We start from the raw sequence: 57,671 nt of genomic DNA on the forward strand, positions 1-57,671 counted from the left end.
CATAAGTAACTCCTTTTTCCCAACCCAATTGTCTGATAATCAAAGGAATAAAAATAAGTGGCAACATCTTTACACAGACCGCACATGCAAACAAAAAGCTACTGAACACTAACGATTTTCGGTTCTTTACTCCCACATAAAAAGCCAAAACCAAAAAGCACATTACTACTCCTTCAAAGTGCAAATTACCTGTTAGTTCGATGATGATTAAGGGGTTGAAGGCGTATAAAGCCATCCTTTTGACAGGGTTACATGATTCTATTTTTAGTTTCCCCTCCTTTTGAAGGAGGGGCGACCGACGCTTCGGTGGCAAAATTCTGACGAAGTCGAATTTTGACGGGGTGGTCTGTTCCAAGTGTGCATTTTTTAAAGCATCAATAGGCCCAAAACCACCCCGTCCGACTTTGTCAGGACACCCCTCCTTGAAAAAAGGAGGGGAAACTAAAACTCCCACCTCTGCCAAAAGAATAAATATTCTCAAAGCAATCACATTTCCAAATAAACTTCCTTGTGATAAAGCGGCCGAAGCGGCAAAAAAGAGCTGGTTGAGCGGCGGATAAACCGTGTAATAATTTGGAGAATTTAGTTTTTCAAAAATCGATTTGTCTGCGATAATTCTTTGAAAATCAACAGTTTGAATGAAGTCCTTAGGTAAAATCGTGTAAGGATTTATACCATTGAAAAGCAAACGACCATCCCACACAAAGCGGTAAAAATCATCGGATAAAGCAGGAACTGCAAACAACAAAAGCAAACGAAAAAAAACGCCCAAGAAGATTACTTCACGAGCGTTTTTGAATGTTTTTACCAAGAAAAAATATACAACAAAAAGTACTGAAAATAAGCTAATTAATTGCCCAAACGATTGGCGTGGCGTGAAATATCCGAGCCAAATTAGAAGGCATGAAAAAGCTAAGACTAATGATGTTTTCTTTATCACTTGTTATCAACACAATGACAATTTAGAAAATTGTCGTACAACTTATTTCAAAACCAAAGCTACTACTTTTGGCTGTACAATAGCAAATTCGGCTACTTTTCCAAGTCCCGAATAGCGAACTCTGAAACCTTTGTTTTCAAGAATGTGCATGGCATCTCGCAGAGTCATTCCACCTACATTTGGTAAATCTTTGCTATCATCATTGACTTTTTTCCACGTAATCGTGTTGCCATTTTTCGATGCTTTTACCCAACCTGCACTACTTGGAGCATTTTGTAAGCCCAATTCTTCTCCAACCGTACGAAAATCTTCAGCATAACCAGCTTGTTCTTGCATTTCGATTTTCTGAATATTCGATGGTTTATTTTTGGCAGGATGCAGAGCTACATCATACGCAAAAATCTTATCGGCAATGGTTCTAAAAACTGGTGCAGCCACATCACGGGCATAAAGATTTACACCTTGCGGCTCATCAATGATTACTGCACAACTATACTTTGGATTATCGGCTGGAAAAAAGCCAATAAATGCCGTATAATATTGGTTTTTCACGTAACCATTTTCACGCTTACGAGAAGTTCCTGTTTTTCCTGCTACTTTACAAAAACCAGTGTTGATATTCTGAGCCGTACCGTTTTCTACTACACCTTTCATCATTTCTTGGGCAAGTTTTGCTGTGCGTTCTGAGCAGATTGGCGTTGGGTCTTGGTTAGCTTCAAATTTTTCGATAATACGGTCGGCTTCACGTACTTCTTTAACTATCAACGGCTGTACCCAATGCCCATTATTAGCAATAGCGTTATAGAAAGTAAGCATTTGCAGCGGCGTAAGACGAGTTTCGTAGCCTATCGACATCCACGGAATAGTTGTATTACTGAAAGTCGAACTTTTACGATTTTTGATAATCGGTTCGGTTTCTCCTTTTAGCTGAAAACCTACGGGCTGGTCGAGTTTAAAGCGAGTTAGGTAAGAAACAAAATTATCAGCATTGTTAAAACCAAAGTGGTTTTTGACCAAATTATAGATGCCAATATTGCAAGAATGCTCAAAAACCTGTCTAACTGTCTGATTTCCGTGTTCTTCTGAGCAAGTCATTTCGGTTTTGTTGTGCATGATGCTCCCATCGCAGAAACCCGCATTATCATCTAAATCAAGTTTTGCTTTTTCGAGCAACGCTACCATTGTTGCGAGTTTGAAAGTCGAACCAGGGTCGGTTCCACCACGAACGGCATAGTTGAAATCTTCTAAATAAAATTTCTTGGTCGAATCCGAACCACCACGACGAGACAAGTTGGTAATTGCCTTGATTTCTCCCGTAGCAATTTCCATCACGATGGCCGAACCGTATTTGGCATTGGTACTGATAACTTGGTTACGTAAGGCACTTTCAACAATATCTTGATAATTTACATCAATGGTCGTAACGACATCTAAACCAGCTTCGGGGCGAACTTCTGGCGAATCGCTCACGGGCTTCCAAACTCCACCAGCCAAACGCTGAAAAAATCCAACGCCATTTCGGCCAGCCAAATAATTATTGAAACTAAACTCAATTCCAAAGTCTCCTTTGGTTTGGGTGTTGCGGTCGAGCTTTCCAATCGAACGCAAAGCCATATCATCAAAAGGCATCACCCGACGCTCCAATTGCTCAAATTTTCCGCCACCTTTCATTGGCCCTTCCTTGAAAAAATGAAACTTTTTAATTCTCTGACGTTCTTGATAATCAACCAAACGATTTCCCAGAGCAACAAAAATCAGTTTCTTCTCTTTTCGAGCATTTGAAATCAACTCTTTGTACTCAGCCGCCGAACGGTCTTGAAAGAAATTCGACAATGACATACTTAATGAGTCGATTTTTGCCTTAAAGTATTCAGGTTTTGCACGAGTCACGTCAATACCAACCCGATAACGTGGTACAGAAGTAGCCAACAAACTACGCCCATCGGCAGCAAAAATATTACCACGTTGAGCTTTGATTTCCATTGGTTTGCGTTGTACTTTCTCAACTTTGCCTATCCACTTTTTCTTCTGAAAAACCTGAATCACAAATATCTGAGCAGCTACCAATGAGCCAATCAAGAAAACTATTCCAAAAGTGACTTTAGCACGCCACTGGATTTCATCACGTATAGAGCGTTTTGGTGCCATGAGCTTTTGATTTACGATTGATGAATGACGATTGACGAATAATTTGAATAAAAAACACATCATCAAATGACGTTTTTAAATCATAACTCGTCAATCGTAACTCGTCAATCTTTTGATTATTTTACAACAATTTTTGTGGGAGGAGTAATGTTTTCTTCTAAACCATCATCAGTTAGCTTTTTAGCTATCTCAGATTGCTTGCTGGCAAACATATACTTTGATTTTTGCGAGATATAGGCCGCACGTTTTTCTTCCATGTCGTTGCGAGCTTTGTCGATTTTTTTGATAAAACCTTCGTAGCTATGCTGCACATAAATGTAGAAAATACCCAAAAATCCCAACCAGATGATTCGTCGGAGGGTTTCGGTAGGAAGTTCATCACCAAGTTCTAAGCGATTGGTAAGCCAAGTGTTGAGGCGGTCAAAGATGCCTGTTTTGCGGGGCGGCTTGGGAGCGGCCATAGTAACAGGCTCAGGACGGTCCCGAAAAGTATTCGTTGCCATTCCAGTAATGAGTTATAGGTTTATTATTAAAGCACGTTGATTGAGCTTTTGCTCAATAGCAAGACAAATTTATAAATTAGGTGGAAATAAAAGCGATATTTTATCAAAAATTTATTTTATGGGCATTGGTTCAGCAATTCTCAACTTTGCACTTCTGGCACGTGGGTTTCGCTCAACTTCTTCAGGTGTGGCTTCTACGGCTTTTCTCGTAACCGATTCGAGTGGTTTTTTATCATTCCCGAAAATATCTTTTTCTACTTCTCCGCTAAATTTTCCGCTACGAATAAAGTTTTTCACCAAACGGTCTTCGAGCGAATGATACGACATCACCACCAAACGACCTTCGGGAGCAAGCACTTCGGGGGTTTGTTTCAAAAAGTCTTCCAAAACTGCCATTTCTTCATTCACAACGATACGCAAGGCCTGAAAAACTTGGGCAAAATATTTGTTTTCTTTACCACGAGGAGCGAGTTTCTGCAAAATTCCTTTCAAATCATTAATCGTTTCGATTTTTCGGTTGAGTCGAGCCGTATAAATCGTTTGGGCGGCAGTTTTAGCATTTTTTATTTCGCCATACATTCCCAAAATCTTGTGTAATTCATCAATCGAATATTCATTGACAATATTTTTGGCCGAAATTGGTGCATTTTGATTCATACGCATATCCAGTTCGGCATCGTAGCGAGTCGAAAAACCACGCTCGGGCGTGTCTATTTGGTGCGAAGAAATGCCTAAATCGGCCAAAATTCCATCTACTTTTTTTACGCCGTACAAACGTAAATATTGCTTGATATTACGAAAGTTAGCTTCGATAAAAATCAAGTTTTTGTTCTCTATCAGTTTAGCTTGTTCTTTGGCATCGGCATCTTGGTCGAAGGCATAAAGTTTACCCGTTGTAAGTTGCTCCAAAATCGCTCTCGAATGTCCTCCACCACCGAAAGTGACATCTACATAAATGCCATCGGGTTTAATATTCAGACCTTCGAGACATTCTTTGAGCATTACGGGCGTGTGATAAACTGACATAAACTTTTTATATATTTACAATGTTGAAATGCAAAAGTACTAAAAAAATCAACGCTGGCAGGATCCTTCATGCAGCCAACGTATATCGAACCAAAGAAAACCTTATGAAAACACTTACCCAATTACCCTTCATCGTAGCCTTATTTTTCACTTTAAATGCCTGTAAAACCTCTAACGAGCCTAAAATCGGCACGTGGCGAGCGGTAATTCCAACAAAAGGCGGAGAATTACCTTTTAATTTTGATATTCAGAAAGAGGGCGATGCTTACGCCGTAACGATTCTGAACGGTGAAGAAAAACTAAAAATGGATAAATCATTCATCAAAAATGACTCGCTGCATATTCCAATCGAATTGTTCGATGCCGAAATTGTAGCAAAAGTTGAAGGTGAAAAAATGACTGGTTACTGGAAAAAAATGCGTTCGGATTTTAGCTTTTTACAAGGAGATTTTACGGCAGAATTTGGCAAAACCTATCGTTTTACTAACAAAACCGATAAACCAGAAACACTTTTAGCCCCAAAATATAGTGTACTTTTCCGCTCAGAAGATAAAAAGGATTCTACGGTTTCGGTTGGTTTGTTCTCGACCAAAGGAAATGAAGTAAGCGGAACGTTCTTAACCACAACGGGCGATTATCGCTATCTTTCGGGCAATATCATCGGCGATTCATTGAAACTTTCGTGCTTTGATGGTACACACTTATTTTTATTTAAAGCCAAAATTGACGGTGGAAAACTCACAGGCGGAAGTTTTTGGTCGAGTTTGAATAGTTTTGAATCTTGGGAAGGCGTAAAAGATGATAACGCCAAACTACCTGATGAAAAAACGCTCACTTATTTGAAAGATGGCTACAAAACCATTGATTTTACATTCCCAAACGAGCAAGGAAAAAAAGTTTCGTTGACTGATGAGCGTTATAAAGGAAAAGTAGTAGTAGTGCAAATCATGGGTTCTTGGTGTCCGAATTGTATGGATGAAAGTAAATTTTTAGCTCCGTGGTATGCTAAAAACAAGCAAAAAGGTGTTGAAATTATAGGTTTGGCCTACGAAAAAAGCACCGACCCAGCCTTTGCTTACCCAAAAATAAAACGCTTAAAAGAACGCTTTGGCATTGAATATGAAGTGCTTCTGGCAGGAACAAATGATAAAGCCGAAGCCTCAAAAACACTACCAATGCTCAACCACGTTTTGGGCTTTCCGACTACGATTTTCATTGATAAAAAAGGGCAAGTGCGTGAAATTCACACAGGATTTTCTGGTCCAGGAACAGGCCAATATTACGATGATTTCGTAAGTGATTTCAATCGTTTGGTCGATAAATTAGGTGCCGAATAAAACAATTTTGTTTTGGAGCAGTTATAGAAGTAAACAATTCATTTTTGGGGTGCTTATGACTGAAATCATTGTAGTAAACGAACAAGACGTAGAAATCGGAACTGGCGAAAAGCTTTGGGTACACCAACAAGGCTTGCTTCACCGTGCTTTTTCAATTTTGGTATTCAATGAAAATAATGAGTTGTTGATTCATCAACGAACTTCACACAAATACCATTCAGGCGACTTATGGACGAACACTTGTTGTGGACATCCTAACGCCAACGAAGAAATCAGTGCGGCTGCTCATCGCCGTTTGGGCGAAGAAATGGGATTTGATACAGATTTAGAGTTTCTTTATAAATTTCAGTACCGTGCCGAATTTGAGAATGGTTTAGTTGAAAATGAAATCGACAATGTTTTTGTGGGAACTTACAACGATTCGTTTGTGGCGAATTCCGAGGAAGTAGCTGACTATAAATGGGTTACGGTCGATGAGTTGCTCGACGATGTATCGAAAAAACCACAGAATTATACATTTTGGTTCAAAGAAATATTAAAGAGCGACGAATTCATGGCATTCGTCGCTTCTAATTTAGTATTGGTTTAAACACTACTAATTTTACCCTACAATCAAAAGATTTTCGTTCTCAGAAGTCTCTTTAAATATTTATTGTATTTTTGTGCTTTATCCATAGCCTTTATCTGCATGAAGAAGCACTTTTTTATTTATACTTTACTGCTAATCAGCACTATTTCGTTCGCTCAGAAGAAATCAAAAAAAGATTATTTAGTTACTTTAAAGACCAAATATGGTACAACACATTTAGTGTTGTTTGATGATACTCCACTTCACAAAGCCAATTTTATAAAGTTAGTTGAGCAAAAATTCTACGATAGCCTTCTCTTTCACCGCATCATTGATGGTTTTATGATTCAAGGTGGCGACCCAGAATCTAAAACAGCTAAAGCTAATCAACGTCTCGGTGGTGGTGGCGGAAATATGGAGCGTATTCCGTTTGAATTTAAGTCTAATCGTGTCCATAAAAAAGGTGCTTTAGCGGCCGCTCGTGATAATAATCCCGAAAAAAAATCAAGTGCATGTCAATTTTATATTGTGCAAGGCAAAAAAATGACTGATGAAGAAATTACGCAAGTTGCACAACGCAATGGAATGAATTATACAACTCAGCAACGTGCCGAGTACATGATTTTGGGCGGAACCCCTCGACTTGATAATGCCTATACAGTTTTCGGCGAAGCCATTGATAACCTTGATTTGATTGATACAATTGCCAAACAACCAAGAGACTCTGCCGACCGCCCAAAAGAAGATATAAAAATGAGCATGACGGTCAAGAAAATGCGTAAAAAGAAGATTACTAAGCAATTCGGATATAAATATTGACTTTCGATAATCCCATTTAGACTTCTCTTAAGTTGTGGAGAGTTTTAAAAAAATATAAAATGAAAAAAATTTTAATTACAGGCTCAAACGGTTTACTTGGTCAAAAACTCGTTGAATTACTGCTAAATACAAAAGACCTTCAAGTCGTTGCCACTGCTCGTGGCGAAAATCGTTTGCCGTTTTCTGAAGGCTACGAATACCTATCAATGGATATCACAAGCCGAGAACAAGTGCAAGAAGTTGTGGGGAACGTTAAGCCAAACGTGATTATTCATACCGCTGCCATGACCAATGTTGACCAATGCGAGAGTGAAAAAGATACCTGTTGGGCTCAGAATGTAAGTTCAGTCGAATATTTAATTGAGGCTTGCTCAAAAATTGATTGTTTCTTGCTCCATGTTTCTACTGATTTTATTTTCGATGGAAAATCTGGCCCTTACAAAGAAGATGCAGAAGCAAATCCGATAAGTTTTTATGGTTGGAGTAAATACGCCGCCGAAAAACTGGTTACGAATAGTAATATCCGTTGGGGAATTGCCCGCACAGTTTTGGTATATGGTATTGCTCACGATATGAGTCGCACGAATATTATTTTGTGGGTGAAAAAGTCATTGGAAGATGGAAAAAACATTAAGGTCGTAACTGACCAGTGGCGAACACCTACCTTGGCCGAAGATTTAGCAAAAGGTTGTGCCTTGATTGCCGAACAGGAAGCCGAAGGCATTTTCAATATTTCGGGAAAAGATTTCTTGACACCCTACGAAATGGCAATCATGACAGCCGATTATTTCAAACTCGATAAATCGCTCATTTCACAAGCTGATTCTACAACATTTTCACAACCAGCAAAACGCCCACCAAGAACAGGCTTTGACCTTTCAAAATCTCGTGAAGTACTTGGTTATGAACCAGTTAGCTTTAAGGAAGGAATTGAGGTTTTAGCGGGGCAGATTAGTAAATAAGATTTTCTCAACCGACCCTATTTATAATTTATGGAAATCAATAAATACGCATCATTCACCGATGAACAGCTTCTTGAAAAGCAACGTAAGAATAAAAACACTTCCAATTTACTTGTGGCCTTATTTATTCTTGTATTTATATTGCTATGTTTTTCTTTTGGATATTATATCGGAGCTGATGCTGCAACGGAAGGGAATGGAAAGTTCCATGGTACACCTTTTCTTTTTCCTCTTTTTTTCCTTGTACTTCTCTATTTTACGACTAAAAAAGACCGAAAAGAAATTGACGAAGAAATCAAGAAAAGAAACTCATAAAGAATGCAGTAAATGCGATAAATAAATGTGGCACACCTGTTGAAGTGTGCCACATTTTCTTTCTATAAATAAAACTTCTTCCAGCGGATATATTCATCGACCACATCCAAAACCATATAGCGGATGGGTTTTCCTGCCTTGATTGAGTTTCGGATAAATGTTGCTGAAATATCAAGCAATGGAGCCTCAACAAATTTTACCTTTGGGTGAGTTTTGAAATTATGCTCGGCCGTATTTGGTCTTGGATAAACATACAATTCGTAATATTCCAGAATCTTGTCGTAGTTTTTCCAGTTTTCAAACTGCACCAAATTATCCTCACCCATGATGAGCTTAAACTCATGATTTGGGTGGCGTTCGGATAATTTCGTTAATGTATCAATCGTATAACTTGGTTTGGGCATCGAAAACTCAACGTCGCTGGCTTTTAGTTTATAATTGTCCGAAATGGCTTTTTCGACCATCGTCAGTCGGTCGAATTCGTGCAGCAAACTTTTGTTTTTCTTGAATGGGTTTTGCGGCGAAACAATAAACCAAACCTGCTCCAAATCGGTGCAATTGGCCATTGTATTTGCAATAATCAAATGTCCAACGTGAATGGGGTTAAACGAACCAAAAAACAAACCTATTTTCACACTTCCAATGGTTTTTGGGTAATCACTAATTCGTCTTTCGTAAATTTCTCGTATAAATCTTCTGCTTTTTGCCAAGAATGTTCGATGTCATCATTCAATAAAATCACATCAAATTTATTCTGAAATTCCATTTCAAACTTCATTTTGTAGATTCGGCGAGAGATACTATCTTCATCATCCGTACCTCTCGAACGCAAGCGTCGCTCTAATTCTTCCATCGAAGGCACTTTTACGTAAATGGCTAAAGCATTATCTCCAAAATACTTTTTTAGATTCATTCCGCCTTTTACATCTACATCAAAAATCACATTTTTGCCTTCATCCCAAAGTCGTTCGATTTCGGTTTTTAGTGTTCCATAATAGGCTCCTGGATACACCTCTTGCCATTCGACAAATTCATCACGGTCGATTCTTTCTTTGAAATCATGAATATCCAAGAAATAATAATCTTTGCCGTTTTCTTCGTTGCGTCCACGTTTGTCACGTGTGCAAGCCGAAATCGAAAATCCGAGATTAGAATATTTGCCAAGTAGATGTTTGACAATGGTGGTTTTGCCCGAGCCAGATGGGGCACAAAATATGATTGCTTTACCTTTCATGGGAAGTTTCTCGCTTCGCTTTAAAAACGAGGCACATCTTCAGAGATGTGCCTCGTTTGATTTTATTAAAAAAGCCATCAAATTTTAAATTTGACGGCCGAATATTTTTGCAAAGATACTAAAATCAACAACTAAATAAGATATGATAGAGTTTTACTTCGATAAATATAAATCCCAGCAACAAAAGTGCTAAACCTATTTTTGTTCTAATATCAACGATTATCGACTGTGGGCAGCATTTTTTTTCTACTTTCGACTGCATCGCTTCCTTCACGCTTTTCTCCAACTTGTATGTTTCGATACAGGGCATACAAGCATCCATGTTCTGTTTGAAGTGTTCCACTTCCTCAGCCGATGCAGAACCGTCAAGAACGGCCTGTATCATCTTCATGCACTTCTGATGATTTTCACACTGATACTTCATTGATTTAATAATTATAGGAACAGTAATTTTATTTTGTTTACTTTAGTTTGTAAAGTATTTTCTCTTGACATTCGACTATTCAAGCAAAAATTATTTGGCTGAAGAATCTACCTTACCAAGCTTTTGAACAAATGGACAACAGTAATCTTTCAAAATTTGTTCATTTGTATGAGTTTATCTATTAAAATTCTTCTTCTTCGCTCTCCAATTCTTCGGTTTTGTAGCCCATTGAAGTAGCATATCCTTTCAATTTTTCTTTCAAAAGGTTTCTGGCACGGTGCAATCTCGAACGAACAGTCCCGATTGGAATATCCAAGATTTTCGCCATTTCTTCATACGTAAATCCCTCAATATCACATAGAATGATAACAGTTCTGAAATCAACGGGCAAGCTATTTAAGGCATTGGCAACTTCGTCGCCAATCATATCTTGCACAGTTTCAGTACGCAAGTCGGTTGTGGCATCCATTTCGGCATCTTCTGTCGAATTGTAGGTTGTCTCAACGTCTTGGTAATCTACCTTCGATGGTTCTTTGCTTTTCTTACGATAATCGTTGATAAAGCTGTTTTTCAAAATTCTGAACAACCATGCTTTTGCATTAGTTCCTCTCTCAAATGAATTGATAAAACGGAATGCTTTCAGATAGGTATCTTGTACCAAATCATTGGCATCATCTTCATCATTTGTGAGGCGAAAGGCAAAGTTGTACATCGAGTCTATGTGTGGCATAAACTCTTTATCAAAAACGGCGTATTTTTCTTTCTCCGAATACCGAGCTTCTACTTCTACAATGTCTTCTTCTTCTTCCATAGACTTTTAATTATAGTCGGGCAAAATTACGATTTTTACACCAAGATTAAAACGATTTGTCAGAATACCAAGATTGATTTTTTAAGTTTCCTGAAAAACACTTTTTTAATCTCGATAAATGGCTTTGATAATGCAGGAATTCTTTTCTGATGTATATACGACAAAGAAAAGAAGAATAGCTTTCGTCAGAAAATATTATTTGTGCGAAACGACTGATTTTGAGGATAAAAGGAGAGTTTTGGTCAACTGTCCAAAGATTTTTAATTTAATAGGCTTTATTTTCTTTCTGTGGACCGAAAACTGTATTTTTTTTCTCTATTTTCTATTATCGCCACCTTCCATCATGCTCAGATAGCTAAAATAGCGACTTTGGGCTATCCGTTCTTCCATAACGGCCTCTTTTACAGCACAATTTGGTTCGTCGAGGTGCATACAGTTATGAAAACGGCATTCTCTCATTATTTCCAAAATCTCGGGAAAATAATGCCCAATTTCTTCTTTTTCCATATCGGCAAGCCCTAATTCCTTGATTCCAGGTGAATCAATGATGAAAGTTTCGGGTGCAATTTCAAACATTTCGGCAAAGGTTGTAGTATGCACACCTTTATTAGCAAATGTTGAAACCTGCGAAGTGCGTAAATCTAAATCAGGAGCGATGGCATTGACCAAAGTAGATTTTCCGACGCCTGAATGTCCCGAAATTAGCGAAACTTTCCCTTTTAAGATATTAAAGAATTCATCAACCCCAACACCGTCTGTGGCAGAAGTAAAAATACATTTATAATTGAGGCTTTCGTAGAGGTCAGCTAACTCTTTTTGGTATTCGATTTGCTCTTCGTTCAACAAATCTAACTTATTAAAAACCAAGACCGTAGGAATACGAAACGATTCAGCCGCTACTAAAAAACGGTCGATAAACCCAAGTGAAGTGCGAGGAAAATCGAGCGTCGCAATCAGCACCGCTTGGTCGAGATTAGTTGCCAATAAATGACCGTGAGCCGTTTTATGTACCGACTGACGAATGATGTAATTTTCACGAGGAAGAATATCACTGATGATGCCCGTATTTCGCACTTCATCTTCTATTTCGTAAACAACTTTATCGCCAACAGCAATCGGGTTAGTCACTTTCAAACCCTTGATTTTGAACTTCCCTTTTAGCCGACACTGCATAATAGTCCCTTCATTGGAACGAACATCGTACCAAGAACCCGTCGAACGCATCACTAATCCAATGTTTTGGCTCAAAATTTGATAGAGTTAAAATGTAAAAAACTATTCTTATCTTAAAATAGACTTAAAGGCGAATTTCTATATAAAAATTATCCGTTAGATAATTTTTATATGAATAATTATATTTTTTCTTTTTAAGAAAATAATTTGATATAATTATTCCTGTATTTTCCCTAATTTTGTTGTTGGATAAGGTATCAAGCGATAATATTTACCGTAAAATAAATTTTTAAGTAATTTTTAAGCGTTTGTTGCAACAAATATTAAGTTTTTTCCGTTATTTAGTTGTTCAAAAACACCAAAAAAAGACACACTTTAAACAAATACGACAATGAAGAAAGGAGTATTATTCGGATTAGCCGCTGTTGCTGTTGGAGTTGTAGTTTATTCTTTAAACAAAAAAGGAAAACTAACAATACCATTCAAGCCAACCACAAAATAATTCAGTCACAATGAATTGTAGCCATAAAAGCCGCCAATTTGCCGACATTCTGAATTTTTAGCACCACACATTATTTCTAAGAGAAAAAAATGTCGGGTGCTTTTTTTTGTGCTACAAACCAACTTTGAAACGTCCAATTTGGACGTTCCTACGAATTCTTCTGATACTCTGCTTTCAATTTCTCCTTTTCGATTGGTACCACGCCCACATATTCACACACAAGTCCGCCTCCTAAGTTTGACATTTCAGCAATTGCTTTCGGCGAAAGTTTCAGAGCTAAACACATAGCCGCAATGCTCACTACAGTATCGCCCGCCCCCGAAACATCGGTAATACTACGTAAGTGTGCCGCAACATGGTGCGTTTCATTGGCAAAGTCTATAAAAACTCCATTTTCGGATAAAGTCAAAAATACGCCGTTCACGCCCAAAGTTTGTTTGGCTGAAGCAACTGCTGCTCTTACTTCGTCTAAATTTTTGGCATTAAAATCAATTTTTAAACCTTCTTTTAACTCTTTCAGATTTGGCTTAAAAATATCAGTTCCTTGATAATGCAGAAAATTACGTTTCTTAGGGTCAACGATTGTCGGAATACCTTTCGACTTCGCAAAGCTAACGATTGACTGAATACTTTCTGCATCTAAAGCACCTTTATCGTAATCTTCAAAGATAATCACATCGCACGATTCAGCCAAAATTTTTGCTTTTTCTATGAGTTGCGAACGCTCACCGGCATTGATAAGGCCGTCCATTTCTGAATCAATCCTCACAACATGCTGCGAACCTGCCAAAACACGTTGCTTCACAGTCGTAATACGGTCGTTGCTTCTGATGATACCTTCGGTCGGTAAATCATTATCTGTCAACAATTTAACCAAATCATTTGCATCCGAATCATTACCAACAACGGTACATAAAATAGCAGTTCCACCCAATGATTTGATATTCATTGCCACATTTCCTGCTCCGCCCAAACGAATTTCTTTACGTTTTACATTTACAACGGGAATCGGAGCTTCGGGCGAAATACGCTCAACTTTTCCAAAAATATACGAATCTATCATCACATCGCCCACAATCAATACTCTGAGTTGAGCGAAGGCATCAAAAATTTGGTTTGCTTGCACGAGTTTAAAATATTTTTCATGGAAGACTTCGCTTAGAGCGAGTGTCGCCCAGCAAAGCCTTCTGTTTTCATTCGGGTACAAAACTACGGATTTTAGAATGATTTTTTTAAGAATTAATACATTTTGGCTCGGAGATTGCGTTATTTGCAAAGCGACTTGTATGATTATTCTTAAAAATAAAATAGATTTTATGCGTAAGGCTATCCTATTCTTACTATCCTCTTATTTATACTTTTCTCCAAATGAGCTTTTTGCTCAATCAATGGAGCAACTCGGTTCGGCACTTAATACCGAATTTAATGAATTAAATCCTGTGATTTCACCCGATGGAAAAACATTGTATTTTGTGCGTGTGAGCCACCCATCAAATAATTATGGTGCAAAGGGAAGTCAAGATGTATGGTATTCTGAAAATAGAGATGGTTCTTGGACTATTGCTCGAAGAATGCCCAATAGCATCAATAAAGACCAATATAACGACCTTTTTAGTATTACTCCTGATGGAAATACGATTCTGATTTCGGGGGTTTATAATGGTGGTCGCCGTGAAAACGAAGCTGGACTTTCGACATGCAAGAAAACAAAAACTGGTTGGAGTGAGCCACAAAAAGTAATTATTCCGAAATTTGATGATATGTGTAAAGGTCAATTTCTGACGGCTTGCTTATCAAATGATGGAAAAACACTGATTTTGGCTTTCAGTGAAAAGAGAAACAGCAAACAAGATGATTTGTATGTGAGCTTTCTGGGGAAAGATGGCAAATGGACAAAACCCGAAAGTCTCGGCGATAATATTAATACTGGAGATACCGAAACTACACCATTTTTGGCATCGGATAATTATACGCTTTATTTTGCAACCGACCGCAAAGGCGGATTAGGTGGCACTGATATTTGGGTATCGAAACGCTTGGATAGAAGTTGGAGAAAATGGTCAAAACCCATCAACATGGGCGATAAAGTAAATAGCGATGCCAACGAACTTTCATACACCATTTCGGCTTCGGGCGAATATGCGTATATGAGTACCAAGAAAAACTCTGTCGGCAAAGGTGATTTAGTACGTTTCAAACTTCGTGAAGAGAAGAAGGTTGAGCCAACTGTAGCGGGCGTACAAACTTCAAATAATCGAGTTGAAGAACAAAAAAGTTTAACCGAAGGAAAAAGCCCTGTAAATACTGACACAACTGCCCCAACACCCGTTGTAATGATTAGCGGCAAGGTAGTTGACCAAAAAACAGGTCGCCCGATTGAAGCAAAAATTGTTTATCAAGACTTAGCCGATGGAGAAGAACTCGGCGAAGCTTACACTAACCCAGCCACTGGTGAATACAAAATCGTATTGCCTTACGGAAAGAAATATTCGTACCACGCCATAGCCAAAGATTTTATTGCGATTGGAAAAAACATTGACCTCACGGAAATAAAAGAGTTTAAGGAAATCAATGGTGATGACCTCAAGTTGGTGGCCATAAAAGAAGGTGAAAAAGTACCTCTCAACAACATTTTCTTTGAATATGCTAAAGCTACGCTACGTTCGGAGTCGTTTCCCGAATTAGACCGTATTGCTGAAACCTTGAAGTCGAACGTAAATCTGACGATTGAGATTCAAGGACATACCGATAATGTGGGTTCAAACGAAAGTAACTTAAAACTCTCACAAGACCGTGCCGAATCGGTTCGTACTTATTTGTTATCGAAGAAACTTCCTGCCAATAGAGTTACGAGTGTAGGTTTTGGTGAAACTCGCCCAATTGCTACCAACGACACCGAAGAAGGCAAAGCCCAAAACCGCCGTGTGGAGTTTGTGATTGTTAAGAAGTAATAAAGTTTTACAGTTTACAGTAGGCAGTAGGCAGTCAAAAAATTGCCAACTGTGAACTGAAAATTGCCGACTCAAAGAATCACCGTTCGATTTCCGAAAATGAATACTCGGTCATTAAAAACGAGTTTCAGTGCCTGCGTAAGCACCGATTTTTCTACTTCTTTTCCTTCACGAGCCATATCGGTTGCAGCATAGCTGTGGTCAACGTCTTTTACATTTTGGGCAATAATTGGCCCTTCGTCCAAATTATTATTCACAAAGTGAGCCGTTGCTCCGATGATTTTTACACCTCGCTCATACGCTTGTCGGTATGGGTTCGCTCCAATGAAAGCTGGTAAAAATGAGTGATGAATATTGACAATTTTATTGGGGTAGTGCGATACGAATTCAGGTGAGAGAATTCTCATGTATTTTGCCAAAACCAAATACTCAGGTTTGTAAATCTCCAACGTTCTTAAAATTGCTTCTTCGTGTTCTTCACGGGTTTTGTGTTCATGCGTGATGTAATGAAACGGTATCCCGAATTTACTCACAAAAGGTTGAAGCGTATTATAATTACTCACCACGGCTAAAACATTGGCGTCGAGTTCATCAAAATTGTAGCGTATCAATAAATCCGAAAGACAATGATGCTCTTTGGTGGCCAAAATCACTACATCTTTTTTCTTCTTGGGACTTATTCGTAAACTAATTTCGGGCGTGGCGATGGTTTCCTGCAAATCTTTCAAAACCTTTTGTGGGTCGAGTTTATCGGGCGAATCAAACTCGGTTCGCATAAAAAACTGACTTTCAACCCCATCGGTGGCAGGGCTTACGTATTCATCTTGCGAAATAATATTACACTCGTTGCGGTACAGTACGCTTGTTACATGAAAAATCAAACCTTTGGCATCGGGGCCATCCATCAAAAGAATATGTTTTGCCATTATTTAGCACGCTTTAAAAGTTTTTAGATGGCGAATATGTGTCACACCTTGTAATCGCTTACAAACAGGTGTAGCATAAATTTCGACTACTAAAATTACATTAATCAAAGTTTAAGATTGCGAATTACGGATTTTAAAATAAATTTACGAACAACTTCAAGCAAAGAATTGTGAAAATATTCAGAATATATCTTTTATTCACACTTTTATCAACATTTTATGGCTCTTTTGCTCAAAATAACATTGAAGTCATCAAGTTTACGGACTTAGAGCAACTCATAAAAACAGAAAATAAAATTAGTGTAATAAATTTTTGGGCGTCGTGGTGTAAACCTTGTGTGAGCGAAATGCCAGTTTTTGAAGCTTTAGCCGATAATTTTCGTCAGAACAACGTTTCTGTGATTTTCATTAGTCTTGATTTCAAACGAGACTTAGAAACAGTAGAAAAATTTGTGTCCGAACATCAGATAAAATCGAAAGTATATTTGATTGACGAACCCGATTATAACAGCTGGATTGACAAAGTAAGTCCGCAATGGTCGGGGGCGATTCCTGCCACGCTGATAAGCAACGGCACAAGACAAGAGTTTTACGAACAATCTTTTGACTATCAGAGTCTTAGCGATAAAATTCGGCACTTTTTTTGAAATACTTTTGTTTTATTAACGTTAGTGAACAACACAGTTTGACACAACCATTTTTTTAATATTTAAGCAAATGAAAAAGCAGTTTTTAATCTTCGGAGCAGTGTTTTTGAGCAGCATTTTCGGGGCAACACAAATGGCTATGGCTACGCCATTGACAGATTTGTCAGAAATTACCGCACCAGCACCCACTGGCTACGCTTTAGGCGATGCTGTATCGGATTTTAAACTCAAAAATATTGATGGAAAGATGATGTCTCTGGCTGATTTCAAATCAGCAAAGGGGTTTATCATTGTTTTTTCCTCAAACCACTGTCCATTCTCGAAGTCTTACGAAGACCGAGTGATTGCCCTCGACCGTAAATATGTCTCACAGGGTTTTCCAGTGATTACAATTAATCCTAACGACCCCGACGCTTACGAAGAAGATTCATTTGCTAACATGCAAGTGCGTGCTAAAGAAAAAGGCTATCCATTTCCATATCTGACCGATGACACGCAGGTAGTTTCTAAGGCATTTGGTGCGATGCGTACACCGCAAGCGTATGTTTTGAAAAAAGAAGGTGGAAAGATAATCGTGAGCTATATTGGAGCCATCGACGATAATGCCCAAGACCCTTCGGGTGTAACAAAACGCTACGTTGAAGATGCCGTAAATAACCTTTTAGTAGGAAAACCAGTAGTGACGACAAGCACAAAAGCTGTTGGTTGTGCTATTAAATGGAAAAGCTAAAGCCCTTCCCAGCGTGGGTCGCCCTAAATTCCTTCCCAGTAGGAAGGGACTTAAAAATATTGTCTGCCATCTGCGAAAACAGGTGGCTTTTTCTTTTTTATTGACGAACTTTGTAAAATGATAGCATGAACGAATTCTATCATTCACTCATTCAAACATTCACTCATTCAAACATGAGCAACAAACTTCCCCCTATATTTCCTCCGCAACGAATGGAGAAACTCATGGCTTTTGACAGACTTCTGACAATCATGGATGAACTTCGTGAACAATGTCCGTGGGATAAAAAGCAAACAATGGATACCCTTCGCCATTTAACGATTGAAGAAACTTACGAACTTTCGGATGCGATTTTGGAGAAAGATTTGCCCGAAATCAAGAAAGAATTGGGCGATATAATGCTGCATTTGGTATTTTATTCAAAAATTGCTTCCGAAACTGGCGATTTTGATGTGGCCGATGTGCTTCACGGTATTTGCGATAAATTGGTTTCTCGACATCCGCATATCTACGGCGATGTGAAAGTAGAAAACGAAGAAGAAGTAAAGCGAAATTGGGAACAATTGAAGCTAAAAGAAGGAAATAAATCGGTTTTGAGTGGCGTGCCAGGTTCCTTACCAGCTTTGGTAAAATCAATGCGTATTCAAGAAAAGGCTCGTGGTGTGGGTTTCGACTGGGAAGAAAAAAGCCAAGTTTGGGCAAAAGTAGAGGAAGAAATGGGTGAGTTTAAAGAAATGTTTGATGTAAAAACTGACCAAGCTATTGATAAAGAAAAAGCCGAAGGCGAATTTGGCGATTTACTTTTCTCGTTAGTCAATTACGCTCGTTTCATAGACATTAACCCCGAAACTGCTCTCGAACGCACCAATAAGAAATTTATCAAGCGTTTTCAGTACTTGGAAGAAAAAGCCAAAGAAGCCAACAAAAATCTGAAAGATATGACCCTTGCCGAAATGGATATTTTTTGGGAAGAAGCGAAGAAGTTGTAAACTAATAAACTCTTTGGTTAATTTCCTCCCCTTTTTTCAAGGGGAGGTGGCAAAATTCTGACACAGTCGAATTTTGACGGAGGGGTGGAAGGTTGCTGAAGAGCTTTCAAAATAAGTTCCACCCCTCCGTCCGACTTCGTCAGGACACCTCCCCTTTTCCAAGGGGAGGAAATTAAAAATACGTAACATCAGTTCTAAGTCCACATATATTGATAATTATATGAATCATTACTAAATAAAAGAAAAATTGCCAAGAATACTCGCTATTGACTACGGTGCTAAACGAACAGGTTTGGCCGTAACTGACCCATCAAAAATTATCGCTTCGGCACTCGAAACCGTTCCGACCGATAAATTGTTGGAATATTTAAAGAAATACACCCAAACCGAAGTCGTTGAGGCTTTTGTTGTAGGAATGCCTAAAAATCTTGATGGCACAGCCACCGACGGTACAGCCTACGTAGAGCGATTTGTGATAGAATTAAAAAATATTTTCCCCGAAACACCCATACATCTGCACGATGAACGTTTTACTTCAAAAATGGCTATGCAAACCATGATTGCGGGAGGAATGAAGAAAAAAGACCGACAAGTAAAAGGAAATATCGACAAAATCAGTGCTGTAATTATTTTGCAGAGTTTTATGGGGAATTGACTAAAGATTTAACAAGGCCACCCGTGTGACTAAAACCTTGTCTTAACTATGGACCATCGACTATTGACCGTGGACTATTAAAACATGTTTCAACAATTATTTAAAAAAGTGAATAACATTGTGGATAAAAATCCGACTTTGCCCACAATAAACAAGCCTGATACAATTACTGCCAAGAAGATGGGAGAAATTTTACTCAAACATCTTCCTGCAACCACGGTTATGTATTGTTTTGAGTTGTGGAAAGAACAACCCTTTTCGTTTAAGATTTCACGCACCCGAAGCAGTTGCTTTGGAAATTATATTTTTCGTGATGGGCAGCACAAGATTACCATCAATCACGACCTAAATTCTTATGCTTTTTTGGTGACATACATTCATGAAATTGCTCACCAGCGAGCTTGGCTCAATAAAGGTCGAAAACGAATAGAACCCCACGGAAAAGAATGGAAAAAGAGTTTTCAAGATTTAATGCAGCCTTTGCTCAGCGAAGAGCATTTGCCTAAAAAACTGCTTTTACCTTTGAGTGCCTATATGCAAAATCCAGCGGCTTCTTCGGTGAGTTATGCACCTTTGGCCGAAGCTTTGAGAAGTTTTGATGCGGGTGAACAAGTTGGTGTTTCTCTATCAGAATTAACTGATAACCAATGGTTTGAATTTCGTGGAACAGTTTTTCAAAAAATAGAAAAACGCCGTACGAGAGTGTTGTGTTTAGAAAAACAATCGAAACGTCGATATACAATTTTGGCATCGGCACTTGTCAATCCTCTGTGAGTTTTTGAATGAACGAAGTATTAAAAAATATAAAAAATCGAGCATCTTTCCCGCCCCTCGACTTCGCTCGGGGAACGGGGAAAAGTATCGTATTTTCGTATTTTTCAAAACTTATTTTTCTACTGTTTTTCTCTGTTTTTTCTTACGCTCAATCATCTGTATTAGCCACTGGTGAATGGTATAAGATTGCCACCACTCGCACGGGCGTACACAAAATTGATGCGACCTTTCTGAAAGATACAGGTATTGATATTACCAAACTAAACCCTCAAAATATCCGAATTTTTGGAAACGGTGGCGGAGTTTTACCGCAAGCAAACAACGCTCCTCGGGCAAAAGATTTAACCGAAAACTTTATTGAAATCGTAGGCGAAAGTGATGGTAAATTCGACGCTTCTGATTACATACTTTTTTATTCAGAAAGTCCACACAGAGTATTGTATAGTGCTAATAATCAACAATTTACTCACCAAAACAATCCGTATTCCGACACCACTTTTGTTTTTCTAAATATCTCCGATACTAAGGGTTTACGCATTAAAAATCAAACTTTGGTGAATTCAACCAACAATATCAGAACTTTTGATGATTTCACTTTCCACGAACTTGACCAAAAGAATGTGGTAAGTTTGGGCGGGCGAGATTTGGGCGGTTCGGGGCGTGAATGGTACGGTGAATCGTTTGGCCTAAGTCCAGATATAAGTTTTGATTTAAAGACCGAAGGAATCATTCCAAACTCAAGTATTAAACTCACTTCCGCCATTTTGGGGGCATCATTCACTGCAACAAAAGTCAGCCTAAAACTCAATGCCGACTCTCTCATCGGTGAGCAAAGCCTCCGAGCAATCGGCACAGGTACGTATGACATCAAGGGCAACGAAAGTTTTCAGACTTTTACAGCTATTTCCAACGGAAAAAGTACGCAAAAACTTACTTTTAGTTTCAATAAAAATAACCAAAGTTCGTCAGTAGCATATTTGAATTATTTTGAGGTACAAACCAGACGAAAACTACAGTTTTATGAGCAACAAACACTCGTTCGTTCGATTGAAAGTCTCGGAAATAAAACTTCTAACTTCATCATTAGTCAAGCCAGCAATACACACAAAATTTGGGATGTAACGAATCCTCTTTTACCCGAAAATATTCTTTTCCAATTAAACAATTCAGAAGCCAGCTTCGGAGCAGAAACACAAAATAAACTCAAAACTTTCGTACTGTTCTCAAACAATAATCTACTCGAACCAAACTCTATTCAGAAAGTATACAATCAGAATCTTCAACAAACCCAAACACCTGACTTACTAATACTTACCATCAAAAACTGGCATGAGCAAGCGGAACGTTTGGCCGCATTCCGCCGAACAAACGATGGTTTATCAGTTGCGGTAGTTGATATTGAGCAAGTTTATAACGAGTTTTCATCGGGTAGCCCAGACCCTACCGCTATTAGAGATTTTGGGCGTTTTTTATGGCAAAAAAATCCAACAAAATTAAAATACCTTCTACTATTTGCCGATGCCAGTTTTGATTATAAAAATATTATACAATACGCTTCAATTGATACAAAATTACAGATTCCAACTTATGAAAGTCGAGAATCTTTGAACCCTGTAAACAGCTACGCATCAGACGATTATTTTGGATTTTTTGAAGATAACGAAGGCGAATGGGCCGAAAATAACGTAGGAAATCATTCGATGGAAATCGGCGTTGGTCGTTTGCCCGTGAAGAGTATAGAAGAAGCAAAAAATGTGGTTGATAAGCTCATTTATTATGCCCGAACGCAACGAACAGCAGGCAGTTGGCGACGAAAAATTAGCTTCGTGGCTGATGATGGTGATTTTAATATTCACCAACAAGATGCTGATGATATTTCGGAAGTAACCTTAAAAACAACCAAAGACCTGATTATCAATAAAATATATTTAGATGCTTTCCCACAAATTGCTACGGCCAACGGAGCAATTTCGCCCGAAGTAAACAAAGCTTTGAATAAAAGTGTCAATGAAGGGGCGTTGATAATTAACTATAGTGGACACGGTGGCACTGATGGCTGGACAGAAGAGAAAGTACTGACACGTGACCAAATTCAGTCTTGGCGAAATTTGAATAATATGCCATTGTTTCTCACAGCCACTTGTTCGTTTGGGCGTTTTGATGACCCTGGTAACGTTTCGGGTGCTGAAATGGCAATGTTGAGTCCAAGAGGAGCGGCTATTGGTCTGCTCACTACTACTCGACCTGTTTATTCAAACACTAACTTTTTGTTAAACAATGCTTTCTATCAGGCATTTGCACAAAAAAATACGAATCCGAATCTGCGACTGGGAGATATTTTCAGAATCACCAAGAATAACTCTTTGAGTGGTGTTTTCAATCGAAATTTTTCTCTCTTAGGCGATCCTTCCATGCAGCTTGCTTATCCAACGGATAAAGTTGTTTTGAGCAAAATCAATGGCAATACTCCTGAAAAGCAAATCATCAAGGCTCTATCGAAAGTGAGTTTAGAAGGAGAAATTATTAATTCAGCAGATGGTTTGAAGAAAAACAACTTTAATGGAAAAATTCTCGTCTCTGTTTTTGATAAGCCTTCTGAGGTAAATACTCTTGGACAAAAAACTGAGAAATTTCGCTATAAAACTTACCGAAATCAGATTTTTGAAGGCTTGGTTGAAGTGAAAAATGGAGCATTTAAAGTAAACTTCGTAGTTCCTAAAGACATTAATTATCAGGTCGGTGCTGGGCGGGTAAATTTTTATGCAATTTCGGTTGATAGCACACTTGATGCTTCGGGAAGTTATAACGAATTGATGATTGGCAACAGCGAAATGAATATTTTAGGCGATATAAAAGCTCCCGAAATAGAGCTTTCAATTGATAAAAATAACATTCTCGAAGCCAAAATTTCGGATGAAAATGGGATTAATATTTCGCAAGCGGGTGTAGGTCATGAGATGATTCTCGTGTTAAATGATACGCTACAAATCATTGCAAATCAATACTTTACAAATAAGGATGACTATACGAAAGGAGTAATAAAATATAACTTTGGGAAATTGCCAGCGGGGCAATATACCGTTAGATTAAAAGTTTGGGATACCTATAATAATTCAGCCGAAGAAGCGTTAAAGTTTGTAGTAGAAGATGAACAATTAAAGATTTTAAGGGCGTACAACTATCCAAATCCTGTTGAAAGCAGTACCAGTTTCTATATTGAGCATAATGCTGAAAATCAAGATTTAACATTCACATTAACCATTTTTGATGGTACTGGAAAGCAAGTTTTTGAGCAAACCGAGACTTGTTATCTATGTGATAAATCGCTGAACCTTGGCATGAAAATTGAGCCTAAAAACTGGAAAACTGGCATATATTTCTACCGTATTTCTGTTGATTCTGTCTCCGAAAAAAGCATCTCATCATTTTCTGGCAAAATGGTTTTTTGGAAGTAATCAAGAAAATAAGTTATATTTGAACTTGTAAAACTAAAGACTTAAATATATTCTGAACCGATAAGTACCCTTTGTGTAGGGTAGAATATTAAAAAATCTCACATGAAACGCAAATTAGTAGCCGCTTTGGCAAGTGTAGCTTTAATAAATTCTTTGACCATTCAGGCACAAGAAAAAAGACCCCTAAATCCATCTGTTCCGTTTCTAACAATCTCTCCAGATTCAAGAGCAGCAGCAATGGGCGATGCGGGTGTAGCTTCTTCACCAGATGCAAACTCAATCTTTTGGAATACTGCGAAATTAACATTTATCGATAAAAGTATTGGTGCTACGGTTTCTTACACACCTTGGTTACGTGATTTGGTTGATGATATGGGTTTAATCAATGCGGGTATGTTTAAGAAAATTGATAAAAACTCGGCATTTGGAGTTTCAATGACCTACTTTAATCAAGGAGAGATTCAGTTTACAACCGCAACAGGACAACCAAACGGAACTTTCCAATCGAGAGATATGAATATAACGGCTGGATATTCTCGTAAGATTGGCAGGGATTTCTCGACTGGTATCAATATTAAGTATATTCACTCGAACTTGATTGGAGCTCAAGTTGTAAATGGAATTTCGAGTAAACCAGCCAATAACGTAGCAGGTGATTTATCGTTTTTCTACACAAACGAAAAACCAAGTGCAAAAAACAAAGACCGAGGCACTCGATATTCAGCAGGTGCAGTTATTTCAAACATTGGTGGTAAAATTAATTATGGCCGAGGTACTTTTTATATTCCTACAAACCTAAAAGTCGGTGGTGCTATCAACTTTAAAATTGATGCTCACAACCAATTCAACTTCTTACTTGATGCTAATAAATTATTAATTCCAACCCCTCCGCTTTGGAATAATGGTGTTATCGTAAAAGGGAAAGATCCTGAAACAACAGGTGTAATTTCTGGTATTTTTGGTTCGTTTTCTGATGCACCAGATGGTTTCCAAGAAGAAATAAGAGAGGTTACTTTATCAACTGGTGTCGAGTATTGGTACAATAACTTTTTTGCTCTTCGTGGTGGTTATTTTATGGAAAGTAATGCGAAAGGCGGCCGCAAGTACGTAACAACTGGTTTAGGATTTAAAATTAACAATTATAATCTTGATTTGGCTTATTTAGTACCAACATCACAAGGTAGCCCACTTTCTAATACTTGGAGAATTACCTTAATTTTTGATTTAGATGCTAAGAAAGTAAGTAATCCAACGGAAGTTCCGACTGAGAATCAGTAATAGATATTTGAAATTAGTTATTGGTTAACTGGTTTCTCTAACAAAAAAGCTCAATGATTGATTTCATTGAGCTTTTTTGTTGCATTTTCCATTCATTTATTAAAAAACTTACACATTTATTTTTAATTAATCGAATATTTTCCCATACCTAAAAACACTACTGTGGACTTGTCGACTATCAACCGTATAGTATCTACTGCAATTTCTTTAAGTGATTTCTTACAAATTCTACCCAATCTGTTTCAGCTTCTGTAATTTTTACATCAGGGGTAATACCTACATTATCAATCGGTTTTTGTGGCAAACGATGGCTTTTTGCCAAAGAGAAAGCCACTCTCCAACCATAACACGGCAATCCCCAATCACGGACTTCAATATAATCGGCTAATCCTTTTGTATTTTCACCAAAAACTATCGTTTTTGGACTTTGTTTCGCCTCAAAAATAAATTGCTCGGCAGTACTTGCAGTATTTTTATTGACCAATAGAGCTACTTTTTTAGTCGTAATTGAAGGGTTTGATACCGAAAACTCTTTGTCTGGACCTGTAACAAATTTTCCTTTATTAGCTTCCATTTTTTGCAAAACTGTCTGCAATTTGGGAGCAAGACGTTCCTTATAAATCGGAAAGTCTTCGATAGCTTCTAATTCGTGTTTAATCGAAATAATATTTTCGTCAGTCGCTCTAAAAACCCCACCTTTTCTCACGATTGGAGCAGTACCTATGTACGGAAAAAGAGGCGTAAAAGCAGCATCATCGCCACCTGGATTATTACGAATATCAATAATTAAATTAGCTGAAGTCTTTAAAATTTCTTCATTTTTCTGCACTAACTCTTGGACAAATTCTGGTGCATTTGGTAAAGTAAAAGGAGGAAGAACAATAAGAGCAGTTTCTGCATCTAACTTTTCGATACGATAGTCGGCTATTTTGTGCAGTAGGTCATCATTATTTACTTCTTCTTTTGGAATTGGAAATAGCTTATTGAATTTATAGATATTTTCAATCACCAAGAAATTTTTCACTTCACGAGTAAAATTCTTTTCACTCGAAAAATCAGCGTAATAGTATGTTGTGATATATTTCTGAGGAGCAATTTGAAGCATTTCAAACTTTGCTTTTCCTGCTTTCCAAGCGGCATTTCGGTCGTTTAGAAGAAAGCCGACAAATAACTTTGGATTATTTTTATCTTTTACGACCCCCAATTTATAAGCTTTATCATCACTTTCCCAGATCCCCTCAACTGATTGTAGTTTATCGTTATTTTGTTTCAAATATTCTGTAAAACTGACCTCATTAAATGAAAGTTGAGTAACCTTTGCAGCTCTGGCGGCAACTACTCCTGGAGCATCTTCTATGCTATAAGGAGTAATCGGGGTAACAAAAAGGTGTCCGTCTTTGAAGAAATCGAACCATTTCTTAATGTGAAAATAACACTCTTTTTCATCTGTAATACCCTGAGCCTTAGTTTTAATTTCTTGAGTCAGTTTTTCAAACTCTGTCTGGTTTTTGGCGGTAATTTTATCGTCCCAACCTGCGTAATTATCTTTGATTTTTTGATAGGCAAAATCAAAATTTTGCGAGCATTTACACTCTTGTTGAGAAAAGCCTAACTGACTAATCATCAAGCTGATAGCTAAAAAATATGTTTTCATTTCTGGGTTTGCGATTTCCCTAAAAACTACCAAATTTCATGCCTAAGCCTATATTTTATTGCGAAAAAAACAAACGAGCCATATCTTTTATGTAGATATGGCTCGTTTAAGCACTTTTCTTGAAAATTACTGATAGGCTACGGCCGTTTGTTTTTGTATTCCGAGGTTATCAATACCCAACTCAACAACATCACCTGCCACTAAGTATCGCTGTGGTTTTAAGCCAAGACCCACACCTGCTGGCGTTCCAGTAGAAATCACATCGCCTGGAAGAAGCGTCATAAATTGGCTTAGATAGCTCAAAATAGTTGGAATATCAAAAATCATATCGTCAGTGTTTGAGTCTTGAAGCATTTCACCATTGAGCGAAAGCCATAAACGCAAATCATGCGGATTAGGAATCTCGTCGGCAGTTGCCATGAATGGCCCAAGCGGAGCGAATGTATCGCAGCTTTTGCCTTTTACCCATTGGCCGCCACGCTCCAACTGAAACTCACGCTCGCTATAATCATTGTGCAAGCAGTAGCCCGCAATGTAGCTCATGGCTTCTTCTTTTTCTACATAGCTTGCTTTTTTGCCAATTACAAAGGCGAGTTCAACCTCCCAGTCGGTTTTTACTGAGTTTTTAGGAATAATCACATCATCGTTTGGCCCACAAAGAGCAGTTGTGGCTTTGAAAAACACCACTGGCTCAGTTGGCACAGCCATGCCAGACTCAGCAGCGTGCTTAGCATAATTAAGACCAATACAAATGATTTTTGATGGGCGTGCGATACAAGAAGCCAATCGTACGTCATCGCCCACAACTGGGCAATTATCGGCGTTTGATTCAAGCCAATTGTTTAGTCTCGAAATTCCTTCAGACATAAAGAAATTTTCGTTGTAGTCTTCGCCAAATGCCGATACATCAATTTTTTTACCATCGGAGAGAATCACCCCTGTTTTTTCGTTGGTTGGTTCGCCAAAGCGGAATAGTTTCATAAGCCCCTAACCCCTAAAGGGGGATTTTTATTTCGATTTAAACTAATAATTATTTCATGCTAATTCTCTGACCATTAGCAATATATCATCGAGGTATTCTCTCGAATTGCTTAGTCTTGGTACTTTATTTTGTCCGCCCAGTTTTCCTCGTTTCGACATCCATTGATAGAAAGTACCGTTTTCTACAAAATGTACTTTTGGTAATAGTAAAGCCATATCTTTATAGCGTTTGGCATCATAATCAGAGTTTACTTTTCGGAGCGAATTATCAAGAGTTTCGATAAATAGTGCTTCGTTTTCAGGTTTTTTAGAACACTCAATTATCCATTCGTGGCAACCTTTACTGCCATCGCCCATGTAAACTGGCCCCGCTGTATAATCTGCTATTGTAGCACTGGCAGCTGCACAGGCTTCGGTGATGGCCATATCTGCATTTTCTATAACAACTTCTTCGCCAAAAGCATTGATAAAGTGTTTAGTTCGGCCACTAACTTTGATTCTATATGGGTTGATTGATGTGAACTTTACAGTATCACCAATTTTATATCGCCAAAGCCCTGCGTTTGTCGAGATTACGAGGGCATAGTTTTTATCCAATTCTACCTCTTCAAGGGTTAATGTTTTAGGTTGTTCTTTGTCCCATTCTTCCATCGGAATAAATTCATAGAACACACCGTAATCAAGCATGAGTAGCATTTCTCCTACCCTACTAAGCTCATCCTGAATTGCAAAAAAGCCTTCTGAGGCGTTGTATGTTTCGAGATAAGTAACTTGGTCAGATGGAAAAAGTTTTGTTCGGAAAAGGTCTCTATAAGGCTGAAAAGCCACAGCTCCGTGAACAAACACCTCAAAGTTTGGCCAAATTTCCAGTATATTCTTTTTGCCTGTTCGTTCGAGAATATTTTCGAGCAGAACGACCGTCCAGGTCGGTACGCCCAAAATACTGGTTACATTTTCTTGGGTGCAAATCTGAATCATTTGCTCCATTTTTTCCTCCCAATTATCAAGCAATGCTACTTCGCTTGGGGGCGTGCGAATAAAGTCAGCCCATGCTGGAAGATTTTTTGTAATTACTGCCGAAATATCCCCTGCTTGCGTATTAGCATTGAATGGATTTGGGTGGAGTGTTCCGCCAATTGACAAGCCTTTTCCTTCGTATAATTTGGCATCTGGACGATTATTGAGGTAGAGCGTCATCATATCTTTACCACCTCGGTAATGACAGTCTTCGAGCGACTCTTCTGAAACAGGAATAAATTTGCTGCGTGAGTTTGTTGTACCAGAAGATTTTGAAAACCACTTAATTTCTGACGCCCAAAGTACATTTTGTTCGCCTTTCAGCACACGTTCGATATAAGGGTATAGTTCTTCGTAGGTCGAGATTGGCACTCTCTCCTGAAAATCTTTGATAGTATCTATGCTGCTATAATCGTATTTTAGCCCCCACTCTGTATATCGAGCATTTTCGATAAGATCGTGGAAAATACGATGCTGGGTGTCAATCGGGTTTCGCAAAAATTGCTCAATGCGGTCGATTCGACGTTTAAGAAAAAAACTAAGTATGTCGTTAAGCATGCTCATTTGGTGGATTGAAAACACCAAACTCTTTTACACCACAAGTTAGGGTTTGTAGTTTAATAGTTTGTGACTCCAAAATTCTTTGGAAAATTAGGCTTTTTTTCTGAATCTCACAAACCTTTCGCTCTATCTGGGTAGTCCGTTATGAGTCCATCACAGCCAACGGATTTTACTTTTTCCATGTCTTCTCGCTTATTTACCGTCCATGGAATCACTTTTATGCCCAATTCGTGTAATTCTTTTACTCGTTTTTCGGTAGCTTGGGCAAAATATGGACTCCATATTTGCGGTTTAAAGCCCAGTTTTTCCAAATTAAATTTCACGTCATTATTATCGAATGGCTCAATTAAAGCCGATAATGTTATTGGTTTGTATTTTTTCTGCTCGATTTGTTTATGCCAAAATTTCAAAATGTTATAATCGAAACTTTGTAAAGTTACTCTTTCGGGTGGGAGTTGTTTGATAATAATTTTATAGACCAAATCCGAAAACTCTTCCACTTTTGGTTGCGAAATATCGTATTCTTTTTCTTCACTCTTGATTTCGATATTATACTTCAAAGGTTTTACTCCCTTGGATTTTGCATACTTTTCGCTTTCACGAATCATGTCTTCGAGTAATGGCTTATAAACCGCCATTTTTTGCTGCTCTGGATAATCTTTGTTCCCTCTCAGTCCAACATCATATTTCTTGATTTCTTCGTAAGTAAGCTGGTATAAATTACCTTGATTTTCCTTTGTGATAAATTTACCACTCGGGTCAGTCGTGCAATTTGGATTGAAAAAAGGGTCGTGTGAAACCACTACTTTCTTATCTTTTGAGATTACAACATCTAACTCTAAGGTGTGTACGCCTAAATCTATTGCTTTCTTGAAAGCAGGAATGGTGTTTTCGGGCATCAGCCCTCTACTACCTCGATGACCTTGTATCTCAAATTCCATGGTTTGTGCAAAAGTTAAGATTGGAAAAATCAAAAATAGTAAAGTTTTCATGTTTTTGCTTATTATAATTTAACGTCGGTATAGCTCGAAGCCATGCCGACGTTTTTGTTTTCTAAACATTCCACCAATAAGTAAATTTCAAGACCAAAGCACGGTTTCTCACCTGAAAAGTATCAGAAATATAATTATCCGTATAAACCAAAAACAAGTCAGACGCTGGGCTATATCGCCATTGAAGACGTGTGTTGAGATTGACGTTTTTGTTTTGATTATTGAACTGGAAAAAGTTAGTAAAAAACAGTTTATTAGTAAAAGTCACATCGACTCTTGGGCCAACCAACCAAAAATTAAATTGTTTATTGACTAAATCTGTCGGCACAGCTGGTTCTGATTTAAAGTTTAATTGATTGTAATTTGCACTCATCGTAATAGCTACGTAAGGCTGAAAACGATAACCAACTTCACCGTTTAAACGTAGCCTTGTGCCATTGGCATAATAACCACCATATCGAGAGGAAACCGAATAAGTCAGCAACGCTTGTGGTTTTGATGTATAATCTATGCCAAATGAGTCCCATTTGTGTTCGCTGCCTTCCTTCAAGAATACTCCAGCAAAGTTTGTGGGGTCAAATGGTCGGAGCAAATACACGTAATTATGTGCAACCCACGCCATTAAAGTATTGGTTTTGCGGAAATTGATACGGTAAGCAATAAATTTCTCGTTTTCCGTTTCCTTTGAAAAATCTTTGGTGAAATAATGCGTAAGCATTGCCGTTGGGCCATGACTTAGAATATGTCTCGATTTTGGAAAAAATAAATACCCAATTTGTGGATTTAGTTTTCCGTAATTGATTCGTGGAACATACCCAACCTCAGCTGTGTAGTTGCTTCCTACACTTTCAAACTCAATTCCTGCGGTTAGCCTTTTGTTGGTGTACAAAATATTTCCAGCAAAAACACCATCGTCTTTTTGGGTATTGGGGCTAAACGATTTGAAATACATCAATTTGCCCGTCCAAGCGTTGTTTTGCGAAAGCAAATTATATTCGATGGCCAAATTTCGGTTGTACTCTTTCACAGTAGCTTTATCGACGACTGACTGATAATCAAGCAATTGCTTATTAACAAACATGACCGCAATATTTGAGCGAGCAAAAACCCTGCGTTGCAAAGCAATTACACCAAAATTTTGAGCGTTTGAAACAGCATCGCTTTTTCCCGTTTGCATATCCATCAAACCAATTCGCCAGTCTTTGTTGAGTTTTCCGCTTACTCTTGCTCCAAATTTTATTGGAGTATTCAAACCGATTCTTCTCGAAAAAAACGGACGTAAGGTCTGATAACCGAAATTGGCAAATAAATCGCCATTTTCTAAGAAAAACTGCCTTCTTTCTGGGAAAAATAACTCAAAACGGTCGAGATTTGTTTGTTGTTGATCAACTTCAACTTGTGAAAAATCGGGGTTTACTGTTAAATCAAGATTTAATGATGATGTAAGTCCAACTTTCGCATCAAAACCAATATCTCCTCTATAATCAGTTGGAAGTTTCTTTTCTTGATTCCGAGATACGCCACCCAAGATATATGGAATGATTGAAATATTTGAAGACGCAGTTGGTGGCTCTTCGTCCCAAATCAATGAAGCTGTATAAGCTAATGAAGCAGTAGGAAATTGGCGTGGAACTGGAGCCCAAGCCGATTTTTCGGTAGTTTTGAGGTCTAATCGACTAAAATTTACACCCCAACGTTTGATTCCTTTTTTATATCGAAGTGTTTTAAATGGAATCGCACATTCCCAAACCCATTTTTCATCATCGTACTTTACTTCCGAAGTCCATTTATTCTCCCAAGTCAAACTAATATTACTTCCATTAAACATCAATCCATCCCACTGAGCCCCCATCGCATTTGCTCCGAACGAAAAACCATTCGTTTGGTCATCAAAAGTATCAAGAAACAATAAATCGTTATCATTTTTTCCGAAATTAAAATCTCGTTTCAAAGATTCCACCATGTACGGTCCAGGTAGTTTATCATAATTGATAAAAACCACATAAAGATTTTTATCATCATAGGTCATTTTTACATCAGTACGCACTTTTGCATAGCTTGTATCCATCGGTAAAACTTGATAGAAATCAGTGGCCAGTTGAGCTTCAGCCCATGCTTTTTCATCAACAATTCCATCAATTTTTAATGGAGAAGTAGCACGACGAATACGATATTCTACTTTTTCGTTTTTACTTTGGGCAAAAGAGAAGAGAGAATTGAGTAAAAGAAAGGAAGTTAATAGGTTTTTGAGCATTGTAAGTTTAGAATGTAGTTTTGTCTATAACAAAATTACGTTTTTTCTGTACTTTTTATTTGTTAATACGCCCAAATGGCTAAAAATAGCGACAAAGTTTATTTGATTCCAAAAATCGAAAAAGTGAAAGTTCAAATTTTAAAATAAATAAAAAGCGACTATCAGGTTTAAACCTAATAATCGCTCTTTATTCATAAAATTTTCAATTTACTGTTGTCCCATTTTCAAACGCATTTCTTTTCTTGCTGTTTTGAACCACACATAAATAACAGTCGGCACAGAAAGATATGTAAATACCAACATTAATAAAATTCCATCATTAATTCCAGTACCGATAACTCCACGCCCTTCACTCAAATTACTTCCTACTGAAGCACGGCACATCGCACACTGTGCAAAAGTCAATGTTTGACTTAATAAAAATATTATAAAAAATGCCACAATTCTTTTCATAATCGTATCATTAAAATTTAAACATAATATGGTTCTATCATCAAATAAGCGACTACCCCCGTTATCGACACATAGAGCCAAATTGGAAAGGCGTATTTTGTCAATTTACGATGCAATTCATATTCTCCTATCCAAGCAAAAAAGTATGCTCTCAAAACCAAAGGTAATACAACCAAGGATAATAAAATATGACTTATGAGGATAAAATAATAAAAATATCTAACAAAACCTTCGCCACCATAGCTCGTTGATGGATTGGTCAAGTGATAAAGCACATAACAAACTAAAAACACCCCACCCAGCAAAAATGCTAAAGTCATTACTTTTCTATGACGCTCAATTTGTTTTTGTTTGATTAAAAACAAACCATAAATCAATGAAATTGAAGTTAATGTGTTTATTCCACCAATCACATGTGGAAGTACTTTCGTCCACGCTCCCAAATCTACCTTTTGTCTTATTCCTAACAAAATTGCCACGACTAATGGCACTGCTATCGACACAACATTTATTAATGTCATCGAAATCTTATCCTGCTTAACTCTTACTTCTTTCATCTTTAATTATTTGAAAAATAATAGGCACACAATAAAAGATAATTGGAGTGTTATGAAGCTACTTTTTTGACTTATAAATCTCAGTCAAAACCTTCACTTCACCAATTAAACGCTCTACATCCGGAGAATATGTTCCGTCGTAAATGCCTCTAATGTATCCTTCTTTATCTATTAATAGTAACTTCTCCGAATGAATAAATGTTTCATCAATCGACTTGATTTTATTATCATATTCGGAAGCATCGGCTACTGGCAGTTTATAACCTTTTATCGCTAAATCGTAGATTGTTTTCTTATCTCCAGTTAAAAAGTACCATTTGCCGTATTTTGCATCATATTTCTGAGCATATTTTTGCAAAACTGCCGACGAATCGTGCTTTGGGTCAACACTGTGAGAGACAATTACCACATTCGAGTCGGCTGAAAAAATACTTTGTACTCTTGATAAACTATTTGAGAGTTTAGGACAGATTGTTCCGCAACGAGTAAAGAAAAAGTCAGCAATATAAATTTTGCCTTTTACATTCTCAGAGTTAAACTTATTACCTTTTTGGTCAATCAATTCGTACTTAGGTATCTGATGAAAAACAGTATCAGGCCCTTTCATCACAATTTGACCTGTCTCATCCAATTCGGGCATGAGATAGGGTAATGAATAATAGTTTTGCCCAAACATTTTGAGAAAAACAAAAATAAAAGTCGGAACAGCTAATATGGCTATTAGTATTCCGACTTTGAATGATTTATTTTGCATTATTTATTTGAATAATAATCTCTCCAAACCAATGTATCCACCTTCTACAATCAATGCTACGATAAGCCAAACCACAAAAATACATGGTAGAACTACTGTCCAAATCAATGATTTCACTTCGTGTTTTAAGTGCATAAATATACCTACGATATAATATGCTTTAACGATTGTAAGAATAATAAAGATACCAACTTTTGTCCATTTATAAGTATCTGCATCAACAACGAATGCAATTAAGAATTCGAGTGCCGTGATGCCTAACAAAATCCAGAAAGTTCTCCAAATTTCTTTGGTTTGTGCTGGTAATTTTTCGGTATTTTCAGAATGCTGAGCCATTGTAAAATAATTTTAAGACTTTCTAATTTTATTAAAAAAGAGTTCGGGTTCTAACTATACAAGGTAGAAGAATGTAAATACAAACACCCATACTAAATCTACAAAGTGCCAGTATAAACCTACTTTCTCAACCATATCATAATGACCACGTTTTTCATAAACACCATTGGCTGTGTTATAGAATATCAAGATATTCAAAACTACGCCCGAAAATACGTGCGTTCCGTGGAAACCAGTAATGAAGAAAAAGAAGTCAGCAAATGCTGCTGGGCCATATTCGTTTTGCACGAGGTTCGCTCCAAAAATCTTTGTTCCATCGGCCAATGTAAGACCATGCTCTGTTCCGTGAATGAAGTGTCCCCACTCCCATGCTTGTGAACTCAAGAATGCAAAACCACCAAGTATTGTCCAAAGCATGTATTTCTCAACATCAGCTTTATCACGACGATGACCCGCTTCCACAGCTAATACCATCGTAACAGAACTCATAATCAAAATAAAGGTCATGATACCTACAAAAACCAACGGAGCATGAACTCCATGTAAGAAAGGAACGGCTTCAAAAACTCTTTCAGGAACTGGCCACCAAGTATTAGAGGCTTCAAAGTTTTTACGTAAACCTTCAAATGTTGGGAAACTATAACGAACTAAACCGTATGAAATCAATAAAGCAGAAAAAGTAAATGTATCGGATAATAAGAAAATCCACATCATCAATTTTCCATAGCCAACTTTCATTGGTTGTACGCCACCCTTCCAAATTAAGTGTTCTGCGGTCGTAGAGGTATTTGCACTTGCCATAGCTTACAATTATTAGCGGTTTACCGCTTTGGTTAACAGTTTCAATTAATTTTGACCCAAAAATAGTCAAAAAGTGAATATTATCTAAAATACAATAAAAATACAAACAAATATATCCAAAGTATGTCTAAGAAGTGCCAAGAAGTAGCACAAACTTCAACTAAAATGGTATTATCGGCATTTAATTTCATTCTGAAAGCCATTAAAAAGGTTGCTATCAGAATTCCAAGTCCGAGAACTAAGTGAGCCATGTGTAAGCCCGTAAAAATATAAAAGAAAGAACCTGAAGGATTTCCTTTCAAGAATACACCTTGCTGTTGTAAATTCTGCCAACCCAAGTATTGCATCGCCAAGAACACAAGCCCTAAAATAGTTGTGACAGCCACAAATGTTTTAAGTTTAGTATTATCATTGCTCTTAGCCGCTTTCAAAGATAAATGCATTGTAGCACTACTAATTACCAAAATCAGAGTACTAATCCAAAAGATTGTCGGAATTTCAAATTCTGCCCAGTTCCCTTCTGCTCTTCTTACTAAATATGCACTTGTTTGAGAAGCAAATAACATCACGATTGTGATAATAAAGAGCCAAATTATAAACTTCCACTTATTTACTGATAGTACTTGAGCTGGCTCTTGTACACCTACAGTTGCAGTAGAGGTTTTACTTTTATTTAATTTATTACTCATAAAGTTTGTCGTTGAATCATTTACCTAAGCATTATTTTAGGTAAATAAAGGTGGTACTATAATTTATCCAGTAAATAGGCAATTTGCACAACTGGTAAATAAATAAAAGAACCGAACATTAATTGCAGAGCCGCCTTTCGGTCAACTCTACGCATTAAATGAAATGTTTGTGCTAAAAACAACACACCAAACACCATTGCTACTACTGCCGAATTGATACCTGTCATGCCCAAATAAAATGGAACCCAGCAAAGTGGCAGTAGAAATAGCGTGTAAATCATTATCTGAATAGCTGAATTTAGGTTCTGTCCACCACTTGATGGCAAAAGCTTAAATCCTGCTTTGCTATAATCATCATCCAATACCCAAGCAATTGCCCAAAAATGTGGAAATTGCCAAAAGAACTGTATTGCAAATAGAATACCTGGTTCAAGGCCAAAATGGTTAACAGATGCCACCCAACCAATCATCGGAGGGAATGCTCCTGGTAACGCACCCACTGCAACCGCTACTGGCCCAACCCTCTTCAAAGGTGTATATACGAACCCGTATAAAATCATTGATAAAAGTGCTAAAAGCCCCGCTTTGTAATTAAATTCATAGAACAAAATATACATTGCAATCGCAGCCATTACCCACCCAAAAATTGCCGCTTCCTTTACCGATAACCTCCCACTTGGAAGCGGGCGATTTTCTGTGCGAGTCATCAATTTATCAAGGTCTTTTTCAATGATTTGATTGATGATATTTGCTGCTGCTGTCGTTGCAAAAGCTGCTATCGAAAATAATACCAACCTTAACCAATCAATTTTATCAGCTGCCAAAGTAAAGCCAATCGCTGAAGAGAAAACAACCGTAGCTGATAACCTGAATTTGGTTAGTTCGTAGAAAGCCTTTAACTTCTGAGCAAAGATATTTTCTGTTACAGTTAAATTCATTTATACTTGTGAAGCATTGCTTCGGAATACTCTTTCTTTATTAAGAAATAAAAAGATAACGAATTGGATGCCTATTGCTAAGGTTCCAAGCGTTAAGTGAATTGGTTGCATTAGTCTGGGAAAGCCTAAGTAGGCCAACGAAAGGCCTGAAATAAGTTCAATTCCAATGGTGATTAACAACCAATTTGAAAATTTTGATAATAAACCTTTTTCATTGATTGATTTATTAATTCTGTAATAAATTAATAAATTAATAATGACAATAACTATCGAGAAAAAGGCGTGCATTTGGAATTTACCACCTAAATTAGCCACCCATTCTGATCTAAGAGCATCTCCTATTACACTGGCTACTTGATCCACAACCTCTCTAACCTGTGTACCAAGAAGCACTTGTCCGATAGTAAGAAAAATTGCTGCTGATACCAAAAAACTCAAAGAACTTTTATCCGCTACGTCTTCAACTTCAATAACATAATTGAAAGAACGAGCCACCGCATATAATAATATAAACACAATAATTACTGATAGAATCATGTGTAATGTAATCATTACTGGGTGAAGTTCACTCGAAACAACTTTCGAGCCGAGCCATCCTTCAAATGCTACTAAAATCGTTGCCAGCAAACTTAGAAAGACAATTGTTTTGTCTTTTTTTCTGAAACTAATGAGCGAACTCACAAATGTTCCAAAAACTAAAAAACCAATCGCAACCCCTACTAAACGGTTTACATATTCAATCCAAGTCTTAATGGCATTAAACTCAACTTCTCCCTTGAGCTTTGCACCGTAAATTTCCTTATAATTACTCGGTAATTGCGAAATATCCGTTGGTGGTATCCAAGTCCCAAAACACTTAGGCCAGTCTGGACAACCCATTCCCGAGCCAGTTGCTCTTACAATTCCACCGACTAAAATAAGAAAGTAAATCGCACCAACTGTCCAAAAACCGAGCTTTCTAAATACTTTGCCGTGAGTCATAATTGGTTTGAGACAACGATTCACAACTTTAGAGTTGTGAATCGTTAGTAATTTTTATCAATCTGGAATACTGTAATCAAACTTAATTCCTTCGATTTCTTTCTCTTCTTTAATCAATTCATTCTCATACGGGAAGTTTGATTCTGGTGTAGCTGAGAAAGGAATATTCTGAGGAATAAAATCAACATCAGAACCTGGCTTGCTGTAATCATAAGGCCAACGATAAACAGCAGGAATTTCTCCTTCCCAGTTACCATGACCAACATTTACAGGTGTTGTCCACTCCAAAGTATTTGATTTCCATGGGTTTTGAGTTGCTTTTTTACCCCAGAAAATCGAATAAAAGAAGTTAAATAAGAAGATAATATTTGCAGCAAATACAACAATTGCAGCAATTGTACTTACCTGTGCTAAATCTTGGTATTTATTTGTAAAATCAAATCCTGTGTAAGCATAATATCTTCTTGGGAAACCAGCAATACCCAAGTAGTGCTGAGGGAAAAATACCATATAAGCACCGATGAATGTAATCCAGAAATGAATATATCCTAATGTACTATTCATCATTCTACCAAACATCTTTGGGAACCAGTGATAAACACCTGCAACCATTCCGAAGAATGCAGCAGAACCCATTACAAGGTGGAAGTGAGCAACTACAAAATATGTATCGTGTAATTGAATATCTAATGCACTATTACCTAAAATGATACCAGTTACACCACCTGAAACAAAGAATGAAACTAAACCAATTGAGAACAACATCGCAGGAGTAAAGATGATATTACCTCTCCATAATGTAGTAATATAGTTAAAGCCCTTCACCGCAGATGGGACTGCAATAATCAAGGTTAAAAGTGTAAATACTGAACCTAAGAAAGGATTCATACCTGTCATAAACATATGGTGAGCCCATACGATAAAGGCTAAGAACATGATACCCAACATTGAGAAAATCATCGCTTTATAACCAAAGATTGGTTTTCTTGCATTTGTAGCAATAATTTCAGATGTCATACCCAATGCAGGCAAGATAACGATGTAAACTTCAGGGTGACCTAAGAACCAGAATAAGTGTTGGAACAAAATTGGGCTACCACCTTGATTAGGAAGTGCTTGTCCGTTGATATAGATATCTGACAAATAGAAACTTGTGCCAAAACTACGGTCAAAAATCAATAATAATGCGGCAGACAATAATACAGGGAATGACAAAATACCTAAGATAGCGGTAAATGTAAACGCCCAAATTGTTAGAGGCATTTTATCAAAAGTCATACCTCTGGTACGTAAGTTGATTACAGTAGTTACATAATTGATACTACCCAATAAACTTGACATAATGAAGATTGCCATACTAATTAACCACATTGTCATACCCGTACCTGAACCTGGTGCTGCATCTGGCAAAGCACTCAATGGTGGATATACAACCCAACCACCACCAGCAGGGCCATCTTGAACAAACAATGAACAGAACATGATTACACTTGACAAGAAGAACAACCAATACGATAACATATTGATAAACCCTGATGCCATATCTCTTGCTCCAATTTGAAGCGGAATCAAGAAGTTAGAGAATGTACCACTCAAACCTGCAGTCAATACAAAGAATACCATGATAGTTCCGTGCATTGTAACCAAAGCAATATAATAATTAGGATCTAACTTACCTGCTTCATCAAACCATCTCTCACCTAAAATTGGTTTTAACCAACCCAAATCAATGCCAGGGTATCCTAATTGTAAACGGAATACCAATGATAAAAAACCACCAATTAAAGCCCATACGATACCCGAAATCAAGTATTGCTTGGCAATTACTTTATGGTCCTCAGAGAATATATATTTCTTTATAAAACTCTGTGGCTCGTGATGCTCATGTGCTTCATCATGTCCGTGAACATGAGTATCTGCGTGTGCTACTGCTGCCATGTTTATATTATTAGTTTAAATAATTTAGATTGAATTTTATCTTAATGATGTAACTGTCGGCAAACTTGTTCCCAATGATGCTGTTGTACTGTCAGGAGCAGCTTCAGATGGGAGATATTTCATTGCTTTAGCTTTCAAACTTGCTGGAACTTTCTCTAAAAACTCTGGCTTACTTGCTAACAATGATTTTTGCTCTTTTTTCCATTTTTCATAATCTGCTGGTTCGTCAACAACTAAGATTAACTTCATTGCGAAGTGACTTCTTCCACAAACCTCTGTACATGCAATCTCATATTTGAAGTCAGGATTACCTAATTCTCCTTGCATATCAGCAGTACTTTTATCTGCTATAAACCAAAACTTTGTAGGCATACCTGGTACAGCATCCATTTTAACTCTCATGTGAGGGATAAATACACTATGCAATACATCTCTTGCTCTGATTTTCAACAATACTGGTTTTCCTTTTGGAATGTGCAATTCTGAACTATTTGTAAAGTCATCAAATGAATTTTCATCAGTAAAGTCAATACCAAACTCGTTACCAGCGGCATCATCAATTAGTTTATAGTTATAGTTTCCTAATTTACCATTATCAACGCCACCATATCTAACCTGCCATCCGAATTGTTTTCCCATAATTTCTATCACTTCAGCATCTTTTGGAGCTTCTGACATAACTTTATTCCAAACTTTCAAACCTGTAAATACTAAGGCAGCCATAACAACTGCAGGAATTAAAGTCCAAACAATTTCAAGTGTATTATTATGCGGGTAGAAATGAGCTACTCTATTTTTATTGTAGCGATACTTCAATGGGAAATAAAATAAAACTGAGTTAACTATCAAAAACGAAGCCGTTACAACAGCCATTCCAAACCAAAACCAAAAATCAGTTTCTTTTCCGTGTACAGATGATGCCGATGGAATATCTCCAAATGCCATCAAAAAGTCCTTTTTAGCATAAATAAATGACCAAAAAATACCAATAACACTCAAAATCCAGAAAACAAATAGACCAATAGCATTAATATTATTTGCACTATCTGCCATTTCATCATTTTGTTCTGAATCACCCTTTACTCCCTTTAAGAGAGTTTGTGTTTTTGAAATTACCAAGATGGTAAGAACAATAAACACAATTGCTAAAGCTACAATCAATAATGTCATGTTACTAAATAATTTACAAGTTTGAATACTTTAAACCCTTGTATATAAAAAAGAATGTTCAACGAAATTGTTTTAAAATTAAATATCGTGGTGCATACTTTCTTCTAAGAATGGGTGATTTTTTGGATAAAGGTTTGCTTTAGAAAGTTCATTTGCAACAAAATAAATAAATAAAGATGCAAAAGTTAGAGTAGTTCCCCACTCAATAATACCAATGCCACCTTGGTCTTTAGCAATACCTGGCATGTGCATTTGGTAAAAATCAAACCAGTGACCAATGATAACAGAAACACTACCTAATTTCAAGAACGTTGGTCTTCTTTTTGAATTTCTTGCCATTAAAATCAAGAATGGGAAGAAGAAGTTTAGTAGCAAACTAATGTGGAATGGCCACCAATATCTACCTTGAAAACCTGTGAAACGCTCACGGAAATAAATTGTTTCTTCTGGTAAGTTAGCATAAAATATTAACAAATATTGCGAGAACCACACATAAGTCCAGAATACAGAAAAACCGAAAATGAATTTTCCTAAATCGTGTAAATGGCTTTCATTAACAATTTGCAAGTATCCTTGGTCTTTCAATAACAAGATAATTAACATCATTGTTGCTAAACCAGCAACGTGCCAGCTTGCCAAGTGATACCAACCAAACATTGTTGAGAACCAGTGTGTATCAATTACCATTGATAAATCCCAAGCCGAAGTTGATGCTGTCACAGCGAAGAACACCATAAAAAGTTTTGAAGCATTACGGCCTTTGTAATAGTTTTCTAAACCACCCATTTCATCTTCTAAAAGCGAGTATTTACGGATAGCTTTCCAACCAAAGTACCATACGACCACATAAGCAATTAAGCGTATGAAGTAAAAAGGTAAGTTCAAATACCATGCTTTTCCAGCAATAATTTTATCATAATGTTCACTTGCTGGGTCCATTATACCATCATGCGTCCAGTGCATTACAATGTGACGAGTTGATGGAAGAGCCATTAAAATGATTAAAATAACCCCTGGAACAATTACAAATGATGGCATTGCTTCAGCTACACGTTTGATTGATGAAGACCAACCTGCTTTAGCAATATAGTTATAAGCAATAAAAAATGCTCCAACTACTGAAATTCCAAGGAAGTAAACACTATTCATCCAAATATTTGCAATAATTCTTGCAAACAAAGTTGCACCGTGTTCGCCACCATGCTCTGAATGACCTGCAGCTTCGTGTCCTGCAGCGGCGTGTTCGCCACCATGCGATTCCCAAACACCAATTGACCAGCCTTTTGATAGTAAGAATGAACCAATTGCTACTAACGCAACACCTATCAATGCTGCAATGATTAGATTGCGTTTGGTTTCAGATTTAAACTCAAATCTTTCTTCTGTAGAAGGAATTTCGTGAGTATTGTGAGCCATTTTCTTTAAATTTGAACCCTTATACTTAAAGGGTGTTAATAAATGAAATATCTTTATACTTAGCCCCGAGAAGGGTTTTCCACCATTTAAGTGGATAGCATTTATAATATTAGTTACCTAATTGCAATCTGTGTACGTAATGTACAATTTTCCAACGCTCCTCTGGATTTACCTGTGAAGCATGAGACCACATACGACCTTTTCCATGAGTAATTACGTGGTAAATATGACCGTCGTTCATATTTTTGTAGGCATCCGATGCATAGTTTGGTACACCTTTATACACTTTACCAACTGCACCATCGCCAGCACCTTTTTCTCCATGACAATGTAAACAGTTTCTTTCGTATAAAACTTTTCCTTCTTCTTCAGCCTTTTCAGACCACGGAATAGGGTTTTTCAACGAAACCTCTGCTACTGCAATACTATCTTTCGGTAAATTATAGACCATCAAATCGTTTACAACTGTACTATCATCTTGCAAGAATGATGTTTGATAATTAGCACGAGCAACTGTTCCTGCAACTGGTGAACGCATATTTTTACCATCTGCATTAATGTTATTTTCACGCCATTGCGACAACGGTTCGTATGCACGAGAGTTGTACATGTTAGGAGCAAACTCCCAACCAGTACTATTATTATCGTTACAAGATGTCAATACAACCGTTGAGAAAGTTGCGATTGATAATGCAAGCGAAATATTTTTGAATGAAACCTTCATTTTTAAATTCTTTGAATTGATAAACAGATAAATGTTATACTTCTTTCACATTTACTTCTGAAGCACCTGATTCTTTCAATAATTTTGAAATTTCAGTCTCTGATAACTTATTTTTTGCAAGGTCAATTGCTACTACAAATTTATCATCAGTACTTCTAACATCAAATATGATTGGCTTTGCTGTTGGGCCTAAATCCTCCATAAAGAAAAATGTAAATGACATACCAAACGCTGCCAAAAGCACAGTAAGCTCAAATACAATTGGAATGTTTGTTGGAAATGGGAAAAAGTTTTTTCCACCAACATTGATTGGCCAATCAACACCCATTGTCCAAAACGTGAGCAATAAAGCACAACATGTACCCGTGATACCGAATAAGAAAGCGGCAACGCCCATTCTTGGGAAGCTATAACCTAACGCTCTGTCAAGACCGTGTACGGCAAAAGGTGTATATGCTTCATGAATTTTAACACCTTGGTGTCTTATGTCTTCGACTGCGTGAAGTAACTCATCGCCATCGTCAAAAACTCCTACTAAATATTTGCTATCTGCCATTTTTAATGAATGGTTAAAAAAGTCTTTATTAAACCGTTGTTTTTTTCTTTTCTGGGTATTTCTCAGAAGATGATTTCAATACTGATTTTACCTCTGCCATGTTGATAACTGGTAAGAACTTAGCAAATAAGAAAAACGCTGTAAAGAAGAATCCGAAAGAGAAAATATAGTCAGAAATATCACCCATACGAGGAGTAAAATATGTCCAGCTTGATGGTAAATAATCACGGTGCAATGATGTCACGATGATTACAAAACGTTCAAACCACATACCGATATTTACAACAACAGCCATTACGAAAGAAACAAGGATGTTTTCACGAACTTTCTTGAACCAGAATAATTGCGGAGAAAGTACGTTACAAGTCATCATCGCCCAGTATGACCACCAAAGTGGACCAGTAGCACGATTAATGAAAGCATACTGTTCGTATTCTACACCAGAATAAGCTGCAATAAAAAACTCTGTGATATAAGCAATACCTACAACTGAACCTGTTAAAGTGATGATTTTATTCATCAAAGAGATATGCTCAAGTGTCACGTAATCTTCCATTTTGTAAACAACTCTTGTTACCAACATCAAGTTTTGAACCATTGCAAAACCAGAGAAGATAGCACCCGCAACGAAATACGGAGGGAAGATTGTTGTGTGCCAGCCAGGAATAACTGACGTAGCAAAGTCAAAAGATACGATTGTGTGTACTGAAAGTACAAGTGGTGTTGATAAACCAGCCAAAATCAAAGAAACATCTTCGTATCTTGCCCAAGCTCTTGCTCCACCTGTCCAGCCGATGGCTAATGCACCGTAAACTTTCTTACGAGTACCAGTTGCACGGTCACGGATAGTTGCTAAATCTGGAATTAAACCAATGTACCAGAATAAACATGATACTGAGAAATATGTCGAGATTGCAAAAACGTCCCAAACCAATGGAGAGTTAAAGTTTACCCATAATGAACCAAAAGTATTTGGCAATGGAAGGGCAAAATAAGCTAACCAAGGGCGACCCATGTGCATTACGATAAATGAAGCTGCACAAATAACGGCAAAGATTGTCATCGCTTCAGCGGCACGGTTGATTGATGTTCTCCATTTCTGACGGAATAATAATAATACCGCAGAGATAAGCGTACCGGCGTGACCAATACCTACCCACCATACGAAGTTGGTGATATCCCACGCCCAACCTACTGTTTTGTTAAGACCCCAAACTCCAAGACCTTCCCACCATGTCCAGAATACCCAAGCAGCACCATAAAGGAGTACTAACACTGAAATTCCGAAAACGATTTTCCATTCTTTGGTTGGTTTTCCCTCAACCTGCTTACAAATATCTTCAGTCACATCGTGGTAAGACTTACCATTAAGTACTAAAGTTTCTCTTATTGGTGAAACTACGTGCATAGTTTTATTCTTTTGAGATATTTATTTTTAATTTTCTATTTAAACTGCAAAGCAAACCTTCTAATTATGAATGATGTGCTTCTTTCTTTTCAGCGTGAGCTGCTTTTGCAACGCCATCTTTGTTACGGATTTTCGTCAAGTAGTTCATTTGTGGTTGAACGTTGATTTCTTCCAAAACGTGGAAAGCACGGCCTTCTTTCTCAACAGCTAAGATTTTTGATACTTCTGATTCTGCATCAAGCATATCGCCAAATGTGATTGCATTTGTTGGACATGATTGTGAACAAGCTGTTTGGATTTCTCCATCTACTGGGCGACGACGCTCTTTTTTCGCTGTTAACTTACCAGCTTGGATACGTTGAACGCACATTGAACACTTCTCAATAACACCACGTGAACGAACTGTTACGTCTGGATTTAACACCATACGACCTAAGTCGCTATTCATGTGATAATCGAAATTATCGTTTTCAAAATATTTGAACCAATTGAAACGACGTACTTTATATGGACAGTTGTTGGCACAATAACGAGTACCGATACAACGGTTATAAGTCATTTGATTTAAACCTTCAGAGCTGTGAGTAGTTGCCAATACTGGACAAACCGTTTCACAAGGAGCGTTTGAACAGTGCTGACACATCATTGGTTGGAATACAACCTCTGGGTTCTCAGCAGCAATTTCTAATTCTCTGTAACCACCGATGATACCTTTTTCTGCTAAAGCCTCATCATGACCCATTTCTGAGCTATAATAACGGTCGATACGAATCCAGTGCATCTCTCTTGCACGAGCAACCTCAGCTTTACCAACTACTGCCACGTTATTTTCAGCTTGGCAACTTACCAAACAAGAACCACAACCTGTACAGCTATTCAAGTCGATAACCATTCCCCAGCTATGGTTTTTCTTTTCGTGACCATTCCAAAGTGTGATTTGGTAAGGTGCTTTTTCACCTTCTGAAGTTCCGATTTTTGGCTCGAAACGTCCAGCTTTCACATCTTTTACATATTCACCCAAAACTGACTCTTGTACAACAGCCGTACGGCCCATGATTGTATTTTGAGTTTGTGTTTGAGCGAGTGTATATCCGTCTTTTATTTTTTCGATTTTTACATCGTTTGCCCAATATTGCCCATTGGCAACTAAAGGATAAACATTTGCTCCTGTATTTCCAGATTTTCCAGCAGCAGTACGGCCATAACCTAAAGCTATTGAGATTGTACCGTTTGTTTGGCCAGGTTGAATCAAAACAGGGATTCCACCTTCTAAATCTGTACTTGTACCTACAACTTTTTTGCCACCTACTGTCAAATTTACGATGTCGCCTTGAGCAATACCTAATTCATTAGCAGTTTTTTGTGAAACTGCGACTACGTTTTCCCAAGTAACTTTAGAAATTGGGTCTGGCATTTCTTGCAACCAAGGATTATTTGCTTGCAAACCTGTACCGATTGCTACCGATTCGAAGATAGAAACCTCAATACCTGCACCTTTTACTTGAGCAATTGAAGCAGCGGCTGCATCAACATTTCCTGCAAAGCTTGCACTTGATGCTATTGTACCAACTGCTGGCTCATAAATACCATCGTGTAGTGCTTGTACCCAAGATTTTCCGCTAAGAATATTTTTACTCCAATTTGATTTTAAGTAAGCGTGATAATCAGCGTTCAAACCAGCCCAAGTCAATAAGCTTGATTGTGGTTGACGAGTATCGAAAATCAAAGAGATTGTTGGCTGTGTAAGAGAGTAGAAACCTTTTTTAGGTTCTGCATCATTCCATGACTCTAAATAGTGAGGAGCTGGAGCGATATATTTACATTTTGAAGCTGTTTCGTCTGCACGGTCAGCGAATGAGATTGTAGTTGCAACTTTCGATAATGCTTCTCCTAATTCAGCACCTCTTGCGTGGTCATAAACTGGATTAGATAAGAAAATTGCAGTACTTACTTGTCCACCTTTCACTTCGTTGATAAAAGCTGTCATTTCAGCATCATTACCTTGACGGTAATTTACTGGAGTGCCTAAATCAATCGTTGTACCGTAGCTACCGAGTAAACTGTTGATAGCATTAACAATTGTTTGTACGGCTGGGTTGTTTGAGCCAGATACTACTAAAGCAGCACCTTTGGCAGCGATAAGGTCTTTCGCACACTTATCTAAATTTTGTGTTTCAACCGCAGTACCAGAAACAGCTTTTCCACCTAAAGCGGCAGCTATTTTATTGTATAATGCGATGGCAACAGCACCTTCTTGTGAAGGCTTAATCATCCCTCTGTAATCGGCCGAAGCACCTGTGATTGTCAAACCAGTTTCAAATTGGTAGTGACGAGACATTGTGTTTTTGCCATTTTTACCGCTTCTCAATTTACGAGTAACAGCCCATTGACCAGCAAATGTATTTGGAGCAATCCAAGTTCCTAAGAAATCGGCATTGATACCAACAATAACATTTGCCTTACTGAAATCGTAAGAAGGAATAACTGCTTGACCGAAAGACTCAGCATTGGCTTGTACAATAGCGTAAGATGAATTTGCATCATACGTTATGTGTTTAGCGGTTGGGTATTTTGCGGCAAAATCTGCAATTACTTTCTTAGTTGTTGGAGAAAGAATTGTATTTGTTACGATACGGATGTTTCCACCTTTAGCAAGTGCTGCGATAACTTCCTTATCTAATTCTTCCCATTTTATATCTGAACTACCCTTTTTAGGTGCTTTCAATTTTTCGTTGTCATACAAGCTCAATACTGAAGCATGTACTCTGGCGTTTACAGCACCTTTTGTAATAGATGAAAGTTTATTTCCTTCTATTTTAACAGGACGACCTTCACGTGTTTTTACTAAGATACTGCAATAATCACCGCCTTCTGAATAAGTAGATGCGTACCAGTTTGGAATACCTGGCTCTACACTCTCTGGTTTATTTAAGTAAGGGATAGCCTTACGAACTGGAGCGTCGCAAGCAGCCAATGATACTGCTGCCACACTAAAGCCTAACACTTTCAAGAAGTCACGGCGGTGAGTTGGTTCGACAGTATCGATGTCATCTAAATTAAATTCACGATTGGCATTTTTTACAAACCCAATGTCGTTTTTCAACTCCTCAACCCCTTTCCAATATTTTTTATTAGTGTTTTCCATATAACCCTAAATCCCGAAGGGACTTTATTTTTTTCTGTAAAAACTTAATTTCCTTTTATTAAACTGGGGTATTAATAATGGCATTTAGCACACTCTAAACCACCGTTATCCTGCACTTTCATTGCTCCTTTGCTTACTGCACTGTGAGCTTCCATCAATTTTGTGTAATAACCATTGTCTTTGCCATTCACTTCTGACTTACGGTGACAATCAATACACCAGCCCATCGTAAGCGTAGAGCGTTGTTGAACAACTTCCATCTTCTCAATTTCGCCGTGACAGTTTTTACACTCTAAACCACCAACGTTTGTGTGTTGTGCGTGGTTGAAATAAGCTAAGTCTGGTAAGTTGTGTACACGTACCCATTCAATTGGCTTATTAGTTTCGATTGCCGTATAAATCTTTTGGATTTCTGGAGACTCACGCTTGATAGCATTGTGGCAGTTCATACAGATGTTTGCCGAAGGAATACCTGATTGTTTTCCTTTATATACACCTGTGTGGCAGTACGCACAATTGATTTTCATTTCGCCTGCGTGCAATTTGTGAGAGAAGGCGATTGGTTGCTTTGGAGCGTATCCTTGGTGAACACCAATTCCGTACATACCATCAAAAGTAGCTTTCGTTGCAAGTAAGATAAATGCCCAAACGATTGCCGAACGAACAGTTTTATTTGCTGCAATGTTTTTGAAGCTTGCTTGAAGTTTTTCTCCAAATGAAAGCGAAGCCTCTGATGAACCTGCTTCTGCACCCGACAATTTGTTTAATAATTGTAAGATACCAAGCAAAGCTACCAAAACAAGCCCCATAATAACTAACAATGCTACTAAAATAACATTGATAAATTTACCACCACCTGTATCTTGCGTTGGAGTAGCTGTAACTGGACCTCCAGTACCTGGCGTTGGAGCAGGAGCCGCATTAGCAGATTTGATATAAGCTAAAATTGCTTTTACTTCATCATCTCCAAATGCACCGAAAGCAGTCATTTGGGTTTTGTTATACTTTTCGTAAAGCTCGTTAGCATATTTATCGCCACTTGCAATTACACCCATTGGATTATTAATCCATTTTTTCAACCAAGCATAGTCTCGACGGTCTTCGATACCTGCCAAACCAGGTCCAACAACAACTTCTGCTGAAGTGGCGTGACACTGAGCACAGTTGTTTTTATACAACTCTTCTCCTTTTGCAACATCTCCGCCACCAGCAGGTGCTGCGGCTGCAGTAGATGTACTATCTTGTGCCGCTACATGACCAATGGAAATGCTTACAGCAACAGCAAGAGCTAAAATTGACTTATAAAATTTACGAATCATATTTATATATAATGTAGTATTCCTACTTTTTCAGACTGCAAAACTACGCTACTATTGTTTTCTATCAAATAGGTTTTGTTATTTTTTTTATAGCTCTTAGCAATTTAGAATTATTTTAAATAACACCGTAAAAGATTGACTATAAGCTATTTACAACAAAAAACCATTCCATAATCAACGTATATAGATGACTATGGAATGGTATTTTAGCAAGAATATTCGTTTATGTGGAACGGATACACTTTATGTTGTGTTGAAAAAAACTTGTCTCTTAGGTATTTCACAAAGGTATAATATAGCCTTGTTTGTTGCAAATATAAAGATATAAACTTCTTTTTTGGGAGCAAAAAAATCAATTTAGTTATATTCGCAATATTCGGATTCATTCTTCAAATTATTTCGTTTAGATTGCATCTTGACCCTATTTTTCTTCCAAATGACAGAATTATCGACTCCAAAAGAATTTAATTTTGAGCAAATACTTAGATTTCTTTCTCGAAATCAGAAAGAGAGCCTTCATACAATTAAAAATCAAGAGATTTACAAAGTTGTTTCTTTTGAAAATTCGCTTGTTTTATTTTCAATTTCTTTCAATTCTTCTTTGCAAATATCAATCCATTCTGAAAACCCAAGTCAAAAAATTATGGATTTTATCAAGACACATATCTCTGATTGGTTCGATTTAGAAGCAAATCTTTCGCTTTTTTATGAAACTGCTCAAAATGATACTGTCTTGGCTTCGCTCTGCCGAAAATTTTACGGGCTCCGCATGATTGGTATGCCCGACATCTTTGAGTCATTGATTTGGTCAATCATTGGTCAACAGATTAACCTCAATTTTGCTTATTCGCTCAAAGAAAGGTTGGTACAGAATTTTGGTCAAAAAATTATCTATAATAACGAATACTACTATGCCTTACCTACTCCTGAAAGGCTCGCTGCTTTGAACATTGAAGATTTCCAGCCGCTTCAGTTTAGTAAAAGCAAAGCACAATATATATTAAATGTATCACGTGAGTTTGCGGATGGAAATTTATCGCAAGAAACTTTGAAAAAGTTACCTTTTGAAGAGGTAAAAGAAAAATTAGTCAAAATCAAAGGCGTTGGAAACTGGACGGCGAATTATTCGATGATGAAAAGTCTAAAAAATTATGACGCTTTTCCTGTGGAAGATGTAGGCTTGCACAATGCCGTGAAAACACAATATGGCTTAACGACAAAGCCAACTGTTATTGATTTAAACCAAATGGCCGAAAAATGGAAAGGCTGGCGAGGTTATGCTACTTTCTATTTCTGGCATTCGCTGCTGGGTTGAACTAATTTGTAGAAAATAAGATTTTTAGAGCAGAAACATTCTGAAAAATGGCAAAGAAAACATTAGTTATAGGTGCATCAACCGACCCAAGTAGATATGCGTATTTAGCCGCTAACCGATTGGTGAACCACAAACACGAAATTGAACTTTTAGGCGTAAAACAAGGAGTTGTTGCTGGAAAAGAAATAAATACCGAAAAAGAGAAATTTGAAGATATTGACACCGTTACGCTTTATGTGAATCCACAAAGGCAAAGTGAATATTTTGATTATGTAGCCGACCTAAAGCCACGAAGAGTGATTTTCAATCCTGGTACAGAAAACCCAGCTTTTGAGGATTTTCTGACCGAAAAAGGCATTGAACCCATAGAGGCTTGTACGCTCGTGATGCTTTCGACTGGGCAATATTGAAAAGCTAACTAAGGTTAGATGTTCTGTGCTTACCTTAGTTAGCCATTCGCCCTTCAAAACCCATTGCAATGAGTTTTTCGTAAGCATCCCAAACATTTTTGGGAATTTCCATCGCTACCAAGAATCCTTTTTCAGGATAAATTTTTAGGCGTTGTAAATCGCCCGTCATGTTACTGATTACTCGTTCTTTACTAATATTGTTTTCGATACATCGAGCAATGTACTGGGCATAGGAATCGGGTTTGGCGGTTGACATAAATTTAAACTCAGCAAATTGCACCAAAGCCGTTGCATAAGTTCGACGCACCATATAGGGTTTCTGAACCAAAATGAAATTCTGAAAATCAAAACCTTTTTCTTTCAAAATCTTTCTCGTACACGAAAAATTCTCGCCTGTGTTTGTGGCTTCGTTGTCGAGTATGATTGCTTCGGCTGGAACGCCCGCTTTTACGGCAATATCAAAAAAAGCATCCGCTTCTGATTTTGGTGTTAGGTTTCGGAGTTCTCCAACTGGACGCACAACCCCACCCGAAAAAATAATGTAATTTGCCCAGCCTTCTTTATACAATTCTACTGCATAATCAGCTACACTGGGGTCGTGGCTTCCCAAAACAAAAATTGCATCGGCTTTTTGTAAGGGTTGTTTCAAGAAATGATAATCGTAGAGAAGCTCTGCGTAATAGTCAACAAGGTTTTCGTCCATCTGCGTATAAAATTTACCAATCGGCAAAATTATCAATTATTAGTCAATAATGTTTGATACTTTCGATCATGAATTTCGTCAGAGATTCAGCATTAAACACATAAAACAACATTTACTAAAATGGTCAACGCAAAACATTTAGCAACATTCGTACTCGGAGCAGCAGCGGGCGTAGCACTTAATAAATATTTACAAACCGAAGAAGGAGAAAAAGCTTTAGCAGATTTAAAAATCAAAGCGGGGCAATTTAAAGACGAAGCCGAACAAGCAATTGATAAAGCTCCTGAATATTTTGAAAAACTAAAAACTGAAGCAAGTGCGGCCTTGAAAGATAGTTTTCCTGAAGCAGAAGCATTTTTGCAAGAATTGTTCGGGAAAGCAAAGGTGGCAACCGAAACACCAGCAGCAGAAGAGCCAAAAGCATAAATTTGTAGGGCGAAGTTTTGGCTTCGCCCTTATTTTTTAAGCTTTTTTGACTGTAATATTAATTTTGTAATCTTTTTGACTTATCTCAGTTGTAGTTTTCGGATATGGCAACACATTCGACACTTCAATATCAAATTTTTGCCCTCCTAAGTCAAGTGTCGTTTTGAGTGGTTTAGCTTCATAATCAATTGATGAGTCTTTTGATACGCCGTTTGCCGAAATAGTAAAGTATATTTTTGCCATTCCAGCCCAAACACAGGTCGTGTTTTCGGGGCATCGACTATCTTCAATTTTTGTTATTTTAATCTTTACACCTTCTTGGAAGGAAAGTTCAGTATTGACTCCCAATTCTAATTGCGAAGCTAAAGTTGGCTCTGGTGTTGGTGTTTCTTGTAAGGAACAAGCCGTTAAGGACAATAATAGTGCTACAATAATATTTTTCATGTTCAAAATCTGTTTTACATTAGAATGATGCACTTTTATGTAAAAAGGTTGGAGTCCGACTAAAACATTTCAAAAATAACCTTTCTTCATTGGCTTAACCTCATTTGTGTAGATTTTTTTGATAGATTTCAGCAGAACACTTATCTTCGTTTCATAAAATTTAAACCCAATTAATTCCATGCGTTCTCACGAAATTGACTACAAAATCTTTGGCGAAGATATTCAAATCGTCGAAATAGAACTTGACCCAAACGAAACCGTTATTGCTGAAGCTGGCTCGATGCTCTTCATGGAAGACGGAATTATGTTTGAAACCAAAATGGGCGACGGCTCACAACCGCAACAAAGTCTTTTTGGAAAATTGATGCAAGCGGGTAGTAGAGTATTGATGGGCGAGTCGATTTTTATGACTCACTTCACAAACCGCTCAAATATCAAGCGTAAAGTGGCTTTTGCCGCTCCCTATCCAGGTACAATCAAAGCCGTTGATTTAGCCAAAATCATGGGCAATACACTGATCGTACAAAAAGATGCATTTTTGTGTGCAGCAATGGGTACGAGTATCTCAATTCATTTTAATCAAAAACTGGGTGCTGGTTTCTTCGGTGGCGAAGGATTCATTCTTGAAAAAATTCAAGGCGATGGCATGGCGTTTATTCACTCGGGCGGGGTTGTCATTGAGCGTCAACTTAACAACGAAACGCTCCGAATTGATACTGGTTGTGTGGTTGGTTTCGAGCCTCAACTCCAATTTGACATTGAGCGTTCAGGAAGTTTAAAATCAATGGTTTTTGGTGGCGAAGGTATCTTCTTGGCCACACTTCGTGGTACAGGAAAAGTTTGGATTCAGTCATTACCAATTTCTAAACTTATTCAACGCCTTTCTCCTTATGGTGGAAACGCTACCAAAGAAAGCGGCTCAGTTTTGGGCGGTTTAGGTAGTTTGTTTGAGGGGTAAAAAACAAATATTCTCTTTTTCTCCATAGCGATGGGTTTGCAAACCCATCGCTATGGAGAAAAGTTAATAGCAGCTTAGTAATAGGCTGCTATTTTTATTTATAAAACAGCCAATTATATATTAGAATTCTACTAAATTGCTTCCTCTTTTTAATTCAACCTTAAATTACGACAATGATTATCAATCGCAGAAAATTCTTGCAACAATCGGCTTCATTGGCCGCTTTGGCATTTATAACTAATGATTTGCAAGCAAAAGGAACACTCAAACAGTTTGGTTGTCAACTTTATAGTATCCGAGATGTACTTCCGAAAGACCCTAAAAATTACATGAAGCAATTGGCTGATATGGGTTATAAATATTTTGAAAGCTACTCGAAAGACCCATTCTGGGGTATGGCTCCAAAAGATGCAAAAACATACTTGGGCGATATTGGTGTAAAAATGGTAAGTACACACTTAGGTTTACCCGATACTAATGAAGAGATGATAGCCAAATGTGCAGAAGGTGGCTTGAAATATGTAATTTGTCCAGCTATCGGAATGCAGCCATCGGCTGATGCTTGGAAACAAAAAGCTGAAGCATTTACCAAAAATGGTGAAATCTGCAAGAAATATGGCTTACGTTATGGTTATCATAATCATGCCTACTCTTTCCAAAATGCTAATGGTATTAAAGGTCAAAGAATTTTACTCGAAAATACCGACCCTTCAATCGTATGTTTTGAATTGGATATGTGCTGGAGCGAAGCGGCAGGTGAAAACAGTATTGAGCATTTGAAACAATACGGCAATCGCTACGAGCTTTGTCATATCAAACAACTTGCGACAAAAGACCCAAAACCTCAGCAAACAGACCTTGCTTCAGGAATAATCGACTATAAAGGCTTGCTTCGTGCAGCCAAAGATAGCGGAATCAAGTATTTCTTGGTTGAACAAGAACAATATCCAGTTGGGCCAATCGAAAGCATGAAAAGCGATGCTATTTATTTGAAGGACTTGAAATTTTAGGATTAATTTCACTACGAAAAGTAAGGCGATGAAAGGGCGTGAAACCATGCTCTTTTATCGCTTTTTTATGAAATGGTGTTGGATAACCCGCATTTTGCTCCCAACGATAATGCGGAAATTCGGAAGCGAGTTTTACCATTAAATCATCACGATAGGTTTTGGCTAAAATTGAGGCCGCAGCAATGGACAAAAACTTTGCATCTCCTTTCACAATGCACGTATGTGGAATAAGTGGATAAGGCGTAAAACGATTTCCATCTATCAATAAATGCTCGGGGCGAAGGTTCAGGCCATCAACTGCTCGGTGCATGGCCAAAAAACTGGCTTTTAAGATATTTATTTTATCAATTTCTTCATTAGATGCCTCGGCAACGGCAAACGCAATGGCATCTCGCTCAATTTCAACCCTTAGTTCTTCTCGTTGTTGATGGTTTAACTGTTTAGAATCATTGAGCCATTCGTGCGTATAATCTCTGGGTAAAATCACGGCAGCGGCCACTACTGGCCCAGCCAAACATCCTCGGCCAGCTTCATCAAGTCCTGCCTCAATGGCATCAATATTATAATATGAACGGAGCATAAATCTAATGAGTGAATGAATGAGTAATTTTTATACTACTCCAACTTCATTTTCTTAATCAAATAATAAAATCGAATAGTAAGTAAAACTGCCGATGCTGTGAGTCCAGCCAATAACCCAAACCAAATACCGATAGCATCCATGTTGAGGTTAAAAGCCAGCAAATAACCCAAAGGCAACGAAAGTCCCCAATAGGCAAACATCGTAATCCAAGTCGGGATATTTACATCGGTAATTCCACGCAAAATACCCAACGAAACCACCTGTACACCATCAGATAATTGAAAAACGGCCGCAACCAACATCAACTTCATAGCAATTGCAATTACTTCCTTATCAGATATATATAGTTCTACTAAAAAACGATTGAAGAGAAGAATTACCAACATCATGGCTGCCATGAAAACCACAACCAAGAGCAAAGCCACATTTCCCGAAAATCTGATTTTCCGCACATCTTTTAGTCCACGCCCCTCTCCTACTCTGATTCCGCCCGCAATACCCAAACCCGATGCCATCATGTAGGTTGTTGAGGCTACATTGATAGCAATTTGGTGAGCCGCTAACTGGTTTTCGCCGAGCCAACCCATCATAATTACGGCTAATGAAAACGCCGCGATTTCAAAGAAAAATTGTAGTCCACTTGGCACACCAATTTTAAAAATCATTCGCACTAAATCGTTGGTTTGTAACGATTTATATTTTACATGAAGGTATTTTTTGAAAGTTTTTGTGTTGAATAAGTACGCAAAAAGAGCCAACATCATCAAAATTCGAGTGATAAGTGTAGAAATAGCCGCCCCAATCAAGCCCATTTTCGGGAAACCCCAATAACCGTTTATCAATATTATGTTAAAAATTAAATTAAAAATTAACCCCAAAACGGTTATCATCATTGCCACATAAGTACGAGATAGACCATCCGAAAGTTGTTTTGCCGCCGCAAAAACAAACATAAAGGCATTTGAAAAAATGATAATGGCCATAAAAGCAGGGGCTTGAGCATTTATTTCGGGCGATTGTTGAAAAATCTCGAAATAATAAATACAAACAAAACCCACGATACCTAATATCACACTAAACCAAAGTGAAACCTTAATTCCTGCTCTAAAAAGTCTATTAATTTCGGGAATATTACGCTCAGCTTTTGCCTTAGAAATCAGCGGTGCAACCACCGAAAGTCCACCCATACCAATAGAAGCAATCAGAAATGACATCGAATTGGCAATACCCGAAGAGCCAAGTCCAATTTTACCGATGTATCGCCCTACTATGATATTATCAGTCACCCCCATCAAAACCACCCCCAACTGGGCAATAACAATCGGTAAAGCGAGCAAGAAGGTTTTCTTTATTTCTTCTTGGTAATGTTGCGAAAAAATCGGCATAAAATTTTCTATAAAGTGTAATGTCAGCCACAAAGGTCGCAAAATTTTATTCAAGAATTAGCACAGACGGAAATATTGACGAATTATTCGATTTACGACGGGGTCGCCCGTGCGATTACGAATAAATAACTGATTATCAACATTTTACAAATACATAAATTACGAAATAATTGTTTCTATTCACTTATTATTAACTTTGTCCTACATTTTATCCTTTTTCAATGAAAAAACTCCTTTTACCTATGCTTCTCGTTTGTGCTTTACTCAGTGCTTGCGATACAGCTAAAAAAGAGACTTCAGCCCCAACAAACCTTGATGGACATTGGCTTAACCAAGAATATTTGGAAGCTCTCGAAGCCTCTCATTCACCAAAAAATGTGGCAGATAACTACACTTTCTATGCCACCGAACTCATTTATGACCATACAAAAGGCGACTCTATCATGGTTTTTAACGGTCAAGCTGAATTTGCAACTTTACCCATGAAACGCCACGGCGATACACTCAGTTTAAAACTCAATCAAGATGATATTACTAATATCATCTATTCGGCAAACACTAAAACTTTGACATTTACCGATAAAGAACTCAATCGTGTATTCAGGTTCGTTCGTGCTGATAGTAGT

Annotated in this window: 55 protein-coding genes (2 of these 55 cut by a window edge); 19 read left to right on the top strand and 36 right to left on the bottom strand. The window is 37.6% G+C overall.

Annotated elements, in window-relative coordinates; all coding sequences use genetic code 11:
* The 4 genes from ABR854_RS21080 to rsmH form a co-directional block, all read right to left on the bottom strand.
* A protein-coding gene (locus tag ABR854_RS21080) for an MptA/MptB family glycosyltransferase (RefSeq protein WP_350267830.1) crosses the window boundary here: on the bottom strand, positions 1–940 show its 5' portion. Its footprint begins 515 nt before the window's first position; the window shows 940 of its 1,455 coding nt (coding positions 1–940); the start codon lies at positions 938–940; its stop codon lies off the left edge, out of view.
* A gap of 42 nt (positions 941–982) precedes the next feature.
* On the bottom strand, positions 983–3,088 hold the full coding sequence (locus ABR854_RS21085) for a penicillin-binding transpeptidase domain-containing protein (protein ID WP_350267831.1): 2,106 nt from the start codon (positions 3,086–3,088) through the stop codon (positions 983–985).
* 116 nt (positions 3,089–3,204) lie between these two features.
* Positions 3,205–3,591 carry an FtsL-like putative cell division protein gene (locus tag ABR854_RS21090; protein ID WP_350267832.1) on the bottom strand — a complete coding sequence of 129 codons (387 nt, stop codon included), beginning with the start codon at positions 3,589–3,591 and terminating at the stop codon, positions 3,205–3,207.
* Between the two features lie 111 nt (positions 3,592–3,702).
* Positions 3,703–4,617, bottom strand: coding sequence for a 16S rRNA (cytosine(1402)-N(4))-methyltransferase RsmH (gene rsmH / locus ABR854_RS21095; RefSeq protein WP_350267833.1), 915 nt, complete (start codon positions 4,615–4,617; stop codon positions 3,703–3,705).
* A 104-nt stretch (positions 4,618–4,721) separates the two neighbouring features.
* On the opposite strand from rsmH, the gene ABR854_RS21100 reads away from it, so the two are divergent.
* From ABR854_RS21100 to ABR854_RS21120, 5 genes are all read left to right on the top strand, one after another.
* Positions 4,722–5,954, top strand: a complete 1,233-nt coding sequence (locus ABR854_RS21100) for a TlpA disulfide reductase family protein (protein WP_350267834.1) — start codon at positions 4,722–4,724, stop codon at positions 5,952–5,954.
* Positions 5,955–6,009: 55 nt separating this feature from the next.
* A complete protein-coding gene (gene idi, locus ABR854_RS21105; RefSeq protein WP_350267835.1) occupies positions 6,010–6,543 on the top strand; it encodes an isopentenyl-diphosphate Delta-isomerase in 534 nt (177 codons plus the stop codon).
* A gap of 99 nt (positions 6,544–6,642) precedes the next feature.
* Positions 6,643–7,341, top strand: coding sequence for a peptidylprolyl isomerase (locus ABR854_RS21110; protein ID WP_350267836.1), 699 nt, complete (start codon positions 6,643–6,645; stop codon positions 7,339–7,341).
* Between the two features lie 59 nt (positions 7,342–7,400).
* On the top strand, positions 7,401–8,303 hold the full coding sequence (locus ABR854_RS21115) for an SDR family oxidoreductase (RefSeq protein ID WP_350267837.1): 903 nt from the start codon (positions 7,401–7,403) through the stop codon (positions 8,301–8,303).
* Positions 8,304–8,333: 30 nt separating this feature from the next.
* Positions 8,334–8,618: a hypothetical protein gene (locus tag ABR854_RS21120; protein ID WP_350267838.1), complete on the top strand. Its 285-nt coding sequence runs from the start codon at positions 8,334–8,336 to the stop codon at positions 8,616–8,618.
* A gap of 62 nt (positions 8,619–8,680) precedes the next feature.
* Here ABR854_RS21120 and nadD read toward each other — a convergent pair whose 3' ends face one another.
* The 6 genes from nadD to ABR854_RS21150 form a co-directional block, all read right to left on the bottom strand.
* Positions 8,681–9,253 (bottom strand): nicotinate (nicotinamide) nucleotide adenylyltransferase, encoded by a 573-nt coding sequence (gene nadD / locus ABR854_RS21125; protein ID WP_350267839.1) that lies wholly within the window; start codon positions 9,251–9,253, stop codon positions 8,681–8,683.
* On the bottom strand, positions 9,250–9,852 hold the full coding sequence (gmk, locus tag ABR854_RS21130) for a guanylate kinase (RefSeq protein WP_188770500.1): 603 nt from the start codon (positions 9,850–9,852) through the stop codon (positions 9,250–9,252). Before gmk ends, nadD begins: the two co-directional genes overlap by 4 nt.
* Before the next feature lie 124 nt (positions 9,853–9,976).
* Positions 9,977–10,276, bottom strand: coding sequence for a hypothetical protein (locus ABR854_RS21135; protein ID WP_350267840.1), 300 nt, complete (start codon positions 10,274–10,276; stop codon positions 9,977–9,979).
* 181 nt (positions 10,277–10,457) lie between these two features.
* The gene (locus ABR854_RS21140; protein WP_350267841.1) at positions 10,458–11,087 is read right to left on the bottom strand and encodes a sigma-70 family RNA polymerase sigma factor; all 630 of its coding nucleotides are present in this window, start codon (positions 11,085–11,087) and stop codon (positions 10,458–10,460) included.
* A gap of 315 nt (positions 11,088–11,402) precedes the next feature.
* Positions 11,403–12,311, bottom strand: a complete 909-nt coding sequence (rsgA, locus tag ABR854_RS21145; RefSeq protein WP_350267903.1) for a ribosome small subunit-dependent GTPase A — start codon at positions 12,309–12,311, stop codon at positions 11,403–11,405.
* Positions 12,312–12,910: 599 nt separating this feature from the next.
* Positions 12,911–13,888, bottom strand: a complete 978-nt coding sequence (locus ABR854_RS21150) for a bifunctional heptose 7-phosphate kinase/heptose 1-phosphate adenyltransferase (RefSeq protein WP_350267904.1) — start codon at positions 13,886–13,888, stop codon at positions 12,911–12,913.
* A gap of 160 nt (positions 13,889–14,048) precedes the next feature.
* Here ABR854_RS21150 and ABR854_RS21155 point away from each other — a divergent pair, with 160 nt between their 5' ends.
* A complete protein-coding gene (locus ABR854_RS21155) occupies positions 14,049–15,713 on the top strand; it encodes an OmpA family protein (protein WP_350267842.1) in 1,665 nt (554 codons plus the stop codon).
* Positions 15,714–15,784: 71 nt separating this feature from the next.
* Here ABR854_RS21155 and purU read toward each other — a convergent pair whose 3' ends face one another.
* Positions 15,785–16,639: a formyltetrahydrofolate deformylase gene (purU, locus tag ABR854_RS21160; protein ID WP_350267843.1), complete on the bottom strand. Its 855-nt coding sequence runs from the start codon at positions 16,637–16,639 to the stop codon at positions 15,785–15,787.
* 170 nt (positions 16,640–16,809) lie between these two features.
* Here purU and ABR854_RS21165 point away from each other — a divergent pair, with 170 nt between their 5' ends.
* The 7 genes from ABR854_RS21165 (at position 16,810) to porV (ending at position 25,167) form a co-directional block, all read left to right on the top strand.
* Positions 16,810–17,286 (top strand): TlpA disulfide reductase family protein, encoded by a 477-nt coding sequence (locus tag ABR854_RS21165; RefSeq protein WP_350267844.1) that lies wholly within the window; start codon positions 16,810–16,812, stop codon positions 17,284–17,286.
* A 70-nt stretch (positions 17,287–17,356) separates the two neighbouring features.
* Positions 17,357–18,016, top strand: a complete 660-nt coding sequence (locus ABR854_RS21170; protein WP_350267845.1) for a thioredoxin family protein — start codon at positions 17,357–17,359, stop codon at positions 18,014–18,016.
* 173 nt (positions 18,017–18,189) lie between these two features.
* The gene (mazG, locus tag ABR854_RS21175; protein WP_350267905.1) at positions 18,190–19,005 is read left to right on the top strand and encodes a nucleoside triphosphate pyrophosphohydrolase; all 816 of its coding nucleotides are present in this window, start codon (positions 18,190–18,192) and stop codon (positions 19,003–19,005) included.
* Between the two features lie 247 nt (positions 19,006–19,252).
* The gene (ruvX, locus tag ABR854_RS21180; protein WP_350267846.1) at positions 19,253–19,660 is read left to right on the top strand and encodes a Holliday junction resolvase RuvX; all 408 of its coding nucleotides are present in this window, start codon (positions 19,253–19,255) and stop codon (positions 19,658–19,660) included.
* Between the two features lie 108 nt (positions 19,661–19,768).
* Entirely contained in the window at positions 19,769–20,434 is a 666-nt protein-coding gene (locus tag ABR854_RS21185) for a SprT-like domain-containing protein (RefSeq protein WP_350267847.1), read from the top strand.
* An 8-nt stretch (positions 20,435–20,442) separates the two neighbouring features.
* On the top strand, positions 20,443–23,889 hold the full coding sequence (porU, locus tag ABR854_RS21190; protein ID WP_350267848.1) for a type IX secretion system sortase PorU: 3,447 nt from the start codon (positions 20,443–20,445) through the stop codon (positions 23,887–23,889).
* Positions 23,890–23,991: 102 nt separating this feature from the next.
* Entirely contained in the window at positions 23,992–25,167 is a 1,176-nt protein-coding gene (porV, locus tag ABR854_RS21195) for a type IX secretion system outer membrane channel protein PorV (RefSeq protein WP_350267849.1), read from the top strand.
* Positions 25,168–25,360: 193 nt separating this feature from the next.
* Here the strand turns inward: porV and ABR854_RS21200 are convergent, their stop codons facing one another.
* From ABR854_RS21200 to ABR854_RS21300, 21 genes are all read right to left on the bottom strand, one after another.
* Entirely contained in the window at positions 25,361–26,821 is a 1,461-nt protein-coding gene (locus ABR854_RS21200; RefSeq protein ID WP_350267851.1) for a S41 family peptidase, read from the bottom strand.
* A 126-nt stretch (positions 26,822–26,947) separates the two neighbouring features.
* Complete coding sequence (locus ABR854_RS21205) at positions 26,948–27,802, bottom strand: fumarylacetoacetate hydrolase family protein (protein ID WP_350267852.1); 855 nt, start codon at positions 27,800–27,802, stop codon at positions 26,948–26,950.
* Between the two features lie 54 nt (positions 27,803–27,856).
* Positions 27,857–29,383 carry a GH3 auxin-responsive promoter family protein gene (locus ABR854_RS21210; protein ID WP_350267853.1) on the bottom strand — a complete coding sequence of 509 codons (1,527 nt, stop codon included), beginning with the start codon at positions 29,381–29,383 and terminating at the stop codon, positions 27,857–27,859.
* Positions 29,384–29,490: 107 nt separating this feature from the next.
* Positions 29,491–30,372 carry a glycerophosphodiester phosphodiesterase family protein gene (locus tag ABR854_RS21215; RefSeq protein WP_350267854.1) on the bottom strand — a complete coding sequence of 294 codons (882 nt, stop codon included), beginning with the start codon at positions 30,370–30,372 and terminating at the stop codon, positions 29,491–29,493.
* 61 nt (positions 30,373–30,433) lie between these two features.
* Complete coding sequence (locus ABR854_RS21220) at positions 30,434–32,626, bottom strand: DUF5916 domain-containing protein (RefSeq protein WP_350267855.1); 2,193 nt, start codon at positions 32,624–32,626, stop codon at positions 30,434–30,436.
* Between the two features lie 207 nt (positions 32,627–32,833).
* A complete protein-coding gene (locus ABR854_RS21225) occupies positions 32,834–33,079 on the bottom strand; it encodes a CAMCR motif-containing small membrane protein (protein WP_350267856.1) in 246 nt (81 codons plus the stop codon).
* Positions 33,080–33,096: 17 nt separating this feature from the next.
* Positions 33,097–33,636 carry a DUF420 domain-containing protein gene (locus tag ABR854_RS21230; RefSeq protein ID WP_350267857.1) on the bottom strand — a complete coding sequence of 180 codons (540 nt, stop codon included), beginning with the start codon at positions 33,634–33,636 and terminating at the stop codon, positions 33,097–33,099.
* Between the two features lie 58 nt (positions 33,637–33,694).
* Positions 33,695–34,390, bottom strand: a complete 696-nt coding sequence (locus ABR854_RS21235; RefSeq protein WP_350267858.1) for an SCO family protein — start codon at positions 34,388–34,390, stop codon at positions 33,695–33,697.
* A gap of 3 nt (positions 34,391–34,393) precedes the next feature.
* Complete coding sequence (locus ABR854_RS21240) at positions 34,394–34,726, bottom strand: cytochrome C oxidase subunit IV family protein (protein WP_064197669.1); 333 nt, start codon at positions 34,724–34,726, stop codon at positions 34,394–34,396.
* Positions 34,727–34,780: 54 nt separating this feature from the next.
* Positions 34,781–35,527, bottom strand: a complete 747-nt coding sequence (locus ABR854_RS21245) for a cytochrome c oxidase subunit 3 (protein WP_350267859.1) — start codon at positions 35,525–35,527, stop codon at positions 34,781–34,783.
* 80 nt (positions 35,528–35,607) lie between these two features.
* A complete protein-coding gene (locus ABR854_RS21250) occupies positions 35,608–36,216 on the bottom strand; it encodes a cytochrome c oxidase subunit 3 (RefSeq protein WP_350267860.1) in 609 nt (202 codons plus the stop codon).
* 56 nt (positions 36,217–36,272) lie between these two features.
* Positions 36,273–37,154, bottom strand: coding sequence for a heme o synthase (gene cyoE / locus ABR854_RS21255; RefSeq protein ID WP_064197666.1), 882 nt, complete (start codon positions 37,152–37,154; stop codon positions 36,273–36,275).
* On the bottom strand, positions 37,155–38,159 hold the full coding sequence (locus tag ABR854_RS21260) for a COX15/CtaA family protein (RefSeq protein ID WP_350267862.1): 1,005 nt from the start codon (positions 38,157–38,159) through the stop codon (positions 37,155–37,157).
* 33 nt (positions 38,160–38,192) lie between these two features.
* A complete protein-coding gene (locus tag ABR854_RS21265) occupies positions 38,193–40,073 on the bottom strand; it encodes a cytochrome c oxidase subunit I (protein WP_350267863.1) in 1,881 nt (626 codons plus the stop codon).
* Positions 40,074–40,109: 36 nt separating this feature from the next.
* Positions 40,110–41,243, bottom strand: a complete 1,134-nt coding sequence (locus ABR854_RS21270; protein WP_350267864.1) for a cytochrome c oxidase subunit II — start codon at positions 41,241–41,243, stop codon at positions 40,110–40,112.
* A gap of 78 nt (positions 41,244–41,321) precedes the next feature.
* Positions 41,322–42,659, bottom strand: coding sequence for a quinol:cytochrome C oxidoreductase (locus ABR854_RS21275; RefSeq protein WP_350267865.1), 1,338 nt, complete (start codon positions 42,657–42,659; stop codon positions 41,322–41,324).
* Positions 42,660–42,768: 109 nt separating this feature from the next.
* The gene (locus ABR854_RS21280; protein ID WP_350267867.1) at positions 42,769–43,383 is read right to left on the bottom strand and encodes a c-type cytochrome; all 615 of its coding nucleotides are present in this window, start codon (positions 43,381–43,383) and stop codon (positions 42,769–42,771) included.
* Positions 43,384–43,417: 34 nt separating this feature from the next.
* Positions 43,418–43,939, bottom strand: coding sequence for a DUF3341 domain-containing protein (locus ABR854_RS21285; RefSeq protein WP_064197660.1), 522 nt, complete (start codon positions 43,937–43,939; stop codon positions 43,418–43,420).
* Between the two features lie 28 nt (positions 43,940–43,967).
* Positions 43,968–45,347, bottom strand: coding sequence for an NrfD/PsrC family molybdoenzyme membrane anchor subunit (gene nrfD, locus ABR854_RS21290; RefSeq protein ID WP_350267868.1), 1,380 nt, complete (start codon positions 45,345–45,347; stop codon positions 43,968–43,970).
* A gap of 64 nt (positions 45,348–45,411) precedes the next feature.
* Positions 45,412–48,492 carry a TAT-variant-translocated molybdopterin oxidoreductase gene (locus tag ABR854_RS21295; protein ID WP_350267869.1) on the bottom strand — a complete coding sequence of 1,027 codons (3,081 nt, stop codon included), beginning with the start codon at positions 48,490–48,492 and terminating at the stop codon, positions 45,412–45,414.
* A 71-nt stretch (positions 48,493–48,563) separates the two neighbouring features.
* Complete coding sequence (locus ABR854_RS21300) at positions 48,564–49,811, bottom strand: c-type cytochrome (protein ID WP_350267870.1); 1,248 nt, start codon at positions 49,809–49,811, stop codon at positions 48,564–48,566.
* Between the two features lie 436 nt (positions 49,812–50,247).
* On the opposite strand from ABR854_RS21300, the gene ABR854_RS21305 reads away from it, so the two are divergent.
* Together ABR854_RS21305 and ABR854_RS21310 are read left to right on the top strand one after the other, a co-directional pair.
* Positions 50,248–51,126, top strand: coding sequence for a DNA-3-methyladenine glycosylase family protein (locus tag ABR854_RS21305; RefSeq protein ID WP_350267871.1), 879 nt, complete (start codon positions 50,248–50,250; stop codon positions 51,124–51,126).
* Between the two features lie 47 nt (positions 51,127–51,173).
* A complete protein-coding gene (locus tag ABR854_RS21310) occupies positions 51,174–51,536 on the top strand; it encodes a CoA-binding protein (protein ID WP_350267872.1) in 363 nt (120 codons plus the stop codon).
* A 34-nt stretch (positions 51,537–51,570) separates the two neighbouring features.
* Here the strand turns inward: ABR854_RS21310 and ABR854_RS21315 are convergent, their stop codons facing one another.
* Complete coding sequence (locus ABR854_RS21315) at positions 51,571–52,239, bottom strand: YdcF family protein (RefSeq protein WP_350267873.1); 669 nt, start codon at positions 52,237–52,239, stop codon at positions 51,571–51,573.
* Between the two features lie 120 nt (positions 52,240–52,359).
* Between ABR854_RS21315 and ABR854_RS21320 the strand changes: the two genes are divergently transcribed.
* The gene (locus ABR854_RS21320) at positions 52,360–52,665 is read left to right on the top strand and encodes a YtxH domain-containing protein (protein ID WP_350267874.1); all 306 of its coding nucleotides are present in this window, start codon (positions 52,360–52,362) and stop codon (positions 52,663–52,665) included.
* 36 nt (positions 52,666–52,701) lie between these two features.
* Here ABR854_RS21320 and ABR854_RS21325 read toward each other — a convergent pair whose 3' ends face one another.
* A complete protein-coding gene (locus tag ABR854_RS21325) occupies positions 52,702–53,109 on the bottom strand; it encodes a hypothetical protein (RefSeq protein ID WP_350267875.1) in 408 nt (135 codons plus the stop codon).
* 178 nt (positions 53,110–53,287) lie between these two features.
* On the opposite strand from ABR854_RS21325, the gene ABR854_RS21330 reads away from it, so the two are divergent.
* Both ABR854_RS21330 and ABR854_RS21335 read left to right on the top strand, forming a co-directional pair.
* Complete coding sequence (locus tag ABR854_RS21330; RefSeq protein ID WP_350267876.1) at positions 53,288–54,067, top strand: TIGR00266 family protein; 780 nt, start codon at positions 53,288–53,290, stop codon at positions 54,065–54,067.
* 173 nt (positions 54,068–54,240) lie between these two features.
* Positions 54,241–55,077 carry a sugar phosphate isomerase/epimerase family protein gene (locus ABR854_RS21335; protein WP_350267877.1) on the top strand — a complete coding sequence of 279 codons (837 nt, stop codon included), beginning with the start codon at positions 54,241–54,243 and terminating at the stop codon, positions 55,075–55,077.
* Here the strand turns inward: ABR854_RS21335 and rnhB are convergent.
* Complete coding sequence (rnhB, locus tag ABR854_RS21340) at positions 55,049–55,657, bottom strand: ribonuclease HII (RefSeq protein ID WP_350267878.1); 609 nt, start codon at positions 55,655–55,657, stop codon at positions 55,049–55,051. The two genes, ABR854_RS21335 and rnhB, sit on opposite strands and share 29 nt — an antisense overlap.
* Positions 55,658–55,692: 35 nt before the next feature.
* Positions 55,693–57,045 (bottom strand): MATE family efflux transporter, encoded by a 1,353-nt coding sequence (locus tag ABR854_RS21345; protein ID WP_350267880.1) that lies wholly within the window; start codon positions 57,043–57,045, stop codon positions 55,693–55,695.
* Positions 57,046–57,266: 221 nt separating this feature from the next.
* Between ABR854_RS21345 and ABR854_RS21350 the strand changes: the two genes are divergently transcribed.
* A protein-coding gene (locus tag ABR854_RS21350; protein ID WP_350267881.1) for a hypothetical protein crosses the window boundary here: on the top strand, positions 57,267–57,671 show its 5' portion. It continues 372 nt past the right edge of the window; only the first 405 of its 777 coding nucleotides appear in the window; the start codon lies at positions 57,267–57,269; the stop codon falls past the right edge of the window.

Origin of the sequence: Emticicia sp. W12TSBA100-4, from assembly GCF_040253585.1 — a bacterium.
Lineage (GTDB): Bacteria > Bacteroidota > Bacteroidia > Cytophagales > Spirosomataceae > Emticicia.

Coding starts and splice junctions, on each gene's coding strand:
- ABR854_RS21305 (WP_350267871.1), top strand. CDS start 50,248: ATGACAGAATTATCGACTCCAAAAGAATTTAATTTTGAGCAAATACTT.
- ABR854_RS21345 (WP_350267880.1), bottom strand. CDS start 57,045: ATGCCGATTTTTTCGCAACATTACCAAGAAGAAATAAAGAAAACCTTC.
- ABR854_RS21280 (WP_350267867.1), bottom strand. CDS start 43,383: ATGAAGGTTTCATTCAAAAATATTTCGCTTGCATTATCAATCGCAACT.
- ABR854_RS21320 (WP_350267874.1), top strand. CDS start 52,360: ATGGTCAACGCAAAACATTTAGCAACATTCGTACTCGGAGCAGCAGCG.
- ABR854_RS21285 (WP_064197660.1), bottom strand. CDS start 43,939: ATGGCAGATAGCAAATATTTAGTAGGAGTTTTTGACGATGGCGATGAG.
- rsgA (WP_350267903.1), bottom strand. CDS start 12,311: ATGCGTTCGACGGGTTCTTGGTACGATGTTCGTTCCAATGAAGGGACT.
- ABR854_RS21170 (WP_350267845.1), top strand. CDS start 17,357: ATGAAAAAGCAGTTTTTAATCTTCGGAGCAGTGTTTTTGAGCAGCATT.
- ABR854_RS21135 (WP_350267840.1), bottom strand. CDS start 10,276: ATGAAGTATCAGTGTGAAAATCATCAGAAGTGCATGAAGATGATACAG.
- porV (WP_350267849.1), top strand. CDS start 23,992: ATGAAACGCAAATTAGTAGCCGCTTTGGCAAGTGTAGCTTTAATAAAT.
- ABR854_RS21300 (WP_350267870.1), bottom strand. CDS start 49,811: ATGATTCGTAAATTTTATAAGTCAATTTTAGCTCTTGCTGTTGCTGTA.
- porU (WP_350267848.1), top strand. CDS start 20,443: ATGAACGAAGTATTAAAAAATATAAAAAATCGAGCATCTTTCCCGCCC.
- purU (WP_350267843.1), bottom strand. CDS start 16,639: ATGGCAAAACATATTCTTTTGATGGATGGCCCCGATGCCAAAGGTTTG.
- ABR854_RS21155 (WP_350267842.1), top strand. CDS start 14,049: ATGATTATTCTTAAAAATAAAATAGATTTTATGCGTAAGGCTATCCTA.
- ABR854_RS21090 (WP_350267832.1), bottom strand. CDS start 3,591: ATGGCAACGAATACTTTTCGGGACCGTCCTGAGCCTGTTACTATGGCC.
- ABR854_RS21250 (WP_350267860.1), bottom strand. CDS start 36,216: ATGAGTAATAAATTAAATAAAAGTAAAACCTCTACTGCAACTGTAGGT.
- ABR854_RS21235 (WP_350267858.1), bottom strand. CDS start 34,390: ATGCAAAATAAATCATTCAAAGTCGGAATACTAATAGCCATATTAGCT.
- ABR854_RS21275 (WP_350267865.1), bottom strand. CDS start 42,659: ATGGCTCACAATACTCACGAAATTCCTTCTACAGAAGAAAGATTTGAG.
- idi (WP_350267835.1), top strand. CDS start 6,010: ATGACTGAAATCATTGTAGTAAACGAACAAGACGTAGAAATCGGAACT.
- cyoE (WP_064197666.1), bottom strand. CDS start 37,154: ATGAATTTAACTGTAACAGAAAATATCTTTGCTCAGAAGTTAAAGGCT.
- mazG (WP_350267905.1), top strand. CDS start 18,190: ATGAGCAACAAACTTCCCCCTATATTTCCTCCGCAACGAATGGAGAAA.
- ABR854_RS21315 (WP_350267873.1), bottom strand. CDS start 52,239: ATGGACGAAAACCTTGTTGACTATTACGCAGAGCTTCTCTACGATTAT.
- ABR854_RS21110 (WP_350267836.1), top strand. CDS start 6,643: ATGAAGAAGCACTTTTTTATTTATACTTTACTGCTAATCAGCACTATT.
- ABR854_RS21335 (WP_350267877.1), top strand. CDS start 54,241: ATGATTATCAATCGCAGAAAATTCTTGCAACAATCGGCTTCATTGGCC.
- ABR854_RS21330 (WP_350267876.1), top strand. CDS start 53,288: ATGCGTTCTCACGAAATTGACTACAAAATCTTTGGCGAAGATATTCAA.
- ABR854_RS21270 (WP_350267864.1), bottom strand. CDS start 41,243: ATGACATTATTGATTGTAGCTTTAGCAATTGTGTTTATTGTTCTTACC.
- ABR854_RS21120 (WP_350267838.1), top strand. CDS start 8,334: ATGGAAATCAATAAATACGCATCATTCACCGATGAACAGCTTCTTGAA.
- ABR854_RS21230 (WP_350267857.1), bottom strand. CDS start 33,636: ATGAAAGAAGTAAGAGTTAAGCAGGATAAGATTTCGATGACATTAATA.
- ABR854_RS21215 (WP_350267854.1), bottom strand. CDS start 30,372: ATGAAAACTTTACTATTTTTGATTTTTCCAATCTTAACTTTTGCACAA.
- ABR854_RS21325 (WP_350267875.1), bottom strand. CDS start 53,109: ATGAAAAATATTATTGTAGCACTATTATTGTCCTTAACGGCTTGTTCC.
- ABR854_RS21225 (WP_350267856.1), bottom strand. CDS start 33,079: ATGAAAAGAATTGTGGCATTTTTTATAATATTTTTATTAAGTCAAACA.
- ABR854_RS21240 (WP_064197669.1), bottom strand. CDS start 34,726: ATGGCTCAGCATTCTGAAAATACCGAAAAATTACCAGCACAAACCAAA.
- ABR854_RS21200 (WP_350267851.1), bottom strand. CDS start 26,821: ATGAAAACATATTTTTTAGCTATCAGCTTGATGATTAGTCAGTTAGGC.
- nrfD (WP_350267868.1), bottom strand. CDS start 45,347: ATGCACGTAGTTTCACCAATAAGAGAAACTTTAGTACTTAATGGTAAG.
- ABR854_RS21265 (WP_350267863.1), bottom strand. CDS start 40,073: ATGGCAGCAGTAGCACACGCAGATACTCATGTTCACGGACATGATGAA.
- ABR854_RS21085 (WP_350267831.1), bottom strand. CDS start 3,088: ATGGCACCAAAACGCTCTATACGTGATGAAATCCAGTGGCGTGCTAAA.
- ABR854_RS21210 (WP_350267853.1), bottom strand. CDS start 29,383: ATGAGCATGCTTAACGACATACTTAGTTTTTTTCTTAAACGTCGAATC.
- ABR854_RS21295 (WP_350267869.1), bottom strand. CDS start 48,492: ATGGAAAACACTAATAAAAAATATTGGAAAGGGGTTGAGGAGTTGAAA.
- ABR854_RS21115 (WP_350267837.1), top strand. CDS start 7,401: ATGAAAAAAATTTTAATTACAGGCTCAAACGGTTTACTTGGTCAAAAA.
- ABR854_RS21205 (WP_350267852.1), bottom strand. CDS start 27,802: ATGAAACTATTCCGCTTTGGCGAACCAACCAACGAAAAAACAGGGGTG.
- ABR854_RS21100 (WP_350267834.1), top strand. CDS start 4,722: ATGAAAACACTTACCCAATTACCCTTCATCGTAGCCTTATTTTTCACT.
- ABR854_RS21220 (WP_350267855.1), bottom strand. CDS start 32,626: ATGCTCAAAAACCTATTAACTTCCTTTCTTTTACTCAATTCTCTCTTC.
- gmk (WP_188770500.1), bottom strand. CDS start 9,852: ATGAAAGGTAAAGCAATCATATTTTGTGCCCCATCTGGCTCGGGCAAA.
- ABR854_RS21245 (WP_350267859.1), bottom strand. CDS start 35,527: ATGGCAAGTGCAAATACCTCTACGACCGCAGAACACTTAATTTGGAAG.
- ABR854_RS21140 (WP_350267841.1), bottom strand. CDS start 11,087: ATGGAAGAAGAAGAAGACATTGTAGAAGTAGAAGCTCGGTATTCGGAG.
- rnhB (WP_350267878.1), bottom strand. CDS start 55,657: ATGCTCCGTTCATATTATAATATTGATGCCATTGAGGCAGGACTTGAT.
- ABR854_RS21310 (WP_350267872.1), top strand. CDS start 51,174: ATGGCAAAGAAAACATTAGTTATAGGTGCATCAACCGACCCAAGTAGA.
- rsmH (WP_350267833.1), bottom strand. CDS start 4,617: ATGTCAGTTTATCACACGCCCGTAATGCTCAAAGAATGTCTCGAAGGT.